The organism is Nonomuraea sp. NPDC050478 (assembly GCF_044458265.1).
Lineage (GTDB): Bacteria > Actinomycetota > Actinomycetes > Streptosporangiales > Streptosporangiaceae > Nonomuraea > Nonomuraea ferruginea.
Genome location: NZ_JBITHT010000001.1, coordinates 1,365,398 through 1,421,571, shown reverse-complemented (window position 1 = coordinate 1,421,571; position 56,174 = coordinate 1,365,398). Strand labels below are relative to the sequence as shown.

The window sequence follows — 56,174 nt, the reverse complement described above, 5'->3', positions numbered from 1 at the left end:
CGGATACGTGCGGCTCATCTCCCGCCACAGCAACAAGGCCCTGGAAGTCCAGAACGCCTCCACCGCCGACAACGCGAACATCGTCCAGTACGACGACTGGGGCGGCAACAACCAGCAGTGGCAGCTCGTCCCGATCGGGAGCGACCCGAATCCGGGCGGCACCTACACCAACCCGGTCGTCTGGCAGGACTTCGCCGACGGCGACATCATCAGGGTGGGCGACGCCTACTACTACTCGGCCTCGACGATGCACTACTCGCCGGGCGCGCCGATCCTGCGCTCCTACAACCTGGTCGACTGGGAGTACGCCGGGCACTCGGTGCCGAGGCTGGACTTCGGCTCGGGCGCCTACGACCTCAACGGCGGCCGGGCGTACGTGAAGGGCATCTGGGCCTCGACCCTGAACTACCGGCCCAGCAACAGCACCTACTACTGGATCGGCTGCGTCGAGTTCAACCGGACGTACGTCTACACCGCCTCCGCCGTGGACGGCACGTGGAGCAAGCGCTCGCAGATCAACAACTGCTACTACGACGCCGGCCTGCTGGTCGACACCGACGACACCATGTACGTCGCGTACGGCAACGGCACCATCAGCGTCGCCCAGCTCACGGCAGACGGGCTCGGCCAGGTCCGCGCCCAGCAGGTGTTCCAGACCCCGAGCAGCGTCGGCACCCTGGAGGGCGCCCGCTTCTACAAGCGGAACGGCTACTACTACATCTGGCTGACCCGCCCCGCCAACGGCCAGTACGTGCTCCGCTCCACGTCGCCGTGGGGTCCGTACGAGATGCGCCAGGTCCTGCTCGACATGCCCGGCCCCATCCCCGGCGGCGGCGTCCCCCATCAGGGCGGGCTCGTCCAGACCCAGAACGGCGCGTGGTACTACATGTCCTTCGTCGACGCCTACCCCGGCGGGCGGGTCCCGGCGCTCGCGCCGATCACCTGGAACGGCGACTGGCCGACCGTGCAGACCGTCAACGGCGGCTGGGGCGTCACCTACCCGAAGCCGAACATCCAGACCAGCCGGACCGTGGCATCCATGATCGGCCCCGACACCTTCACCTCGGGCAGCCTCGGGCACCGCTGGGAGTGGAACCACAACCCCGACACCAGCCGCTTCTCCACGGGCAACGGCCTGCGCCTGCAGACCGCGACCGTCACCGGCGACCTCTACAACGCCCGCAACACGCTGACCCACCGCATCCAGGGCCCGTCGTCGACGGCGACGATCGAGCTCGACTACTCGCAGATGAGCAACGGCGACCGCGCCGGGCTGGCCATGCTGCGCGACCAGTCGGCCTGGATCGGCGTCAAACGCGACAACGGCGTCAACCGGGTCGTGATGACCAACGGGCTCACCATGAACAGCTCGTGGCAGACCACCGGCACCGGCACCGAGGCGGCGAGCGCGAACATCTCGGGCGGCCGGCTCTGGCTGCGGGTCAGCGCCGACATCCGGCCCGGGTCCGGCAGGCAGGCCCGCTTCTCCTACAGCACGAACGGCAGCGACTTCGTGAGCCTCGGCCCGGCCTTCGCCCTGAACAACGCCTGGCAGTTCTTCATGGGCTACCGCTTCGGGATCTTCAACTACGCCACCCAGTCACTCGGCGGCGCGGTGACCGTGCGCCGCTTCGACCTCACCACCCCTTGACCTCGACCCCTTGACCTCGACGCAGAAAGGCGCGAACCCGTCCATGAAGAACAGATTCCTGGCCGTCCTCGCGACGGTGGCCGCCTTACTGGCGAGCCTGCTCGTCGCCCTTCCCGCCGCCCACGCCGCCACCGTGGACACCAACGCCTGGTACGTCCTGGTGAACCGCAACAGCGGCAAGGCCCTGGACGTCTACAACCTGTCCACCGCCGACGGCGGCCGCATCACCCAGTGGACCCGTAACAACGGTAACCAGCAGCAATGGCAGTTCGTCGACTCGGGCGGCGGCTACTACCGCCTGAAGTCCCGCCATTCCGGCAAGGTGCTGGACGTCTACAACTGGTCGACCGCCAACGGCGGTGCGATCGTCCAGTGGGCCGACCACAACGGCACCAACCAGCAATGGCGGCTCGCCGACAGCCCGGACGGACACGTGCGGCTCATCTCCCGCCACAGCAACAAGGCACTCGAAGTGCAGGGCGCCTCCACCGCCGACAACGCCAACATCGTCCAGTACGACGACTGGGGCGGCAACAACCAGCAGTGGCAGCTCGTCCGGGTGGACGGCGGCGGCGGCGACCCGGGCCAGTGCGACCTTCCCTCGACGTACCGCTGGACGTCGACGGGCCCGCTGGCGCAGCCGAAGTCGGGCTGGGTCTCGCTCAAGGACTTCACCGTCGCCCCCTACAACGGCAGGCACCTCGTCTACGCGACGACGCACGACACGGGCACCAGGTGGGGCTCGATGAACTTCAGCCTGTTCACCAACTGGTCGGACATGGCCTCGGCCAGCCAGAACACGATGTCGTCCTCCACCGTCGCGCCCACGCTCTTCTACTTCGCCCCCAGGAACATCTGGGTGCTCGCCTACCAGTGGGGCAGGACCGCCTTCTCCTACAGGACGTCGAGCGACCCCACCAACCCGAACGGCTGGTCGTCGGAGCAGCCGCTCTTCTCCGGAAGCATCTCGAACTCCGGAACCGGCCCCATCGACCAGACGCTCATCGGTGACAGCACGAACATGTACCTGTTCTTCGCCGGCGACAACGGCAGGATCTACCGGGCCAGCATGCCCATCGGGAACTTCCCCGGCAATTTCGGCACCACCTCGACCGTGATCATGAGTGACACGACGAACAACCTGTTCGAGGGCGTCCAGGTCTACAAGCTCCAGGGCCAGAACAAGTACCTCATGCTCGTCGAGGCGATCGGCTCGCAGGGCCGCTACTTCCGCTCGTTCACGGCCACCAGCCTGAACGGTTCGTGGACGCCGCAGGCCGCCACAGAGGGCAACCCCTTCGCCGGCAAGGCCAACAGCGGCGCCACCTGGACCAACGACATCAGTCACGGCGAGCTGGTCCGCGCCAACGCCGACCAGACCTTCACCGTCGACCCCTGCAACCTGCAGCTGCTCTACCAGGGACGCAGCCCCAACTCCGGCGGCGACTACGGGCTCCTGCCCTACCGCCCGGGTCTGCTGACCCAGCAGCGCTGATGGCGTGACCTCGAAGGCGGGCTCTGCACAAGGGCCCGCCTTTGACATGCCGTGCCGCTTCCCTGATGATAAGCGGCAATGAAAACGGTTTTCGTTCCTAAGCGGCCGTCCGAGGCACGCGAAGGCCCGCGCGTCGGCGTGATCGTCGTGTCGCTGGCCGTCGCCCTGGCGGTGTCGGTGCTGCTGGCGATCGGCTCGGGCGCCGCGGCCGTGCCTCCCGGCCAGACGCTGCGCTACCTGTGGGCGGCCGTCACCGGCGGCGCGATCTCCGCCGAGGAGATCACGGCCTACCAGATCATCTGGCAGGTCAGGACGCCGCGGGTACTCCTGGCCGTGCTGGTGGGAGCCGGCCTCAGCGCGGTCGGCGTGGCGGTCCAGGCCATGGTGCGCAACGCGCTGGCCGACCCGTTCGTCCTGGGGGTCTCGTCAGGGGCGTCGGCCGGGGCCGTCCTGGTCACGGTGTCCGGCGGGCTGGCCGCGATGGGGATCTACGCGGTCTCCGCGGGCGCCTTCCTCGGCGCGCTGCTCGTCTCGGCCCTGGTCTACCTGGTCTCACGTCGAGGCGGCGGGCTGGAGCCGCTGCGCCTGGTCCTCACCGGGGTGGCGATGGCGTTCGGGTTCCAGGCGGTCATGAGTTTGATCGTCTACTTCGCCCCGGACGGCGAGTCGACCAGCACCGTGCTGTTCTGGTCGATGGGCGGCCTGGGCGGGGCGACGTGGGGAGCGCTGCCGGTGGTGACGGTCGTCACGGCCGTCTCCGTCGTGGTGCTGCGGCGGCTCGGCCGGAGCCTGGACGTGCTGGCTCTGGGCGACGAGACCTCGATGAGCCTCGGGGTGGACACCGAGACGCTCCGCCGCGGGCTGTTCGTCCTGACCTCGCTGCTCACGGGCGCGATGGTGGCCGTCAGCGGCGCGATCGGGTTCGTCGGGCTGGTGATGCCGCACGTGGTGCGGCTGTGGGTGGGTGCCGCGCATGTGCGCGTGCTGGCCGTCGCGCCGCTCGCCGGCGCCGTCTTCATGGTCTGGGCCGACCTCATGGCGCGGACCGTGGTGGCGCCGCGCGAGCTGCCGATCGGGGTGATCACCGCGCTGGTCGGCGTGCCGGTGTTCGTCACGCTGCTGCGCCGGCGCGGCTACCTCTTCGGGGGCCGGTCATGACGGCCGACCTGAAGGTGGACGGCCTGTCGGTGTCGCTGGGCGGTGTCACCGTCGTCGAGAGTCTTTCGCTCGCCGTCGGGCCCGGCCAGGTCGTGGGGCTGATCGGGCCCAACGGCTCGGGCAAGACGACGGCGTTGCGGTGCGTCTACCGGGCGCTGCGGCCGTCGCGCGGCGCGATCTGGATCGACGGTCAGGACCTGTCCGCCATGACGCTGCGGGACAGCGCGCGCGTGGTCGCCGCGCTCACCCAGGAGGGCGGCGCGGATCTCGACTTCACGGTCGAGGAGGTGGTCGCCCTCGGCCGGGCCCCGCACGTACGGGGCAACCAGGCGCTCGGCCCGCGCGAGCGGGAGCTGTGCCGGCAGGCCATGGAGCGGATGCAGGTCCTGCACCTGGCGGGCCGGGGGGTGTTGTCGCTGTCCGGCGGCGAACGCCGGCGGGTGCTGGTCGCCCGCGCGCTCGTCCAGGAGCCGCGGCTCCTCGTCCTGGACGAACCGACCAACCATCTCGACCTGCGCCACCAGATCCGGCTGCTGTCGATGCTCAAGGGCTCCGGCCTCGGCGTGCTCGTCACCCTGCACGACCTCAACCTCGCTGCCTCCGCCTGTGACCACCTGGTCGTGCTCGCCGCGGGCGAGGTCGTCGCCTCCGGCACGCCCGGCGAGGTCCTCACCGAAGCTCTCCTGCGCGACGTCTTCGACGTCGTGGCCAGCGTCGTCCCCCATCCCCTCACCGGTGTGCCGCAGGTGCTCTACGACCTCGGCCCATGAAAGGAACCACCGCATGATCGCGCGTACGTCCCGCTCCCTCCGTCCGATGGCCGCCGTCCTGACCGGGACACTCCTGCTCGCCGGCTGCGGCGCGCGGATCCAGGACGGTACGGCGTCCGTACGGAAGGTGACCGTCAACCGGTGCGGCGAGCAGGTCGAGTACACGACGCCGGCCCGCGCCGTGGTGTACGAGGCGGGCAGCGCCGACAAGCTGTTCGCCCTCGGTCTCACCGAGCACGTGCATGGCTACGTCATGCCGCCCGCGAACCCTCCGGTCGAGGAGTCCCCCTGGGCCGCCGAGTACGCCGAGGTCGAGTTCCTCAGCGACGACCTGCTCAACCGCGAGCTCGTGGTGGACGCCAGGGCCGACTTCGTGGTCGCCGGATGGCGTTCGGGCTTCAGCGACCAGCGCGGCATCACCCCGGCCATCCTCGACGGGCTGAAGATCCAGAGTTTCATGCACGCCGAGTCGTGCTTCAACTATCCCGGCCATCCCGAACGGGTCACCCCCTTCGAGGGCCTCTACACCGACCTTGAACGCCTCGGCCGGATCTTCGGCGTCGAGGACCGGGCACGGGCCCTGGTCGCCGGATACCGGGAGCGCGTCGAGGCGGTGCGGGCGCGGGCGCCGAAGGGCGACCCCGTGCCGGTCTTCCTGTACGACTCCGGCACCGACAAGCCCTTCACCGGGGGCGCCCAGGTGCCGCCCAACGACATCATCCGCTTCTCCGGCGGCCGCAACGTCTTCGCCGGGCTGGACGCCCGCTGGAGCGAGGTGACCTGGGAGGCGGTGGTCGAGGCGCGGCCGGAGGTGATCGTCATCCTCGACTACGGCGACAAGCCCGCCCGGGAGAAGATCGCGTTCCTGAAGGAGTTCCCCGCCACCAGCGCACTGCCCGCGGTGGTCCACGACCGCTTCTACGTCCTCGACTACAACGAGGGCATCAGCGGGCCGCGCAACATCGACGGTCTGGAAGGCTTCGCCGCCTACCTCCGCGACCTGGAACGGTGACCGGGCCCACCGTCGTCAGGGGCGCCCCGCCAGGGTCAGCCGCAGGGCGAACTCCGCGTAGGTGTCCGCGACCTCCTCGGGTTCGTACGGCATGGCGGAGTCGTACCAGTTGGCCACCCGCATCCCCATCCCGCTGATCGCCGTGACCGCCAGGAAGGCGTCGGGCACGTCGAAGACGCCCTCGGTGATGCCCTCGTCGAGGATGTCGATCAGCAGCTGGCGGCCGTCGGCGCGGAGCATGAGCGCGGGGCCGGCCAGCTCGGCGGAGAGGGCGTGCAGTTCGTTGTTGGCGACCACCGCGAGCATGGGGAACTCGGCGTGGACCAGGACGTGCGCGCGGGCCACGCGGCGCAGGCGCGCCTCGGGGTCCGCCGGTCCCGCGGAGGCCGCCTCGACGAGCCGCCGGTGGTGCTCCTCGTGACCGATGCGGACCAGCTCCGCCAGGACGTTCTCCTTGGCGGGGAAGTGGGAGTAGAGGGTCGCCGAGCGGATCCCGCAGGCCGTTCCGAGGTCGCGGATGGACGTGCCGTAGAAGCCCCGCTCGGCGAAGAGCAGCAGCGCCTCGCGCAGGATCCGGCCGGAGGTGCCCTCCAGCAGGACGTGCTCCGGGAGCCGGACCTGGGAGGCGGCGAATCGTCGCTGGGTCGCGAGTGCTGCCGATCGATCGCTAGTCACGACCTCATTCTGCCGTGAGGTCGCTCCGGCTGGTCTCCTTCAGCGCCAGCGTGCAGGCGAGCGACACCAGCAGCGAGGCGCAGACGTAGGCCGCGACGGCCCAGATCCCCCAGGCGGCGAGCAGGGCGGTGGCGATCAGCGGGGCGAGGCCGCCGCCGAGCACCGCGCCGATCTGCCCGGCGACCGAGGCGCCGCTGAAGCGCACGGCCGTCGGGAACTGCTCGGCGATGAAGGTGATCAGCGGCGAGTACATGATGGTCACCAGGCCGAAGGCGAGCGCGTAGGCCAGGTAGATCAGGGTGGCGCCGCCGGTGGCCAGCATGGCGAAGAAGGCGAAGCTGAACAGGGCGGTCAGGGCGGAGCCCGTCACGATCATCGGGCGGCGGCCGAAGCGGTCGGAGAGGCTGCCGCAGAGCGGGCCGAAGACGATCACCATGACCGAGCCGATGGCCACCGCGACCAGCGGCACCTGCGCCGGGTGCCCGAGCTGGGTGGTCAGGTAGGAGCCGGCGAAGACGAGCAGCACGTAGAAGATGACGTAGAAGCCGAAGCCGGTGCCCACCCCGAGCAGGACGGTGCGGGTGTGACGGCGGAAGACCTCCAGGATGGGCGCGCTGTGGCGGGTGCGGGACCCGGCGAAGACCGGGCTCTCCGGGGCGGAGGCGCGGATCGCCAGGCCGACGAGCACGAGCACCGCCGAGAGCAGGAAGGGGATGCGCCAGCCGTACGAGAGGAAGTCGGTCTCTTCCATGCCGGCCACCGCCATGATCGCGATCGTGGCCAGGAGCAGGCCGGCGGGTCCGGCGGCGGGGATGAAGCTGCCGATGTAGCCGCGGCGGTGCCGGGGCGCGAACTCGGTGGTCATCAGCACCGCGCCGGTGACCTCGCCGCCGTAGGAGAAGCCCTGGATGACCCGGAGGGTGACCAGGAGCACCGGCGCCCAGATGCCGATCGTGGCGTAGGTGGGGAGCAGGCCCATCGCGGTGGTGGCCAGGCCCGCGACCAGGAGGGTCATGACGAGCATGGACTTGCGGCCGATGCGGTCGCCGTAGTGGCCGGCGACGATGGCGCCGACGGGACGGGCGATGAAGCCGATCGCGAAGCCGGCGAAGGCGACGAGGGTGCTGACGGTCGGGTCGGAGCTGGGGAAGAAGAGCGTGTTGAAGACCAGGGCGGTCATGAAGCCGTAGAGCAGGAAGTCGTACTGCTCGATGACGGTGCCCACGAAGCTGCCGATGGTCACCCGCAGGAGGGCGGGTCTTGGCCGGCTTTCGACGGTCATGGGGGGTTCCTTTCCGAGCGATCGATCGGTAGGGCGAGCCTAGCCTACCGATCGATCGGCAGGAAGATCAGCGGGGGACGCGGGCGTTGCGGCGGACGTCCGACCAGGTGACGCTGTCGACGCAGATGCCGCAGTTCGGCCCGTAGAACAGGGCGCGGGCCTGGAGGTCGTCCATGAGCTGGAAGCGCCACCAGGCGGTGGTGGGCGCGGCGAACGGGCCGGGGTCGCCGACGACGGTGAAGTGGTCGGCGCCGCGCACCTCGCCGTAGATCGCCGGGATGTGGTCGGCGGCGTTGTAGAACGCCTTGACCAGCGCGGGCCAGACGATGGAGTCACGCTGGCCGGCCATCAGGAACGCGGGGCCGTGGACGTCGTCGATGTCGGCCAGCGGGCCCGGCTGGATGGGCAGGATGGTGTCCACGCGGGAGTCCGCGCCGACGACGATGGCGGCCGCGCCGCCCTGGGAGTGTCCCGAGGCGCCGATGCGGGTCAGGTCGACCTTGCGGTGGAAGACGCTCGACGGGTCGGCGTCGCGCTGGGCGAGGGCGTCGATCCCGGCGCGCATGGAGATGCCGAGGTTCGACATCGGGGTGTTGGCGGCGGAGACGATGAAGCCGTGGCTGGCCCACTGCAGGAGCAGGTCGCGGTAGACGAGCGGCGCGCCGCCCGTGCCGTTGCCCCAGACGATCACCGGGTGCCGGCGGTCGCTCCCGGCGATGTCGCGGGGGTAGTAGAGGGTGTTGACCGCGCCGATCTCGACGGCGGTGGCGTAGGGGCCGGGTGCGCCCCAGTTCGTGGTCGCGGCACTGGCGGGAGCCGTGCCGAGGGTGAGCACGAGGAGCAGGGGGATGAGCAGGCGTCTGAACAAGGCGGCCTCCTGGCTGGGGTTCACCCGCCATCCTGGTTGCGCCGGGAGCCGCCGTCTTTGCGCACTTGGGGCAAGGATTGACGGTGCGGTTTGGGCAATGTGACGATCCCGGGATGTCCGACCTCCACAGCCGGATGGCCCCGAGGGTGCGGGAGCTCACTTCCGCGGTGGTCGCCCGGTGCGCCGCCGAGATCCCGTTCTACCGGGAGCTGCCGCCGGAGACCCTGAGCGGTGAGGTGACCCGTTCGGTCTCGGCCGTCCTGGCGATGCTGCTGCGCACGCTCCGCAGGCACGACGCGGTGGGGCCGGGCGATCTGACGCGCATCATCGAGTGGTCGGCGCGCCGGGCCGAGGAGCGGCTGCCGCTGGAGGCGGCGGTGAGCGCCTACCTCATCGGCGCCGAGGTCTGGTGGCGGGCGCTGACCGAGGCGGCCGGGCCCGGCGAGCTGGCCGAGGCCGGTGAAGGGCTGCTCGGCTACCTGCGTACGGCGATGCCCGCCGTCGCCCTGGCCCACCAGCAGGCGCAGGAGGACATCAGGAGCGAGGACAAGCGGGTGCGACGGGCGCTCATCGGCGCGCTGCTGAGCGGCCGGCCGTACGAGAGCCTGGCCGAGGCGGCGGGCGTGGAGGTGGGCCAGGCGCACGAGGTGGTGCTCTTCGACTTCGGGCAGCCCGCGCCGCCGACCCGGCTCGTGCAGTCGGCGATGGACGCGCACACCGGGTCGCTGGTGCTGATGGACCACGTCGACGGGGTCGCGCTGCTGCCTGACGGGTGCCCGCCGGAGCCGCTCGCGGACAGGCTGGCCGACGTCGTGGGACGGCCCCTGCTCGTCGCCGCGGCCCTGGCGGAGGAGCCCGCGCGCATCCCGGAGGCGGCGCGGGAGGCCCGCGCGGTGATGGAGCTGGTGCGCAGGCTCGGCAGGCCGCCGGGCCTCTACCGCTTCGACGACGTGCTGCTGGAGCACCAGCTCGCGCGGCCGGGCGCGGGCCTGTCACGGCTGGCCGCCAAGCTGGCGCCGCTCGACGGCCATCCCCACCTGCTGGAGACGTTGCGCGCGTTCGTCCACCGGGGGCACAACCGCCGCCGGACCGCGCTCGACCTGCACATCCATCGCAACACGCTCGACTACCGGCTGCGGCGGGTGAGCCTGCTGACCGGGCTGGATCTGGCGGTGCCCGCGCAGGCGCGGCTGCTGGAGGCGGCTGTCACCGCTCGCGATCTAGCCAGATCCTGAGCTCCTCGTCCCTGGGGGCGTGGACGACGCCGGAGCCCGGCGAGTCGAAGACCATGACGGGCCGGGAGGAGTCCCACCGCTGCCAACCCGGGTCGCCGGTCTTGGCGAAGGCGACCCAGGCCCGGTGCATGGCGTCGGCCAGCTCCTGCGGGGCGTCGTCGCCGGCCAGCTCACGGCAGTGCCGGAGGTTGTCGAAGACGAAGCCGATCTCCAGGCCGTGGCATGCGCCCAGGTCCATGACCGGTGACCGCCAGGCGAACTCGTAGACGTGGGCCCGTTCCACGGAGTCGGCCAGGCGGTTGAGCGGGCCCCGCATGAGCAGGTCGGTGGCCATCTCGCCGAGGATCTCGCCGGGCCTGGCACCGGGCCGGGCGGACCGGTAGAGCCGGGCGGCGCGGGCGGGGATGCGGAACTTCAGCAGGGCCAGGCGCAGGGTCAGGCGGCTGACCCGGTCCACGGCGCCGGTGGGCACGAACCAGAGGCGGTACTCCTCCCGGTTGGCGCCGATGAGGAGGTCGGCCTCGACCGGGGCGGCCCCGGGCTCGGCCACGATGTGGAAGGCGGGGCCGCCGGTGATCGGGTTCGCCTTGCCGACGACCTCGGCCTGGGTGTCGAGCAGCCGCTCGCGGTCGACGGCGGCGAAGGCCCCGGCCGTGGCGGGCACGCCCAGCTCGGCCGCCATCAGCTTGACGATCTTGGCGGCCTCCTCGCGCGTGGCCGTGTGCGGGGGGCCGCTCTGCATGATCGCCCGGTGGAACAGCCTCTTCGCCCGCGGGCTGGTGAGCAGCGCGCCGATGCTGATCGCCCCCGCCGACTCGCCGAACACGGTGACGTTGCCGGGGTCGCCGCCGAAGGCCGCGATGTTGTCGCGTACCCATTCCAGCGCGGCGACCTGGTCGAGCAGGCCGCGGTTGTCCGGCGCGTCCGGGAAGACGCCGAAGCCCTCCACGCCGAGCCGGTAGTTGATCGAGACCAGCACCACCCCGTCGCGGGCGAAGGCGTGGCCGTCGTACAGCGGCATGCTCGACGAGCCGTTGCGCAGGGAACCGCCGTGGATCCAGACCATCACCGGGCGGGCGCCGTCGTCCACGCCCGGTGTCCAGACATTCAGGTTGAGGCACTCGTCGCCGGGGATCGGCTCCTCGGGGATGAGCCGGTCGAGCGGCGGCCGGTAGGGACGCTTGGGCGCGGTCGGCCCGAACCGCAGCGCGTCACGGACCCCCTCCCAGGGGCGCACGGGCGCGGGGGCGCGGAAGCGTTCGGCCCCGAAGGGCGCGGCCGCGTAGGGGATGCCGCGGAAGACCGGGATCCCGTCCTGGAGGTGGCCACGCACCTTGCCGTGCCGGGTGACCGCGATGATGTCCATGGCCCGAATCCTACCGATCGATCGGTCGGAAACAAGGCGCCTACAGGCCGGTCATCACGAGGCTCATGTAGTACCAGTAGCCGCTGCCGAAGATGTGCTGCGGGATCTCCTGGACCTCGCCCGTGGAGAGCGTGGCGCAGGTGAAGCCCCAGGCGGTGACCGAGCCGAGCACGTCGCCCTGGCCGACGACGGGCAGGGTGACCTCGCGCAGGCTGAACAGCGCCGACCCGGTGGTGCCGATGGTGGTGGCCGGGTTGGCGAAGTTGCCGGAATAGGCGCGGTCACCGTTGTTCATGGCGACGTACCGGCCGCCGCCGGGGTACATGTACCCGGCGAGGTTGATCCGGATCTCGTCGCCGTTGTTCTCGTCGGTGTCGTAGGCGTCGACGAAGTTCAGCTCCACCCGGCAGGTGCCGGCCGTGCTCGTCGCGGCGGCCGGGGCCGCGGACACGGCCAGGCCCACCGTCAGCGCCAGCGCGAGGACGAGCTTGTGAGATCGCATGCCGTTACTCCCTCTGGTCGACCGGCGTTCCATGGCGAAACGCGGGCAACCTCAGGGTGCGGCAGGCGGCGCGGCAGGTCAGTGGCCGAATGCACACTCCGTCCGTGCCCTTCGGCGCGGTGAGCGGTGTCAGTGTGCGGTGAGCGCCTCCGGGCTGCCGGCGTACAGCTCCAGGTGCCGGCGGGCGCTGGCGGTCCACGTGTAGCGGTCGGCCAGGCTCAGGCCCGCGGTGCGGAGCCGGGCGCGGAGGGCCTCGTCGTCGAGCACGGCCGAGAGCGCGTCGGCCAGCGCTCCCGCGTCGCCGACGGGGGTCAGCAGGGCGTCGCGGCCGGGGACCAGCCACTCCCTGAACACCGGGATGTCGCTGGTGACCACGGGAAGACCGGCCGCCATCGCCTCCAGGGCGGCCAGGCCGAACCCCTCCTTCACGGAAGGGAACGCCAGCACGTCCGCCGCCGCGTACCACGCCGCCATCTCGTCCTCGGGCACGGTGCCGAGTTCGACGACGTCCTTGCCCAGGGTCAGGCCGAGGGCGTCCAGGCTCGCCAGCACCTTCTCCCTGTAGGCGCGGTGGTCCTGGAAGGAGTGGCCGCCGAGCACGGCCAGCACGGGCGGCGGCGTACGTTCGCCGACCAGCCTGGACAGCGCGGCCACCAGCGTGTCGCTGCCCTTGCGCGGCTCGATGCCGCCGACGGACAGCAGCAGCGGCCGGTCGGTCGCGCCGACCCGGGCCCGCAGCCGTGCCACGACCTCCGGGGAGTGCCGGCTGTAGCGGGCCGGATCCACGCCGTTGGGCACCACGTCGGCCAGGACTCCGTAGTCCTCCCGCAGGATGTCCTGCCAGATCTTGGTGACCACCAGGATCTGGTCCGGCTCCAGGATGGCCTGGCGCTGGCAGTCCATCAGGATCTCGCTGTCGAAGTCGTCCACGTGGTGGACGGTGCGGACGACCCTGCTGGGGATCCCGGCGTCGCGCACGCGGGCCGCCGCACGGGCCGCGATGCAGTCCTGGGTGTGCAGGATGGGGTAGGCGGGGGCGAGGTCGGCCAGGGCCGCCTCCAGGGCGTCGATGTTCGCCGCGACCTTCTCCTCCAGCCCGCCGGTGGTGACGGGCGCGGTGACGACGTGGGTCGGGGCGGCGACCGGCCGGAAGAACCCCTTGCCCGGGTCACCGAGGCCGATGATCAGGACGTCCTGGCCGAGCGCGTGCATCGCCTCGCCCAGCGCCAGCGTGTGCGCGACGCCGCCCCTCGGCCGGGTGCTGTAGGTGATCAGGGCGACGGGAGGAAGGCGGAGGTGTTCTGTCACCGGTGGGACTCCGTTAGTTCAGGGCGGCGGCTCGCGATGGCCGCCGCCGTGTACGCGGCGCGCGCCGCGGTCTCGGTCACCAGGCAGCCGATCCCCTCCAGCGTCGCGCGCTGCCTGGCGTAGCCCTGGGGATCGGTGTCGGAGCCGAGGACGTACGCGACGACCTGCGGGCCGCCGTCGGCCATGATCTCGCCGAGCACCGGTGCGAGCTGCCCCGCCGGGTCCTCGTGCGAGCCGTAGCCGAGCACCACGTCGAGCAGCACCACCGCGACCTCGGGATCGCGGGCCTCCTGGCGGAGGATCTGTATGCGGTTGCCGGGGTCGATCATCGGATGCGGCCTGCCGACGGTGTACTCCTCCGCGCCCAGGTCGAGCAGCACGTTCGAGCCGGGCGGAGCGGGGACCGTGTTGCCGGGCAGGAGCGGCTCGTTGGAGTACACCTCGCCCAGCAGCTCGTTGATGATCACCTGGGCCTCGTAGCAGAGCGTTCCGCCGGAGTAGTAGCCGCGGACGGTGCGCCGCTCGTCGCCCAGGGCGCCGAGCCGCTCCTCCACCTGGGCGCGCAGGCCTTCGGAGGTGGCCGGAGGGGTCTTGCCTGCGAGCCGGGCGGCGGTGAGCGCGCCCTCCTCCAGCGTCCGCGCCATCCGCACCCCGGACGGCGGCTCCATCTCCGAGAGGCCGAGGAACGCGGCCACCGCCGGGGTGGACCCGCACTCTTCCAGCACGCTGTGGGCGACCGCCTCGCTCGGCGGCTTGGACACCAGCAGGATCACCTCGGTGTCGGGGTCCTCGTCGAGAGCGCGCACGGCCGCCTTGGCCATCCGCCCGCCGATGGCCTCGGACAGGTCACGGCCGCCGACGCCGATCACGTGCGAGACGCCGACGCCCCAGCGGTCGAGCAGGGCCGACACCTCCTGCGCCCCGGTGCCGGCGGCGGCGACGACGCCGACCGGCCCGCGGCGTACCGCGTTGGCGAACCCGAGACCGGTGCCGGAGATCACCGCGGTGCCCGCCCCCGGCCCCATGACCAGCAGGCCGAGCTCGTTCCCCCGCTTCTTGAGCTCCGCTTCCTCGTCCAGCGAGACGTTGTCGCTGAACAGCAGGACGTGCAGCCCTTGGGAGAGCGCGTGGTGGGCCTCCAGCGCCGCGTAACCACCGGGCACGGAGACGATCGCCACGGACGCGTCCGGCATCTGCGCGACGGCTCCGCTGACGGTGCGGGGCGCGGCGGCGGCCTCACCGGACTCGGCGCGGGCGTCCTCGAACGCGGCCTGCTCGCCGGCGGCGAGCGCGGCCTCCGCCGCGGCCTCGTCACCGGCGCGCACGGCGAGTACGAGGTCGTTCGCCCCGGCCTGGCCGACGGACTCCGCGCCGAAGCCCTCGGCCTCCAGGTTCTCCCGGCCTGAAGGCGTCGCCATCACGGCGCCCGCCCAGGTGACGCCGCCCTGTTCGGCCATGACCGAGGTGGCGACGAGCAGCCGGAGCGAGTCGAGGTAGGTGTCACGGACGACGCGGACGCGGGCGAGGTTGTCGTGGGTGCTCATGCGATGCTCATTGCTTGCTCGGGAACGATGTGCGTGCCGACACGGTTCTGCGGGTCCAGGGCTTCGAGCATGCGCTCCGCCGAGGTGATGACGGTGGTCCCGCCGCTCTCCCGTACGAAGTCGGTGGCCGCCCGGATCTTGGGCCCCATGCTCCCGGCGGGGAACTGGCCCTCGGCGAGATACCGCTCGGCCTGCGCGAGAGACAGCTCGTGGACGGCGCGGGCCCGCGGGGTGCCGTAGTCGACCATGACCGCGTCGACCCCCGTCACCAGGATCATCATCGTGGCCTTGAGTGATCCGGCGAGGCGCGCGGCCGCCGAGTCCTTGTCGATCACGGCGTCCACGCCGTGATAGCGGCCCTGATCATCACGGGCCACGGCCACTCCGCCGCCCCCGGCGGCGAGGACCACCTTGCCGGCCGCGAGCAGGGGCGTGACCGCGGACAGCTCCAGCATCTCGGTGGGATGGGGCGAGGGGACCATCCGCCGGAAGCCCCGCCCGGCGTCCTGTCTCATCTCCCAGCCGCGCCGCTCGGCCATGGCCGCGGCCTCCGTCTCGGTGAAGAAGGGGCCGATGGGCTTGGTGGGCGTGCGGAAGGCGGGGTCGTGCGGGTCGACGACCATGTGCGAGATGAGGCCGACGGCCGTGCCGGGCCCCCGGATGGTGTCGATCGCGCGCACCAGGACGCTGCCGAGCTGCCCTTGTGACATCGCGTTCAGCGAGTACAGCGGCTGCGGTGGCACCAGATCGACGCTCCCCTCCTGTTGGATCGCCAGATGGCCGACCTGCGGGCCGTTGCCGTGGACGACGACCACCGACCAACCCGCCTCGCATAGGTTCGAGATCCCCGACGCCATCTGGGCGGCGTTGCTCTCGATCTGCTCGGCTGTACCCGGCTGATCCGCGCGGGTCAGGGCGTTACCGCCGACAGCCACCACAGCTACGTTGCTCACTGCTTGGTCGCCCCTACCTCAATATCCGATACTAGATGTAACGTTTAGTATAGTGAACTGTCCAGGAGGAAATATCAAATGTCCGAGACTGAGGGTGTGCGTGACCCAGGACCCGCACCCGACGCCCGGCAGGCCGCGAGCGAGCTTCTCCGCCTCTGGACCGCGGCCGCGGAGCGGGCCTTCGCCGGAAGCGCCCACCAGCCGGACATCTACCTCAGGACCACGCGCCTGGTCGGCGCGGTCGCGCAGCGGCTCCGCGAGTCCGGGCGGGGCCTCGAACCGCTGGTCGAAGCCTGGGCCGAGCACCGCGAGCTGGTGCGCCGGGTGGTCGAGTCCAGCGAGCTGCTGACGTCCGACGGCCTGGACGTCGAGGCCGTCGCGGGCGCCGCGTTCGCGATGCGCTACCGGGAGGCGCTCGAAGAGGTCACGCTGGACGACCGCCTGGCCGCCCTCGCGCAGGCCGCACCGGGCGCCGGATGGCTGGTGCTGGAGGAGTCCGGCTACCGTCCCGGAGATCCGTTCGTCCCGTACCGGCGGCTGGAGGTCGACCCCGCCACCGGGCGGGCGCTGCTCGTGACGACGCGACCGGACGAGACGTTCACCGCCTGCGTGCACACCGTCGAGCGGGGGCGCATCGACCTGGAGACCGGCCGGCTCGCCTCAGGCGAGCCCGGCGACGGGGGACACGTCCTTCACGAGGCCGCCTCCGCGGAGGAGCGGGAGGTGTGGGTGACCCGGCTCAAGGGCTCCTGATGAGACACGCCACAGACCGGGCGATTGTGGGCATACCCGGTCATTCGCTGACGCCTAGTTGCCACTCCCTACATTCTTTCTATAGTAGTCAAAGAGTAGTTTCCTATAGTAAATGCGTCATCCTTCATGGCGGTCTAGCCGAGCACCGTTAAGAGTCGGCCCGGACAAGGAGCCACATCATGACCGAGGCACCCGACACCCACCGGACCCTCGACCAGGAGGAACTCGCCGAGTTGATCGCCCGGTTGCAGAGCCGGGGGTTGCGGACCGAGATCTCCATGGAGGCGCGGAAGGGCGGCGCCGGTCCCGCCGACGCGGGGATGCTGTGGATCGACGGAAGCCCGGCCACGGTTCCCACCACGGCCGACTACGTGCGTGACTCCCCGTACGCCCTGCGGCAGGAGGACGACGGTTTCGGCATCTACGAGGGCTCGGTCCGGTTGGCGGACGCGGCGTTGGCTCCCCGGCCGAAGTACTACGACTTGAAGACGGCCGACGGCGTCCCCTACTGGCAGATCGCGCTCATGCACCTGGACTCCATGGCCAGCACGGTGCTGCAGACCTGTGCCTACTGGGGCAACTCCGACCAGTGCACGTTCTGCGGGATCGGGGTCTCCCTCGCGGCCGGTCGCACGATCGCCAAGAAGACGCCCGAGATGCTCGCGGAGGTGTCGGTGGCGGCCCGCGACCTGGACGGCGCCGTCGACGCCACGCTCACCACCGGCAGCACCGCCACCCCGGACCGCGGCGCCCTCTACGTCGGCAGGTGCGCCCAGGCCGTGAAGGAGGCGTCCGGGCTGCCGGTGCAGGTCCAGTTCGAGCCGCCGTCCGACCTCGACGTGATCAACCGGGTCCGCGACATGGGCGTGGACTCCGTCGGCATCCACGTGGAGACCTTCGACCCCGAGGTGCTCGCGCGGGTCGCGCCGGGCAAGGCGCGCTGGGGCGTCGAGGCGTACTTCTCCGCCTGGGAACGCGCGGTCCGGGTCTTCGGCGAAGGACAGGTCTCGACGTACGTGATCCTCGGCATGGGCGAGGACCCCGACCTCACGGTGGACATGTGCCGCCGGGCGGTGGACATGGGCGTCTACCCGTTCATCGTCCCGCTGCGCCCGGTCCCGGGCAGCCTCATGGAGGACGAACGGCCCCCGTCAGCGGACTACGTCGAGGGGATCTACCGGCAGGTCGTCCCGCACATGCTGCGACGCGGGCTCACCGCCACCGGGGTCATGGCGGGATGCGCACGCTGCCAGGCGTGTTCGGGGCAGGCCGCCCTGGAACGTGCCGGTTCTGGTTCGACGAAGGGTGTGGTGCCCGATGGGCGCGTCTCTCTCCCGCTCGTTTTCTGACCAGGCCGCGCCGCATCACGTCTGCCGTACGGTGACGGCGGCGGAGGAGCTGGAGGAGCACCTCCGGATCCGGCGATCGGTCTTCGTGGCGGAGCAGTCGCTGTTCGAGCAGACCGACCAGGACGAGTTCGACCGCGATCCCAGCGTCCACCACGTGCTCGCGTTCGCCGACGGCGTGCCGGCCGGCACGGTCCGGCTGTACCGCTACCCCGCGCCCGACGGCGAGAGGCTGTGGAAGGGGGACCGGCTCGCGGTGCTCCCGGAGTATCGGCACCTGTGGCTGGGGGGCCCGCTGGTCAGGTACGCGGTGGAGACCGCCGCGGCCGCCGGCGGCGCGCGCATGATCGCGTACGTCCAGCTCGGCAACGTGAGCTTCTTCCGGCGGCTCGGCTGGTCGAAGGTGGGCGGCCCGGTCGCCTACGTCGGCGTGCCCCACCAGCAGATGAGCATCGACCTGACGTGATCACTTCGTACGTCAGGAAGGCCGGGCATGTGTCAGCGGCCCAGCCGGGTGACGGACTCCTTGTTGAGGTCGAAGACCACGACCGAGCCGGAGGCGTCGCGCAGGCGCACCTCGCCGGTGTCGTCGAGGGTGCCGAGCCGCCGCGCGGTCAGCCCTCGCGCGGTGAAGGCCTTGGCGCACTCCTCGACCCGGTCGTCAGGCGTCGTGAGCAGGAAGGCGAAGCAGGGGAAGCAGGACAGCCAGTCGGCGACCGGCACGCCCTCGGGCACGGGGAGCTCGTCCATGTCCACCTGGACGCCCAGCCTGTTGGCCTCCAGCAGCATGGCCAGCGAGCCGATCATGCCGGCCATGCTGACGTCCTTGGCGGCCACCGCCGCGCCCGACTCCGCCACCTCGGCGAGGGCCCGGACGTCGCCCGCCAGGCGGTCGCCCCGCTCGTCGAACGACGGGAAGAACAGGAAGTCGTCGCGCATGCGCCCGTCGAGGCAGCAGGCGAGCATCAATGCCTGGCCGGGGGCGGCGTGCGTGGCCGACAGCACCTTCTCCGCGGTGCCGAGACCGAACGCCGACAGGCTCGGCGGGCCGTCGCTCTCGGTGAGGTGCCCGCCCACCACGGGCACCTGGTAGGTCTCGCCGGCCCACTTGAGGCCTTCCAGGATCTTCCTGGTGACCTCGCGCGGGCCGACGATCGTGTCGACGATCGCGAGAGGACGGGCGCCCATGGCGGCGAGGTCGTTCACGTTCGCCAGGACGGCCGCCACCCCGGCGCCGTAGGGGTCCTTCGCGACGAAGGAGGGCAGCATCGCCTCCCCGCCGACGATCAGGTTGCGCCCGCGATCGTGCACCACGGCTCCGTCGTCGCCGGGACCGGACCACCAGTCACCGCCGCCGAACACGTCGGTGACCGCCCCGATGGCGCTCTTGGCCGTCACGCCCGGAAGGCCGCGCAGCCGTTGTGCCAGGTGGTCGAGGTCGTTGATCGGCACGATGAGTTCTCTTCCATGCGGTGGGTGGCGCCGGCAGACAGAGCAGGCGCTGAAGACGTCATTCTAGTGAGGAAGCCTTTCCCGTGACAGGACACCCCGTTCGCTACCGTGAAGCGTCGCGCGGCCAGACATCGCAGGTCGCCGGCTTTCTCACCCTTCCGGAGCGCACGACCAAGCCCCGCCGGCGCGGCATCTCGCACGTCCTCGACAACGGCATGTCGGTGGCCGAGGCCGAGCTCCGGCTGTCCTCCGCCGCCGCGAGCATCGACGTGTGGAAGTTCGGCTGGGGCACCGCCTACATCGATCCGGCGCTGGACGCCAAGCTCGACCTGCTGGCCGCGCACCAGGTGCTGGCCTGCACCGGGGGGACCCTGCTGGAGGTGTCGTGGCAGCAGGGCGTGCTCGACCGGTTCATGGACTGGGCCGAGTCGGTGGGGTTCCCGTGCATAGAGGTGTCGTGCGGCTCGGTGGCCATCCCGCGCGACGACAAGAACGCGATGATCAGCGCGGCGGCGTCCCGGTTCGTCGTGCTCTCGGAGATCGGGGTCAAGAACCCCGACACGCCTCCTTCGGCCCGGCAGTGGGGCGCCGACGCGCGGGCCGACCTGGAGGCGGGCGCGCGCTGGGTGGTGACCGAGGGGCGCGAGAGCGGCACCGTCGGGCTGTACGACCCGGCCGGCGAGGTGCGCACGGAGATCGTCGACGCGGTCGTCTCGGCGGTGGGCCTGGAGAACGCCCTGTTCGAGGCGCCCCTTCGCGCGCAGCAGGCCTGGCTCATCCGGCGTTACGGCGCGAACGTGAACCTCGGCAACATCGCTCCGGCCGACGCCCTGGCGGTCGAGACGCTCCGGCTGGGGCTGCGCTCAGACACGATGGGAACTTTCCCACTGGAGGATTCACCATGATCCCGCATCAGTACCGGACCGTGGCGTTCACCGACGTCCCGGTGGATCTCGACGAGCGTTCCCTGCGGGAGTTCTTCCTGAGCCGCCAGGTGTATCGCAGGACCCGGTTCGTGGTGGCACGCAACGACGACGGACTGGCCCTGGTCGAGGTCACCAAGGCAGGCGAGGAGGAGCTGTTCGTCGACGTCACCGACGTGCGCGTGCTGGCCTCGCCCCAGGAGACGATCCTCGTGGACCGGGCCGACATCGACACCGCCGTGCCCAGTCAGCTGCTGCGCGCGGCGTCCGGGATCGCCGACGCCCCGCGCTGCGTGGTCGTCCGCGGCCGTTACGGGCACGTCAACTTCATGCTGGACGCCGTCCCGCGCCGCGTGCACGTGCTCGACGTCGCCCCGCCCTGGCCGGCCAAGCTGGTCGACCAGGTACGGCGCGTCCTCGACACCGCCGAGGAGCTGCCGGCGACCGAGTGCGTGTCAGAGGTCGTCGACCTGGAGGAGATGGCCGCCCGCGAGCCGGCCGGCCACTACCTGCTGCCGTGCCGAGGGGGCGGCATCACGGTCCCCGGGGCGGAGGTCTCCTATCTCGACGAGGTGCCGCCCGAGGCGGACTGGCTGCTGCTGGGCTGCGCCCGCTCGCGCGCCATCCACGACCACTTCTATCCGGACCGGGCGGCGGGCGTGACCCAGGTCGACATCTGCCCGGCCGCGCTGGCGGCCAGCAGGCCGCTCCCTCCCGGCGAGGCCCGGCTCACCAAGTGCTGCCTGCTGGAGGAGCACATCGAGACCCGCGGCGACACGGTGGTGGTGCCCTGGGGAGCGTCGTTCACCCTGGTCTCGGCGGGGCTGGCCGCCGCCTCCGACCTGGCCGAGGAGCTTCGTACCACCGAGGAAGGGCGGGAGAACGCGACGTGAGCGCGCGCATCTCGGACTCGACGGTCTACTCGCACCTGTGGGGCACCGACGAGCTGCGACAGATCTTCGACGAGCGGGGCCGCCTGCAGGGGTGGCTCGACGTGCTGGCCGCGCTGGCCAGGGCGCAGGCGGCGGAAGGGCTCATACCCGCAGGGGCCGCCGAGACCATCACCGCCGAGCTGCGCGTCGACCGGCTCGACCTGGACCGGGTCGCGCGCGGCACCCGCGAGACCGGCCACTCGACCCTGGGCCTGATCCACGAGCTGCGCCGGGTCCTGCCCGAGCCGGCCCGCGAGCACGTCTACGTCGGCGCGACCGTCCAGGACGTCACCGACACCTGGACCTCGCTGGCGACGCGCGCGGTCGGCGGCATCGTCTGGCGCGACCTGCGCCGGATCGAGGACCGCCTGCTCGACCTGGCCGTGGCGCACCGCGACACCCCGATCGCGGGCCGGACGCACGGCCAGCCGGGGGCGCCGGCCACCTTCGGCTGGAAGGCGGCGTCCTGGGCGGACGAGATCCGGCGGCACCTCGACAGGCTGCGCGAGGGCGCCCCGCGGTGGCTCGTCGGGCAGCTCGGCGGCGGCATCGGGACCCTGGTCGCGTACGGCGACCGCGGACTCGCCGTACGGGCCCGCTTCTGCGCCGACCTCGGGCTGGCCGACCCCGTCATCTCCTGGCTGAGCGCCCGCGACCGGATCGCCGAGTTCGGCGGCCTGCTCGCCCTGGTCACCGGCACGCTGGCGCGGATCGGCGAGGAGGTGTACGAGCTGCAGCGCCCCGAGATCGGCGAGCTGGGCGAGCCGCGTCCCGAAGGGGTGGTCGGCAGCATCACGATGCACCACAAGCGCAACCCCGAGGGCAGCGAGCACCTGAACACGCTGGCCCGGCTGGTCAGGGCCAACGCCGGGGTGCTGCTGGAGTCGGTCGTCAGCCAGCACGAACGTGACGGGCGGGCCTGGAAGGCCGAATGGGTGGCGCTGCCCGAGGTGTGCCTGCTGTCGGGCACGGCGCTCAGGCTCGGGGTCCAGCTCGTCGAGGGACTCGAGGTGCGCTCGGACCGGATGGCGGCCAACCTGCGCACCCACCTGGGCGGCACCCAGAACCCGTCCGACGCCGGCGCGGCCGCAGCCATGGTCGACCTCGTGGTGGCCCGCGCCCGCCGCGCCAGGTCGGAGGAGTCGCCTTCATGGCCGTAACCCCAGACCGCCCAGACCCCCGCGACCCCCGGCAGGTGCGCCGGCCGTGGGAGAACCAAGGGGTGGCACCGCCCCGGGCCGAGCTGGCCGTGTTGCCCACTCCCCTGGTGGAGGCGCCACGGCTGGCCGAGGCGCTGGGCGTGCGCGGGCGGATGCTGCTCAAGCGGGACGACCTCACCGGCTTCGCGGTGGCCGGGAACAAGGCGCGTCAGCTGGAGATGCTGATCGCGGCCGCCCGTGAGTCCGGGGCGCGTGTGCTGGTGACCGGCGGGACGCCCGGTTCGAACTTCTGCCAGGCCGCAGCAGCGGCCGCCGCCTGGGCGGGCCTGCGCTGCGTACTGATCTACGCCGGATCGCCTCCCCAGACCTCGCACCCCAACCTGCTGGCGGCCCGCCACTGGGGCGCGGAGATCCGATGGACCCACGACCCTGACCGCGCCTTCGTCGACGTCGCGATCGAGAGGGCGGCCGGCGAACTCGGCCAGACCGCCTTCGCCGTACCACGCGGCGGCGCGACCCCACTCGGCGCGACCGGCTTCCACCTGGCAGCCCTCGAACTCGCCACCCAACTCGTACCCCAAGCCGCGCCCCAGCCCGGGGACCAAACCGCGGCCCAGCACGGGCCTCACTCTGAGGGCCGGTCCGGGGCACAAGCCGGGGCTCACGTTGAGGGCCGGCTTGTGGGGCCTGTTGTGGTTGTCGTGGCGGCGGGGTCTGGGGGGACGCAGGCCGGGCTGGTGTCCGGGGCCGTGGCGTCGGGGCGCCGGATGCTGATTCGTGGCGCCTCGGTCAGCCGGCCGCCGGACGAGACCGCGCGGCGGATACTCGAGCTCGGCGAGGGGTGCGCCCGGTTGATGGGGACCGAGATCCCGGAGGCGTCCGATGTCGTGGTGGAGGACGCCCGCGGCCCCGGGCACGCCCGCCCTTCGGAGGAGGGCGAGCGCGCCGCGCGGCTGGCGCTGCGCGCCTCAGGGGTCGTCCTCGACCCCGTCTACACCGCGAAGGCGCTGGGCGCCCTCCCGCGCATCCTCGGCGAACGACGCCACGACCCCGACCTGACCACAGTTCTCTGGCACACCGGCGGCCTGCTCGACGCCGTCGCCGGATGGGAGGCACGATGATCGACGACGGACTGCCGTCCGCACCCTCGGCGCACCACCGGGGCGGGCTCGACCGCCTGGGCCCACCGGTGGAAGGCCCGGCCCAGGAGCTGATCGACAGCGGGTTCGCGCTGGAGAACGCCGACTCGCCGCTGCTGCACGCGGGCCTCAACCTCGCCGACCTCGCGCACCTCGTCGATCTGCACGAACGCGGGGTGGTCCCCTACAGCGCCGCCGAGCAGCTCATGCGGGTGCTGCTCCGGGCCGTGCGCACCCCGGCCGAGGACTTCCCCTACGACCCGGCGTTCGGCGAGCCGTACAACTCGCGGGAGCGGTACTTCACCGCCCAGATCGGTGACGACGCCGGGTGGCTGCACGCCGGCCGGCCGCGGCGCGAGGCGGTGCGCATCGCCCTGCGGCTGCACGTGCGGAGCGTCCTGGAGGACCTGATCGAGGCGTCGGCGGAGCTGGCGCAGGCCATCGCGAAGGTCGCGGCGGGCAACAGCACGACGTGGCTGCCCGACCAGACCTACCTGCAGCACGCGCAGCCCTCCACGTTCGGCCACTACCTGGTCAGTTTCGCCTACCCGGTCCTGCGCGACGCCGAGCGGCTCATGGACGCCCTGACCTGGGTCAACACCAGTCCGGGCGGGGCGGGCTGCGTCAACGGCAGCCGGCTGCTGGCCGACCGGGGCAGGGTCGCCGAACTGCTCGGCTTCGAGGGTTTCATCCAGCACACGCGCGACGCCATGTGGCAGATCGACGGGCTCATCGCGGCGCTGTCGCACGCGTCCAGCCTGCTGACCACGCAGAGCAAGCTGGCCGAGGACCTGGAGATCTGGGCCAGCAACGAGTTCGACTACATCACCATCGCCGACGGGTTCAGCCGTTCCAGCGTGCTCATGCCGCAGAAGCGCAACCCGTACGCCCTCTCGATCATCCGCGGCGCCTCCGGCACCCTGATCGGCCGGCTCACCGGGTTCCTCGCCGTCAGCAAGAGTCCGTCGGCCCGCAGCGACAACCTGATCTACGCGTACGGCGAGATCCCCCGCGCGCTGGACCTGGCGCTGCGTACGACGAGGCTGACCAGCGGGGTCATCCGCAGCATGACGGTGAACGCCGACCGGATGTGGGAGGCCCTGGAGTCGGGCTTCAGCCAGGCGACCGACCTGGCGGAGTTCGTCATGCAGACCTGCCGGGTGGACTACCGGACCGCCTACCAGGTGGTCGGGATCGCCGTGCGGGAGGCGAGCAGGGAAGGGCTGCGCGGCATCGACCTCGACGCGGCCCGGCTGGAGTCCGCCGCCCAGCAGTACGCCGGGATCTCCCTCGGGCTGGAGGGCCGGGACCTCACCGAGATCCTCGACCCCCGGCACATCGTGGAGACGCGGACGCTGGCCGGCGGAGCGGCCCCGCCCGTGGTCGAGGCGATGGCCGCCGACTGTCTCGCGGAGGCGACCGCGTTGCTGGGCCGCGCGCGGGCGGCGCGTGCCTCGTTCGAGCACTCCGAGGCCGCGCTGGTCGCGCTCGCGGAGAACTTCATCAAGGGGGACCCCGCCGAGGGGAACGACATCAAGGGAGAAACCGATGAACGCCACTGATACCGCCACCCCGGTGCGCCTTCCCGGGGAGGTGAACGTCGTCAACATCGGCCTGCCGCTGTTCGCCGAGGCGATCGCCGAGCAGAAGCGCCCGGTGGTCCAGGTCGACTGGCGGATTCCCGGTGGCGGTGACGCCGAGGTGGTCGCGGCTCTTCGCCGCCTCTACGGCCGGCACGCGGCGACGATCGACGCCGCCAACAAGGAGGTCTTCCGGCGGCTGGACCGGGGCGCGCCGCAGCTGGTCGGCGTGCGGACCGCAGGCGAGGTGATCCCGATCCTGGCCGAGGGCCGGGTGCTCCTGCACTGCGGGCCGCGCATCGCGATCGAGGACACGGTCGACCCGTTGCGCCGCTCGATGCGCGCCGCGGTCTGCGCCGAGGGGTGGGCGCGCGACCCCGAGGAGGCCGACGCCCTGCTCCTGGACGGTTCCGTACGGCTGGAGCCGGCCAACGCGCACGGCGTGGTCGTGCCGATGGCGACGGCGATGGGGCCGGGCACGCCCGTGTGGGCCGTCGAACTCGCCGACGCCGGCGTCACCACCTACGCGCCGATCGGCCAGGGGCCCGGCGACGTGGCGTGGTTCGGCCGCGACACCCCCGGCGCGATCGACCGTCTGGTGCTGCTGCGCGAGGTGGTCGGCCCGGTGCTGGCCGCCGCCCTGGCCGAGGCCGGGCCGGTCGACGTGATGTCGCTGGCGGCGCAGGCGGTCGCCATGGGCGACGACGTGCACGTCCGCACGCAGGCCGCGACCAACCTGCTGCTGCGCAACCTGCTGCCCGCGCTGGTGTCGGGCGACCACCCCCGCCGGACGGAGGCGGCGACGTTCCTCTCGGGCAACCACCTGCTGTTCCTCACGCTGGCCATGGCCGCCGCCCGGGCGCTGACCGCCTGGGCCGCCGAGGTCGAGAACAGCTCGGTCGTGACCGGCATGGCACGCAACGGGACCGACTTCGCCGCCTGGCTGGCCGGGCCGTCCTCCGACTGGCACCTCGCGCCCGCGCCGATGGTGGAGCGCGCGCTCTACCACCCGGGGCGCAGTGAGGCGGACGCCGCCCCGGACATCGGGGACAGCTCGGTGCTGGAGCTCGTGGGCCTCGGCGGCGCGGCCGCGGCCGGTTCGCCGGCGGTGGCCCAGATCGTCGGCGGGACCATGGCGGCCGCCGCCGAGCTGACCACGCAGCTCGACCAGGTGTGCGTGGGCAACTCCAGCCGGTTCATGATCCCGGTGTGGGGGATGAAGGGCTCACCGGTGGGCGTCGACGTGCGCAAGGTCGTCGAGCTCGGCATCACCCCGCAGGTGACGACGGGGATCCTGCACAACGCCGACGGCAGCGGCCAGGTCGGCGCCGGTGTGGCCACGGCGCCGGTCCAGGCGTTCGTCGACACGATGATGGCGCTGGACGCGAAGCTGGGGAGCTGACCCGGAGGCGAGGCGTGCTCCGCGCGGGGGCGCGCCTCGCCTCAGGCGCAGATGTCGGCCTGCCGTACGTCGATCTTGGGGACGTGGGCGAGCGTGTTGGAGACGTAGCAGACCCGGGAGGCCGGGGCGAGCAGCGGTTCCAGCTCCTCGATCGGCAGGCTGGTGTTCACGGTCAGCCTGATCTCCTTGAAGCGCGGGCCGTCGTACTCGCCGACCGCCGACACCTGGAGGTCGGGCAGTTCGATGCCGCGTTTGCGCGCCGACCACGCCAGCGCCAGCGCGTAACAGGACGCGAGCGACCCGAGGAAGTAGTCGGTCGGCATCGGGCCGGTGTCGGTTCCGCCGGCCTCCGGGGGCTCGTCCACCGGGAACGAGAACGCCCCGGCCGTGACGGTCGCCCGCCAGTCGCCCTCCCACTTCGCGATGACTTCTTGCGATTCTCCGGATCTTGCCAAATCTGCTCCCTTGGTGCAGCGCATAGATGAGAGACCGCGGGCCCCGGGGCGGCGCCCCGGGACCCGCGGCCCCCTGTGAGTCAGCTGTACAGGCGGTCGAAGTTCTCGTTGAAGACGAGGTCCGCCAGCTCACCGTCGCCGACGGCTTCGATCATGCGGTGGTACTCACCCGCGAAGTCGCCCCACGGCAGGTCGGAGGCGAACAGCACGCGGTCGCCGCCGATCCCGCGCCGTTCGATCTCCTGCGCGAGCCAGTACGGAGCGAACCCGACGGACCAGGTGAGGTCGGTGTAGACCTTCTTGCCGGCCTCGATCCAGTCGAAGAACCTCGTGCCGATGAGCTTGATGTGGCCGCTCACCCCGCCACCGAAGTGGACCAGGTGGACCGGCGTCTCGTCGGCGTACCGGTCCACCAGCTGGCCGACCTTGTCGATGTCCGACTGCGCACCCGGCGAGGTGTGCACGTGGACGACGAGGTTGTTGGCCTTGGCGGCGGCGAAGATCTTGTCCAGCTGGACCTGGCATTCGGCGTCCTCGACGGACCCGCCGAGCAGGAAGCTGATCTTGAGAGCCTTCACCCCGGTCTCGCCGACGAGCGTCAGCGCCTTCTCGGTGAGCTCGGCGTCCTGCGGTCGCGGAGACGCCCACACCGCGGCGCGGAGCCGGTCGTCCCTCGCCGCCGCCTCGACGACGAGCTCGTTGAGCTCGAACGAGTGCTTGGGATCGGGGACCCCGTAGTTCGGGATCACCAGCGCCCGCTCGGTGCCCTCCGCGTCCAGGTCGGCGAGCAGTTCGTCGACGGTGGCGCGGGCCTTCACGTCCGGGTTGACGGGCGGTCCGCCGTAGAACGGGAAGGCGGGCAGAACTCCGATGTGCCGGTGGGCGTCAGAGTGCCGCGATGGTGCTTTCGTCATCACATGGTCCAAGTGTTGAGCTGGAAGTGGCCCTCCCGCCATGCCGTCAGGGCGGAGTCCAGGACGTCGAGCGGGTTGAACGCCTTGATCCCCGGGATCAGGTCGTCCTCCCGCATGCCGTACAGCGCGCCCATGGCGAAGCGGCAGGCGTAGATCGTGGCGCCCTCGTCCAGGAGAGTCTGGAGCTGCCTGTTGACCGCCAGGTTCCCCGGGAACCCCTCCTTGCCGACCGCGGGGTAGCCGCGACCGGCGGCGCCGAGCAGGACGGCGGGGCCGTAGAGGACGACGGTCAGCTTGAACCCCTTGCGCTGCAGGCGCGTGGACGTCATCAGGTTGACGAGGGAGACGGACCCTTCGAAGGGGACCGAGTGGATGAAGACCGTGGCCTTCTGACCCTCTTCGGCCCGGATGTCTTCGAAGACCTTCTCGCTGGTGTCCCAGAGAACGTCGCCTTCGGCGGGAGTCGCGACGGTTACCGTCTTGGTGGACATGTCACTCCTTCGTGAATTACTCGCTCTATGGTTTGTCGGCTGTCAGACCGCCGGTCCCTTTCGCGGCGGTTGCTGCTTCCACTGCTTCTGGTGGCTCCCCGGCATGCGCGCGATGACCGCGTTGCGCAGCTTCAGGGGCAGCCGGTGGAAGACCGGGACGTAGATCCGGCGCCAGAAGATCTCGACGCCGCGGGGCGGTAGAGGACGGGTGGCGCCGAGACGGGCGGCCACCTTGTCCTGCGCGTCGATCATCAGGTAGTGCTCGGACGTCTGGCGTACCCAGCGAGTCAGCCCCATCTCACTTCCCCAGCTTCGACAGGGCGTTCTGCGCCGCGAGCGAGATGGGCTCGTTGAGCGCGCCGATGGGCGGGCTGTAGACGTTCTCCATCGTCGCCAGGTCGTTGATCGTGATCCCGGTGCGCACGGCCATGGCCAGGAAGTCGGCGCGTTCCTTGATGCCCTCGCCGCCGACGAGCTGGGCTCCGATGAGCCGCAGATGCTCGGGCTCGGCCAGGAGCTTGACCTTGACCGGCTTCACGTCGGGGTAGTAGCGCGCCCGGGAGATGCCCTGCGCGTTGCCCACGACGAAGGGGACGCCGAGGGCGGTCGCCAGCGTCTCGCTGAAGGAGACCCCGCCGATCATCCACTTGCCGGCCACCATGCCCCAGGGCACGTAGACGGCCTGGTACTCGCGGGTGCCGCCTGCCGCGTTCACCCCGGCGACCTTGCCCTGCGCGTAGGCGTGGCTGCCGGAGAGCCCCTGGATCGGCACGTTGGAGACGCCGTGCGGGATCTCGGTGCAGTCGCCGGCCGCGTACACCCCGCTCACCGAGGTGCGCATCCGGCCGTCGACGATGAGGCCGCCGCTCATGCCGGTCTTGAGACCCGCGGCGGTGGCGAGCTCGACGTTGGGGACCTTCTTCGTGGCGACGACCACCAGGTCCGCCTGGATGCCGCCCTGCGACGTGGTGACCTCGCGCAGCTTGCCGCCGTCGCCGACGAAGCCGGTGACCTTGGTGTTGAAGTGGAGCTTGGCCCCCATCTCGATCCAGGACTCCTGGACCGGCTCCATGATGTCCGGGTCGGTCGCGGACGACATGGCCCAGGGGGCGGGGTCGACCAGGTGGGTCTCGATGCCGCGGTGGGCGAGCGCGGTGACCATCTCGGCCCCCAGCGGCGTCGCCTCGTCGACGACCGCGGTCTTCACCGTGTCGAGGACCTTGTCCCACTCCATCGCCTGGCGGATGTTCTTGACGTAGTAGATGCCGCCCAGGTCGCTGTTGGGCACATCAGGGTCGGCATAGTCGAAGCCGGTGGCGAGCACGAGCGAGTCGTAGCGTTCGACGGTCCCGTCGGTCGTGGTCACCGTCTTGGCCTTGACGTCGATGCTCGCGACGGTCGTCTCGTAGCGGATGTCGATGCCCTGGTCGACGTACTGCTGCTTGGTCGCCATGAACAGCGACTCGAAGCTCGCGATCTCGCGGCCGTGGACGTAGGGAATCCCGCAGGGGCTGTACGCGGCGTCCTCGTATCCGGTGAAGACGATGACCTCCGCGCTCGGGTCCGTGCCCTTGGCGGCACCCGCGGCACCCATCCCAGCGGCTCCACCGCCTACAACAACGATTCGCCTGGTCATCTCCCGCTCGTCTCCCATCGGAACTCACCGCATTGAGCATGCTCAAATTTCTATTCACCATACTTGACGTAGCTCTGAGGTACCGTCAAGGTGTGTACAAGGACTGGTTGAGAACCCGAGAAACGCGTGAGTTTGGCGGAGGGTCTGCGTGATCGCACGAGTGGCCGAAGTCGTCTCCGGTATCGGCCCGAAGATCAAGTCACTCCGCAAGCAGAACGGCTACTCGCTTCAGTCACTTGCCGAGCGCGCCGATGTGTCGGCGGCGACGATCCACAAGATCGAGCAGTCGGACATGGTCCCCACCATCACGACCCTGCTCAAGATCGCCGGAGCGTTCGAGCTCCCCGTGTCCTACTTCGTCGAGGACGACGACGACCACCTGCCGACGGTCCACACCCGGGCCGCCAACAGGCGCCCGATCTACACCTCCCACGCGGGGCTCGATCTGGCCGGGATCACCGGCCCGTACGGCGACTTCCTGATGGCGGCGGCCGTCGCGACGGTCCTCCCCGGCGCGAGCAGCGGCAGCAAGCCGATGGGACACCCCGGCGAGGAGCTGCTCTACGTGATGTCGGGCAAGCTGGCGTTCACGGTCGCCGACACCGCTTACATGCTGGGCGCCGGCGACTCGCTCCACTTCCGCACCCAGCAGCCCCACTCCTGGCGCAATCCGGCCGAGGAAGACTGCGTGGTCCTCTGGATGGCGCTGCGCCCGCAGCAGTGAAGCCGTGCGTCTCCTCCCTGGAGACGCACGGCTTCCGTCGTGCTGGTGACGTCAGGCGTAGCCCCACGCGCCGGCGTACTTGGCGAGCCGGGGCGAGAGCGTGGCGGTGCCGAAGGTGCGGGCCGGCTGGATCCGGCCGGACTTGATGTTGTCGCTGCGGTCGCCCAGGTTCGGCAGGTACCTGCCGTGGTCGTGCTTGCCGTAGTCGAGCATCTCCGGCTCCCAGGGCACGCCCAGGTAGTCGCAGACCTCGCGGGTGACCCGCTCGGGCTCGGCGGTCAGCTCCTCGTAGCGGAGCGTCAGGCCGTCGAGGGTGGTGCGGGCCTTCTCCAGGGGCTTGAAGTACTTCAGCGCGTTGGCTTCCAGGGCTTCGCGCGAGCTGGTGTTGCCCTTGCGGTTCTCCAGGGAGGAGACCACGCCCTCCGGGTGGCGCAGCAGGAAGAGGAACTTCGCCTTCGGCCAGGCGTACTTCAGCCGCTCCCAGGTGAAGACGTTGCCCGGGGTCTTGTCGACGATGACGTCCTTGCCGCTGCGCTGCAGCTCCAGGTGGAGGATGCGGTCCCACAGCACGTGCTCCAGCTCCACCTGGTCCAGGCCGAGCTCCAGCATGGACTCCTCGGAGAAGCCGGGGGCCGGCTGCACCCTGAGCGTGCGCAGGTGCAGCTCGTGCGGGGCGCGGACGCGGGAGTGGCTGTTGAGCAGGCTGCGCAGGAGCGTGGAGCCTGATCGGACCGAGGCGATCACGAAGACGGGCGACTCCACCTGGCGCGGCATGATCGGGACGCTGTAGTCGACGACCTGCACGCGTTTCGGCGGGCGGGGGGAGTCGGCGTTCCTGGGCCTGTTCGCGTCCATCGCCTTGGCCGGTTTCGGGGGACGCAGCGCCTCACCCAGAAGCCGAACCCTTCGCCTGATGCCGGTTTTCACGACGCTCATGCGCGACCTGCTGCCTTTCCGTCCGCGTGCTTCCCTCTCCCCCGATTCGGGCGTCCGGAACAAGAGTTACGGTCGCCGTAGTGCGACAAACGTAACTTAAACGGTAGATAACGGCAAAAATCCCCCATGCTGGCCCCGCTCGTCCGCGGGGAGATCGTCGGCGGCGTCTGGGCCGGCATCACATACGTCCTTACCTGGGGAGGGTCCCGACAACCTATCTCCGCACCCCCCGCACGGCTATCCGAACGGCTACTACTCCCAGGGAACCTGGAGCCGCCGCTAGCATGCCGGTACGGCGATCAGAAGGAGATCAGCGATGCCCCAGCACTCCCCGGTCCGTCGCACCCCCCTCGACGCGGAGGAACAGGCCCGCGCCGAGGCCAACTTCGCCTCCCTGGTCACCGAGCACCTCCTCACGAGCGGCCGGTTCAGGGTGAGCGCCGACACCCCGGAGATGGTCGACCTCTTCCAGGGCGTGGCCCGCAGGGTGGGCGAGCGGCTCGGACGGCCCGTGGTCAGTTACGCCAACGGCCGATACATCGTGATCGCCTTCAGCCAGGAAGAGACCGCCGCCCTGGCCTGAAAGTTTCACCTCCAAGACAGGCGTCGTCGCAGGTCGCGGGCTCTGACCTGCCGCGGTCGTTGAGGTCTCGCGCCACCGGTGCCTACGGTGCTGGCGTCCGCATACGACGATCCCGCCAAGGAGCCCGTCATGCGCGCCCGTCTCGTCCCCGCGCTCGTCATGGCGCTGGTCGCCCTGGTCCTCACCGCCCCCGGGGCGCGCGCCCAGGTGGTCGGCGGGTTCGACTTCGATCGGGCGGAGGTGTCCGTCACGGGGCTGCAGGTGCCGTGGGGGCTGGCCTTCCTGCCCGACGGCAGCGGGCTGGTCTCCGAGCGCAACACCGGGCGCATCATGCGGGTACGCCCCGGCCAGGCGGCCACGCAGGTCGCCACGGTCGCCGGGGTGAGCGCCTCGGGTGAGAGCGGGCTGCTCGGCATCGCGGTCAGGGACGGCTGGGTGTACGCGTACTTCACCAGCACCGCCGGCGACAACCGCCTGGTCAGGTTCGAGCTGACCGCGCCGCAGACGCAGACCGTGATCCTCTCCGGGGTGCCCAGCGCGACGATCCACGACGGCGGCCGCATCGCGTTCGGTCCCGACGGCATGCTGTACGTGGCGACCGGCGACGCCGGCACCACCTCGAACGCGCAGAACCTCAACAGCCTCGCGGGGAAGATCCTGCGCATCACGCCCACCGGCGCGATCCCCGCCGACAACCCGTTCCAGGGCTCCCGGGTCTGGAGTTACGGTCACCGCAACGTCCAAGGGCTGGCCTGGGACGCGCAGGGCAGGATGTACGCGACCGAGTTCGGCCAGAACACCTGGGACGAGGTCAACCGGATCGTCGCGGGCGGCAACTACGGCTGGCCCACCTGCGAGGGCGCCTGCGGCAGCGGTTCCTTCCGCAGCCCGATCGTCACCTGGACCACGGCCGAGGCGTCGCCGAGCGGTCTCGCGTACGCGAACGGCACGCTCTTCGCGGCGGCGCTGCGCGGCCAGCGGCTGTGGGCGGTGCCGCTGAACCCGGACGGCACGGCGGGCACCCCGCAGGCCGAGTTCACTTCGGAGTACGGGCGGCTGCGCGCGGTCGCGGTGGGCCCCGACGGCTGGCTCTGGGTGGCGACCAGCAACCGCGACGGCCGCGGCAACCCGGTCGCCCAGGACGACCGGATCGTCCGCGTCCCACCGGCCTCGACCGGGGGCGACACCACCCCGCCGACCGCCCCGGGCAACCTGACCGCGACGGGCACGACGGCCACCGCGACCACCCTGACGTGGGCCGCCTCCACCGACGACACCGGCGTCGCCGGTTACGACGTGCTGCGCGCGCCGGGCTCGTCGGGCGGCTCGTTCGCCCAGGTGGGCACCTCCGCGACCACGACCTTCACGGCCACCGGGCTGACGCCGCAGAGCACGTACCGCTTCCAGGTCCGCGCCCGTGACGCGGCGGGCAACCTCTCCCCTGCCTCCGGCACGGTCACCGTCACCACCACCACGGGCGGCACCACGGGCGGATGCGCGGCGGTGGCCACCACCCAGACGCAGTGGCCCACCGGTTACGTCGTCCAGCCCGTCACGGTGACCAACACCGGGACGTCCCCCATCACCGGCTGGCGGGTCACGGTCACCCTGCCGGCCGGGCACCAGATCACCGGCTCGTGGAACGCCGCCAGGTCCGGCGCGGTCTTCGAGAACGCCCCCTACAACGGCGCCCTCGGCCCCGGCCAGAGCACCACGTTCGGCTTCCAGGCCACCCGGTCAGGCGCCGACGCCGGGCTGCCCTCCGGCTACGCGTGCGAAGTGCGCTAGCTTGCCCGGATGGAACGGACACCACCCATCTTCACCGGTGACGAGCGCGCCGTGCTCAACAGCTGGCTCGACTGGCAGCGCGAGACGCTCGCCGCCAAGTGCGCCGGGCTGAGCGAGGAGCGGCTGCGCGAGCGCGCCGTGCCGCCGTCGGGCCTGTCCCTGCTCGGCCTGGTCAGGCACATGGCGCACGTCGAGCGGGCCTGGTTCCGCCAGATCATCGACGGCGAGGACGTGCCGCGGCTGTGGGGCAAGGACACCCGCCAGGACGCCGACTTCGAGGAGGTGGACACCGCCTCGGCCGAGGAGGCGTTCGCCACCTGGCGGGCCGAGATCGCGCGGGCCCGGGAGATCTCGGCCGCCCTGCCGCTGGACGCGCTCGCCAAGGGGCAGCGCCACGGCCAGGACGTGTCGCACCGGCGCACGCTGATCCACCTCATCCAGGAGTACGCCCGCCACAACGGCCACGCCGACCTGCTGCGCGAGCGGATCGACGGCACGACCGGGGAATAGCGCGTTGGCCTCGGCCCCGGGGAACCGCAAGAATGGCGCGATGAGCGTGGCTGACAGCACGGAGACCGACTGGGTGTCCAGGTTCGCGGATGAGGTGATCTCCGAGGCGGAGCGCCGCGCGCCGGGCGAGCCCATCGTGTGCGCCTCGGGCCTCAGCCCGTCGGGGCCGATCCATCTGGGCAACCTGCGCGAGGTGATGACCCCTCACCTGGTCGCCGACGAGATCCGCAAGCGCGGGCACGCGTGCGTGCATCTGCTGTCGTGGGACGACTACGACAGGTTCCGCAGGGTGCCGGCGGACGTCGACCCGTCGTGGGCCGAGCACGTGGGCAAGCCGCTCAGCTCGGTGCCCGCGCCTCCGGGCAGCGACCACGCCTCGTGGGCCGACCACTTCAAGGCGCCCATGATCGAGGCGCTGGCGGAGCTGGGCGTCGACTACCGGGGCATCAGCCAGACCGAGCAATACACCTCGGGCGCGTACCGGGAGCAGATCCTGACCGCCATGCGCGAGCGCGAGAGCATCGACGCGGTGCTGGCGCGCTACCGCACCAAGCAGGGCGAGGAGCGGCCGGGCGCCTATTACCCCTATCGCCCGTACTGCGAGATGTGCGAGCGCGACCTGACCACGGTCACCGCATACGACGACGACACCACCGAGCTGGCCTACTCCTGCGCGTGCGGGTTCGGGGAGACGGTGCGGCTGGCCGAGCACGACCGCGGCAAGCTGGTGTGGAAGGTCGACTGGCCGATGCGCTGGGCGTACGAGGGCGTGGTGTTCGAGCCGTCGGGCGTCGACCACCACTCGCCCGGCTCGGCCTGGGTGGTCGGCGGGGAGATCGTCGGCCCGGTGTTCGGCGGCGAGCGGCCGATCGGGCCGATGTACGCGTTCGTCGGCATCACCGGCATGGCCAAGATGAGCAGCTCGAAGGGCGACGTGCCGACCCCGGCCGACGCGCTGCGCATCATGGAGGCGCCGGTGCTGCGCTGGCTCTACGCCCGCCGCAAGCCGTCCCAGTCCTTCAAGGTCGCCTTCGACCAGGAGATCCAGCGGCTCTACGACGAGTGGGACGCGCTCGGCCGCAAGGTCGCGCAGGACGAGGCGCAGCCGGCCGAGCTGGCCGCGCACGCCAGGGCCGTGCGCACCTCGCGCGGCCCGCTGGCCGCCACCCCCCGGCCCGTGCCCTACCGGACTCTCGCCTCCATCGCGGACGTCACGACCGGCGACACCGGCCAGATCGGGCGCATACTCGGCGACCTCGACGGCGTCGCCGCGCTCGACGAGGTCCGGCCGAGGCTGGACCGGGCGCAGGCGTGGATCGACACGCACGTGCCCGCCGACCAGCGCACGCGGGTGCGCGAGTCGCCCGACGAGGAGCTGCTGGGCTCGCTCGGCGAGGACGAGCGCGAGTCGCTGCGCATGCTGACGGAGGGCCTCGACGAGCACTGGTCGCTGGAGGGGCTGACCACGCTGGTGTACGGGGTGCCGAAGCTGCGGGCCGGGCTGGCGGCCGACGCCAAGCCGACGCCCGAGGTGAAGGCGGCGCAGCGGGCCTTCTTCGCGCTGCTCTACCGGCTGCTGGTGGGCCGCGACACCGGGCCGCGGCTGCCGACGCTGCTGCTGGCGGTGGGCGCCGAGCGGGTCCGCAAGCTGGCCGGCGTGTGAGCGCCGTCTACCTGATCACCGGCATCCAGGCGGCGGGCAAGTCGACCGTGGCGCAGGCGCTCGCCGAGCGGCTGCCCAGGGCCGCGCACGTGCGGGGAGACGTGTTCCGCCGCATGGTGGTCACCGGCGGCGTGCCGATGACCCCCGGCGCCGGCGATGAGGCGGTGCGCCAGCTCCGCCTGCGTTACCGCGTCGCGGCCGCCGCGGCCGACCTCTACGCGAGTGAGGGGTTCACCGCCGTGGTGCAGGACGTGGTGCTCGGCCCCGACCTGGAGCTGTTCACCCGGCTGGTGACCACCCGCCCGCTGATGGTGGTGGTGCTCGCGCCGGACGCCGCCACCGTGGCGCGTCGGGAGGCGGAACGCGCCAAGACCGCCTACGGCGCGTGGACCGTGGCCGAGCTGGACGCGGGGCTGCGCCGCGACACGCCGCGCATCGGCCTCTGGCTCGACACCTCCGCGCAGACCCCCGCCGAGACGGTCGACGAGATTCTGGCCCGTACGAAGGAAGCCACGATCTAGCGCATGGGACGGCTCGTTGTCAAGCCGTCATGACCGGATGGACGTTCGCCGGTAAGAACACCTTTTTCCGTATATGTTCGCAGGTCACGGAGTGGTCACCGACACAGAGATCCGCGACTGATGCAAGGCGTCGTCAAGTGTCTTGCATGCGCGTGAAGGGATCTTTGCCTGCATGAACGAGCAGCCCTTCCCCGCCACCGTCAGCGTCATCGTCCCGGCGCTGAACGAGGCAGACAACCTCCCCCACGTCTTCGCCACCCTACCGGCCTGGATCGACGAGGTGATCCTGGTCGACGGCGACTCGACCGACGACACGGTGGCGGTCGCCCGCCGCCTCCGCCCTGACCTGCGCGTGGTCGCGCAGACCCGGCGCGGCAAGGGCAACGCCCTGATCGAGGGAGCGGCGGCGGCGAAGGGCGACATCATCGTCATGATGGACGCCGACGGATCGACCGACGGCCGCGAGATCCGCTCGTTCGTCAACGCGCTCGCCGCCGGCGCCGACTTCGCCAAGGGCTCGCGGTACGCGCCGGGCGGCGGCTCCGACGACCTCAGCCCGCTGCGCTCACTCGGCAACCGGGCGCTCACCGTCCTGACCAACCTGATGTACGGGACGCGCTACACCGACCTGTGTTACGGCTACAACGCGTTCTGGGCACGCCACCTCGACGCGCTCGCCCTCGACTGCGACGGCTTCGAGATCGAGACCCTGATGAACATCCGCGCCGCGAGGGCCGGCCTGGTCACCAGGGAGGTGCCCAGCCACGAGCGCTGCCGCATCCACGGCGAGAGCAACCTGCACGCGCTGCGCGACGGCTGGCGGGTGCTGAAGACCATCTTCCGGGAGCGATTTCGCGCCTCCACGGCCTCCCCGGCCGAGGTGGCGCTCGCCAAATGAAAGGTGACACCTCCTAACATGCGATATATCGTGATCGGCGCGGGAGCGGTGGGCGGCACCATCGGGGCCCGGCTCCACCAGGGCGGCCACGACGTGCTGCTGGTGGCACGCGGAGCCCACTACGAGACGCTGCGCGAACGCGGCCTGCGCCTGATCACCCCCGGCTCCGACCAGGTCATCGACATCCCCGCGACCGACGGCCCGGTGCCGGCGCGCGACGGCGACGTGCTGATCGTGGCCACCAAGTCGCAGGACACGGTGGCCGCGCTCGACCCGTGGCCCCGCCACCTGCCGGTGGTGTGCGCGCAGAACGGCGTGGCCAACGAACGGACCGCGCTGCGCCGGTTCGAGAGGGTCTACGGCATGTGCGTGTGGCTGCCGGCCCTCCACACCGAGCCCGGCGTCGTGGCCGCCTACGGGTGGCCGCGCTCGGGGCTGCTGCACGTCGGCCGCTACCCGTACGGCTCCGACGAGCTGGCCAAGCAGATCGCCACCGACCTCGACCGCAGCCACCTGGTCGGGGTGACCTCCACCGAGGTCATGCGGTGGAAGCACGGCAAGCTGCTGACCAACCTGACCAACGCCGTCGAGGCGCTGTGCGGGCCCGACCCCGCCGCCCGGCCCCTGCTGGACCAGGCCAGGGCCGAGGGCGTCGCGGTGCTGGAGGCGGCCGGGATCCCGTACTCGACGCCGCGGGAGGAGCGCGAGCTGCGCGGCGACCGCGTCGACATGCGCCCGATCGGCGGCGAGGCGCGCGGCGGCGGCTCGTCCTGGCAGAGCCTGGCCAAGGGCTCGGGCTCCATCGAGGCCGATCACCTCAACGGCGAGATCGTCCTGCTGGGGCGCGAGCTGGGCCTGCCGACCCCGGTCAACGAGGTGCTGCAGCGCGAGGCCAACCGGTTCGCCCGCGAGCGGCGGCGGCCGGGCTCGATGACGGTCGAGGAGCTGACCGCGCTCATCGGCGCGCGTTCCGCATACGGATTCCGCTGAACTCCAGGCTGCTGCCGATCACCTCCTCCCAGAACGGCCAGAGGCTGTCGAGCAGCCGGAGCTGGATGCCCGCCCGCTCGTGCAGCTCGACCAGGTCGCCCACCGGCTCGGGCGGGCCGAGCGGCGTCACGGGCACCGTGGACACCACGGCGTGCGGCGGGTCGCCGATGGGCGCGAAGCCGTCCGCGGGCAGCCGGTAGGCGTAGAGCCTGGTCTCCAGCATGGGCCTCAGCCAGCCGTACTCGATGGCGTGCACCCGGTCACCGCAGCCCGCGCCGATGATCCGTACGGCGTCCTCCGCGGTGGTCCCGGGCCCCGTCCAGGCCAGCGCCCGCGGGCAGGCGCGCGGAAACCAGTAGTCAGGGCACCGGTCGGCCCCCACCGCCCACACGTACGGCTCGCTCTGCCTGGACGTCGGCGCCACGTGGGGGACGAACCGCTCGATCGTCGGATCCTCCGAGAAGTGCAGAACCTCGCCGGGATCGGGTCTCATCCCTTGATCCTCGCGCATATCCCCACGCTCCTTGGGCAGTTGGACGTCGCTTTGACGACAAGGGGTGAGTGCAGATGATCTTCATGGGTCTGTTACTGGTGATCCTCGGCGCCGGCGCGGCCATCCTGGTCCTCGCCGAGGAAGGCACGAGCTACAACCTGTTCGGCTACACCTTCCAGCCGAACCACGTCGAGATGTTCCTCGCCGGCGCGGCCGCGGCCGCCGTGCTGCTGCTCGGGCTGTGGCTGATCGCGCTCGGTTCGCGCAGGTCCGCCAGGCACCGCCGCGCGCTCCGCGGCGCGCGGGCCGACGCCTCCCACCGGGTGGCCGAGCTGGAGAGCGAGAAGCGCCGGCTGCAGGAGAAGCTGGAGAAGGAGCACGCGGCCAACCAGCGCACCGCCGCCGACGAGCGCGCGGCGGACCGGCGCACCACCGCGGACGAGCGCGCGGCGGACCGGCGCACCACCGCCGAGGAGCGCGCGGCCACGGCCGAGCGCGCCGAGGACGACCGCCTCGTGGCCGGCCGTCCCGAGCAAACCAGGCGATGACCGCTCCGGGCGCGGGGGCGTCGAGCCCCCGCGCCGGCGCATGACCCCGGATCGCGCTGGGGTGTAATCTGCGAGGCGCCCGCACATGCCTCCGGAGGTCGCATGCCCCCCACACGTGGCCGTCCCATCGCGATCAAGCTGCTCATCCTCCTGCTCGTCCCGCTGACCTCCCTGGTCGGGCTCTGGGCGTTCGCGGCGGGTCTGACGGCGGGCGACGGCATCCAGATGCTGGAGACCGACAGGCTGACCACCAACCTGGCCGAGCCCTCCAGCGAGCTGACCACTCACCTGCAGAACGAGCGGCTGTCCTCGATCCAGTTCATCTCGGCCAAGCGCAATCCGGAGACCCTGTTCCTCCAGCGCACGCTGACCGACGGAGCGGCCAAGGAGCTGCGCGAGCTGGCCGGGCGGCAGGACGACCTCACCCCCGCGATGAGCGCCCAGCTCAACGCGCTGTTCAGGCAGCTCGACCGGCTCACGCAGATCCGCCGCGACGTCGACGCGCCCAACCCGTCCCAGCTCGACCTGATCAACGGCTACAACCAGATCGTCGACGCCTCCTTCCGCATGTACGACGCCCTGGTCCTGGTGCCCGACCTGGCCCTCTACCGCAACGTACGGGCGCTGGCCATGCTGGCCGAGGGCAAGGAGATGCTCTCCAGGGAGCGCGCGATGATCGCCGTGGTGCTCAGCCGGGGCCGGGTGACCAGCGCGGAGCGTGAGGCGTTCGCCGAGTGGGCGGCGACCAGGCGGCTGCTCTACTCGCAGGCCCTGACGCAGCTCGACGGCGAGCTGCGCACCCCCTACCAGGAGCTGATCAGCTCTCCCCTCTACCAGGAGTTCCTGGAGGCGGAGGACGCGATGCGGGGCCAGGCCGTCGTCAACGGCCTGCCCGCGGAGGCGGCCACCTGGCCGGTCGACGCCAACAACCTGTGGAAGGCCGTCGAGGCCAACCAGCGCACCACCAGCGCCGCGTACGCGCAGCGGCTGGCGCCCGCGGCCACCGGCATCCTGATGAAGATCGCGGTTGCGGGCGGGGTGGGCCTGCTGGCGGTGCTCGCCTCGATCCTGCTGTCGCTCCGCTTCCGCAAGCGGCTCGTACGCGAGCTCGCCGGGCTGCGCGACGCCGCCACCCACCTGGCCCAGGTCCGCCTGCCCGAGCTGGTCGAGCAGCTGCGCACCAGCGCCAAGCCGCCGGTCGGCACCTCGGTGGAGCCGCTGGAGGTCAAGGCGGAGACGTCCGAGGTGCACGACATCGTGCACGCGTTCAACGACGTGCAGTCGACCGCCGTCAACGCGGCGCTCAGCCAGGCCAACCTGCGCCACGGCGTCAACCAGGTCTTCGTCAACCTCGCCCGCCGCAACCAGTCGCTGCTGCACCGCCAGCTCATGCAGCTCGACGGCATGGAGCGGGGCACCGAGGACCCGGTGATGCTGGAGGACCTGTTCAAGCTCGACCACCTGACCACCCGCATGCGCCGCCACGCCGAGAGCCTGATCATCCTCTCCGACCAGCAGCCGGGCCGGGGCTGGCGCAACCCGGTGCCGATCGTCGACGTGCTGCGGGCGGCCGTGGCGGAGGTCGAGGAATACCAACGGGTCGAGGTGCTGCAGCCGCCGCCGGTCTCGCTGCTGGGCACGGCCGTGACCGACGTGGCCCACCTGATGGCCGAGCTGGTCGAGAACGCGACGCTGTTCTCGCCGCCGCGCACCCGCGTCGACCTGCGCACCACCTCGACCCCTCACGGCCTGACGGTCGAGGTGGAGGATCGCGGGCTCGGCCTGCCCCGCGAGGAGCTCGACCAGCTCAACACGCGGCTGGCGGAGAAGCCGGAGTTCGACCTGGCGCAGAGCGACCGGCTGGGCCTGTTCGTGGTCGGCCGGCTGGCGTCGCGTCACGGCATCAAGGTGACGCTCGCGCCCTCGCCCTACGGAGGGCTGACCGCGCGGGTGATGCTGCCGGCGAGCCTGCTGGCCGATCAGCCGGTGCTCGCCGGCCGGTAGATCACCTTCAGAGCCGTACGAACGGCTCCTCGAAGTGGGCGGTGGCCAGCAGCGCCCGCTCGGCCCGCAGCCCGGCCAGCACCTCGGCCCGGGTGGCGGCCGCGCGCTCCTGGTCGTCGTCGTAGACGTAGCGCACGGCCGGGTCGGCGAGCTGCGCGGGGTGCAGCACGAGGTCGCCGGTCATCGCCAGGTCGCCGAGCCGCACGATCTGGTGGCCGGGCGTGTGGCCGGGGGTCAGGTGGACACGCACGCCGGGCGCGACCTCGGCGTCGCCGTCGACCACCTGGAGCTGGCCCTTAATCACGTCGATCACCTGGCGGAGCATGGCGCCGCCGGCGGCCTCCAGCTCGGCGTCCTGGAGCACGTAGCGGGCGTTCTCGAACACGGGCCGGCCGTCGGCGACGGCCCCGCTGGCATGGTCGCTGTGGAGGTGCGTGAGGATCACGGTGCCGACGTCGGCGGGCGCGACGCCCGCGGCGGCCAGTTCCCCGGCCAGCGAGCCGGGGACCGGCGCCCAGCTGGACGCCGGTGAGTCGGTGCCGCCTATGCCGGTGTCGACCAGGGTCAGGCGGCCCGCGCGGTCGCGGAGCAGGTAGCAGTGGAAGTGGAGGATCCACGGCTCTTCCGGGAGGTCTGCTCCCGGGAACGTCTCGGCGAGCGGGCGTCTGATCGCCTCGCCCATGGGGCCGACGGCGTCGCAGAGGGGTGTCACCTCGACGCCGGCCACGTGCAGCGGTTGGTGGGGCATACGCCCCAGATTAGGCGGCCACGGGCTGGCGCGGAACGAACTCGTTCTCCAGGTCCGCGGCGAAGACCGCGCGCCGGCAGGTGGCGCACCGGTACATGATCGGGCCCTCGTCGAGCTCGTTGTGGCATCGCGGGCAACGGGTGCTGTTCATGTCATCCCCCAAGGATCGTCTGCGTATAGGTAACCTCGCCGTCATTGCAAAGGTCCTGCAGGGCGCTTGCGGATTCCATGTCCGGATCGGACAGGACGGCGAGAAGAACATTGTTACGGTCCACGGCGCGTTTCACGCGCGAAGACACGAGAATGCCCCGGGAATAGCCCGAGAGGGCTAGACGTTTCATGGGCAGCGACGTGTGGTACGTTGCCGGTGGCGTTCGAGCTCAAGCTCCGCCGCTCTCCTCCCTCCCGATCTGCCCCTTCCGCGGGCCTCGGGTTTCCTCACCTACGCGCGCCGGTGCTTCTCTTACCGGCATGCCCTCAAAGGGGTTCATCATGTCTGTTCACGTCATCAGCGGCTTGCTGGACGTGCGGGACAAATCCGCATTCCTCCGCACCCGCCATCTACCCAGCTCCGGTGACCTGCGGCTGACCGCCGACCGGGTCAAGCAGCTCGGGCTCCGTCCCGGCGACCACGTGACCGCCAAGGCCGACGGCGGCAGGCTCGTCGAGGTCGAGACCGTCAACGGCGAGAGCCACTGGCGCGACCGGCCGCGGTTCGCCGAGCTGACGCCGGTGCATCCCGACGAACGGCTCCACCTGGAGACCGAGTCGCTCAGCACCCGGGTCATCGACCTGTTCGCGCCCATCGGCAAGGGCCAGCGCGGGCTCATCGTGGCCCCGCCCAAGGCCGGCAAGACCATGGTCCTCCAGGCCCTGGCCGCCGCCGTCACACGGAACCATCCCGAGGCGCACCTCATGGTCCTCCTGGTCGGCGAGCGGCCCGAAGAGGTCACCGAGATGCGCGCCGGCATCCAGGGCGAGATCTTCGCCTCCACCTTCGACCATCCCGACCGCGACCACACCGCGATCGCCGAGCTCGCCGTCGAGCGCGCCAAGCGCCTGGTCGAGCAGGGCCGCGACGTGGTGCTGCTGCTCGACTCGCTCACCCGCCTGGCCCGCGCCTACAACAACACCGCGCCGGGCAACGGCAAGACGCTCAGCGGCGGCCTCGACGCCGCCGCCGTCTACGCGCCCAAGCGGTTCTTCGGCGCCGCGCGCAACGTGGCGGGCGGCGGCTCGCTCACCATCCTCGCCAGCGCGCTCGTCGACACCGGCTCGCGGCTGGACAACAGCCTGTACGAGGAGTTCAAGGGCACCGGCAACATGGAGCTGCACCTGGTGCGCGACCTGGCCGAGCGCCGCGTGTTCCCGGCCGTCGACCTGGACGCCTCCGGCACCCGCCGGGAGGAGATCCTGCTCCCCGCGCGGGAGCGGCAGGTGGTCTGGCGGCTGCGCCGCTCGCTGACGGGCCTGGAGCGCCACCAGGGCATGGAGATGCTCGTCGGCAAGCTCCGCGAGACCGCGTCCAACGCCGACTTCCTGGTCCGGGCCGCCGCCACCGTCTGACGGCGCTGTCTGACGGCCCCTCGGCGCCCAGGCGCGACAGTAGGCCGCGACAATGGGCCGCATGCTGGCCGACATCGCCGAACACCTCGCCTGCCCCGTCTGCGGGCAGTCAATGCGGCTCGACCCCGGCGCGCTGCGCTGCCCCCGGGGCCACTCCTTCGACGTGGCCAGGCAGGGTTACGTGAGCCTGCTCGTCGGGTCCCGCCCGCCCGGCACGGCCGACAGCGCGGAGATGGTCGCCGCCCGCGACGCCTTCCTGTCCGCCGGTCACTTCGCGCCGCTGGAGAGCGCGCTGGCGGAGGCGGTCTGGAGCGCCCATGCCGAATCGTTCTCACACTCGCCTGACGGCGGGCGCGCGAAGGCGTACGGTGGTTCTGGCCATGGGGCCGAGCCGGTCATCGTCGACGCCGGCGCGGGCACCGGCCACTACTCGGCGGCCGTCCTCGACGCGGCGGGACGCGGCGTCGTGATGGCGTTCGACGTGTCCAAGCACGCCGTGCGGCGGGCCGCCAGGGCGCACCCAAGGGTGGGGGCGTTCGTGGCCGACGTGTGGCGGCGCCTGCCCATCGGAGACGGGGTCGCCGACGTGGTGATGAACGTGTTCGCGCCCAGGAACGGGCCCGAGTTCCGGCGGATCCTGCGGCCCGGTGGGCGCGTCGTCGTGGTGACGCCCGCGCCCGGCCACCTCAGCCCGCTGGTGGAGGAGCTGGGGCTGCTGTCCGTCGACGCCGGCAAGGAGCAGCGGGTGGCGCGGAGCCTGGAGGGGTTCGCCGAGGTGGAGCGGCGGGTGGTGGCGTTCGACATGGCGCTCGGGCCTGACGAGGTCCGGGCCGTGGTGGGGATGGGGCCGAGTGCGTGGCACCTGGGCGAGGAGGAGCTGGCGGAGGGGATAACGCGAGTTTTCTCCCGCAATAACGCGAAAAGGCTAGAAAAAGTGGTTACGAAGGCAGAGTTCCACCTATCTACCTTCGAAGTGACACCTGGCGCAAGGTCACCCTCTTGACGGGCATCTGAGACTGGTGTTACTGATGGGGCGTTTAGTACCAAATTCCCCCACATTTCCGGAGTATTTCCGCGACGCAAGCGCAATACTGGACGGCAACCCGTTGCCGATGAGGACGGCGAGGGGCGCCCATGGGAGGGGAGCGCGGCGGATGAAGGCCGAGGAACGCTGGCAGGCCAGGTTCCGCGCGTCGCGCATGTCGCTGCCGTCCTACGCCCCCCTGGCCCCGAACCGCTCGATCTACCGCTCCAACGCCACCGGCACGTGGGAGGTCTACGCCTGGGACCGCGCGAGCGGCGCCACCCGCCAGGTCACCGACCGGCCTCTGGGCACGGCCCACGCCGCGATCGACCCCGCCGGCCAGTGGATCTACTGGTTCGACGACACCGACGGCGACGAGTTCGGCAGCTGGCGGCGCCAGCCTTTCTTCGGCGGCCCCGACCAACCCGTCGCTCTGGGAGCGCCGCCCGGCCAGCCGGCCGGCATCGCGCTCTCGTCCACCGGCCTGGCCGCGATCAGCCTGGCCAGTGAGGGCACGTTCCGCATCCACCTGGTGCGCGACGGCGAGCACGTCAAGATGCTGTACGAGCACGGCGAGGCCGCCTGGGCGGCCGGCATGTCGATGGACGGCGAGCTGATCGCGATCAACCACGGCGAGTACGGCGACTTCCGCCACCCCGCGCTGCGCGTCGTGCGCCAGTCCGGCCAGGTGGTCGGCGAGCTGTACGACGGCCCCGGCATGGGCGTCGTCGGGCTCAGCTTCGCCCCGGCGCCGGGCGACTCCCGCCTGCTCGCCCTGCACGAACGCCGCCGCCGCCAGGAGCCGCTGGTCTGGAACCCGGTGACGGGCGCGCGCCGGGAGATCTGGCTGAAGGACGACGGCGAGATGACGGCCGAGTGGTACCACGACGGCCGCGGCCTGCTCATCCAGCGCGGTCACCGGGCCCGCAGCCACCTCCTCCGCTACGACCTGGCGGGCGGCGGGCTGACGCTCATCGAGACACCGCAGGGCGTCATCGAGGAGGCGCGCCCGCGCCCCGGCGGCCACGTGGAGTACTCCTGGTCCAGCGCCTCGCGCCCGCCCGTCATCCGCTCGACCAGCGGCCAGGTCGTACTCAACCCCGGCGGCCCGGCCGCGCCGCCGAGCGTCCCCCTGGAGGACCTGGACGCCGAGGGGCCGGGCGGGCGCATCCACGCCCTGGTCTCCCGCCCGGAGAACGGCGCCGCCCCGTTCCCCGCAGTGTTCCTTCTGCACAGCGGCCCGACGAGCCACGACAGGGACGCCTTCTCCCCCGAGGTGGCGGCCTGGGTGGACGCCGGGTTCGCGGTCGTCCGGGTCAACTACCGCGGCTCGACCGGCTACGGCTCGGCCTGGCGCGACGCGCTGCACGGCGACGTCGGCCAGATCGAGCTGGCCGACGTGAACGCGGTGCGCACCGCCGTGGTCGAGGCCGGCATCGCCGACCCCGACCGGCTCGTGCTGGCGGGCACCGCCTGGGGCGGCTACCTCACGCTGCTCGGCCTCGGCACGCAGCCCGGCCTGTGGGCCGCCGGCATCGCCGCCGTGCCCATCGCCTGCCACCGGACGTCGTACGAGGACGAGGCCGAGAGCCTGCGCGCCTACCACCGCGCGCTGCTCGGCGGCTCGCCGGAGGAGCAGCCGGAGCGCTACGCGGCCAGCTCCCCCATCACCTACGTCGACCAGGTGAAGAGCCCTGTGCTGATCCTGGCCGGCGAGAACGACACCCGCTGCCCGCCGCGCCAGATCCAGAAGTACGTGGCCCAGCTCGAACGGCACGGCCACGAGCACGAGGTCTACACCTACGACGCCGTACGGAGCAACCTGGTGGTCGCGGAGCGGATCGCGCAGACGGCGCTGCAGCTCGACTTCGCCCGCAAGCACCTGGGCCGGCGTTAACGGGCGCGCAGCACCAGGATCGCCAGGTCGTCGGCGCTGGGCTCGGTGGCGAAGTCGGCCGCGCCCCGGCGGATGCGCTCCGCCACCGCCTTGGCCGACAGCCCCGCGCACTCGGCCAGCATCTTGGCCAGCCCGCCCTCGTCGTCGAGCAACCGGCCGCCCGAGCGTCGCTCGGTGACGCCGTCGGTGACCGCCAGCAGCACGTCGCCGGGGTCGAGGTGGACGACGTCGACCTCGAAGACCACCTCGGGGAAGACACCCAGGAGCGACTGCGGGGTGGTGATCGACTCCACGACGCCGCTGGGCTTGAGCCGCAGCGCCTCGGGGTGACCAGCCGAGACCAGCCGGACCTCCAGACCGTCGTCGGCCGGGGTGATGTCGCCGTGCAGCAAGGTCAGGAAGCGGGCCCGCTCGCCCTCTTCGAGGATGGCCTGGTTGAGCCTGCCGAGCACGGCCGCGACCCCGTAGCCCTCGCGGGCCAGCAGGCGGAGCGTGTGGCGGGCCAGGCCGGTGACCGCGGCCGCTTCCGGGCCGGTGCCGCAGACGTCGCCGATGGCGAAGCGCCACGAGTCGTCGCCGGCCTTGAACACGTCGTAGAAGTCGCCGCCCACCTCGTTGACCTCGCCGGCGGGCTCGTACACCACGCCGTAGTCGAGGCCGGGCACCTCGGGCTCGTTGGGCGGCAGGAGGCTGCGCTGCAGGGCGCGGTTGGCGGCGGCCTGCTGGGCGTAGACGCGGGCGTTGTCGGCGGCCAGCGCGGCGCGCCTGCCGATGTCCTCGGCGAGCTGGATGGCCTCGTCGGGGAACCGGTCGGGCCGGCCCAGGCACATCACGCCGAGACCGCGGCCGCGGGCGCTCAGCGGGACCGCGAGCACCTCGTTGTCGCCCAGGTGGAAGGTGGAGCTCATCCGGGTGCCTACGGCGCCGACGTCCAGATCGCTGAGCTGCTCGCGCAGCCCGTCGATCCTGGCCTCGTCGGCGTGCCACAGGTAGACGAGGCGGAGCGGCGAGGAGGCGGCGTCGGCGGTGTAGACGGCGCACCAGCTGCTCAGCCGCGGCACCACGACCTGGGCGATGATGGCGGGGACCATGTCGGGGTCGAGGGTGCCGGCGAGCAGGTCGCTGGCGTCGGCGAGGAATCCGAGCCAGTGGGGCCCGCGCCCGCTCTGCCGCTGCCACTCGACGGCTCCCGAGCTGTGGTGCGCGCCAGGTAGCGTGAGTCTGGCCCAATGGACACGGGAATCACCCGAGAAGGTGATCCCCCACTCGTCGACATGGACGGAGGGAGCTTTCTGATCACCATGTGAGGTGTTCCGCTGCTTCACCTCCACCTGGACGGAGCCGCCCAGGTGTCGCCAGAGCATCTCGAAAGGCTCGTCCACGACCTGCCCCGCGAGATCGCCGGCGATCTGCTCGGCGACATGGAGCATGCCGCCGGTGGCCCACGCGGTCATCACCTCGCGCGTGAACCTCATCGCGTCGGTCACAGCCGACTCGCCCGCCGCGAACGTCGCAGCTAGCACCGCATGGGGAGAAGCAGTCATCTCCTCGTGCCTACCACACTTCCCGTTGACTTGGGGTAAATCCAAGGACAGGACTACGAGCTACTCATCGTGACAGACTTGAATCACTCGCCGGAGTCCCCCGCGAGTGAAGGAGGCCCCATGACCACGGCCAAGGCCGCGCCAAGTCCTGAGGAGAGGACATATACCGAGGCGGATCTCGTCCCGATCCTGGAGACCCTGTTCTCATGGCGTGACGGCGACTTCCGGCGGCGGGTCCCGTATGCCCCTCCGGGCATCCTCAGTGAGGTGCGGTTGCTGCTCAACGAGGTGGCCGACCGCCGCGAGCACCTCGCCAACGAGCTGACCCGGGTGCGCAAGGAAGTGGTCAAGGAAGGCCGGTTCGGCGAGCGGCTGACGCCCGGCCCCGGGGTGGGGGCCTGGGCGGAGAGCGTGGAGTCGGTCAACATGCTGATCGACGCGCTGGTGAGCCCCGTGAGCGGCGCGGCCGACGTCATCGACGCGGTCGCCAAGGGTGACCTGTCGCGGCGGATCGACCTCGACCGCTCGGCCCGCGGCGAGGTGCGCCGGCTGGGCAAGGCGATCAACGGCATGGTCGACCAGCTCGCCCTGTTCAACTCCGAGGTGACCCGGGTGGCCAGGGAGGCCGGCACGGAGGGCCGGCTGGGCGGCAGCGCCAACCTGCGCGGCATGTCCGGCAGCTGGCGCGACCTCACCGAGGCGGTCAACACCATGTCGTCCCGCGTGGCCGCGCAGGTGCGCGACATCGCCGTGGTGACCACGGCGGTGGCCAAGGGCGACCTGAGCCGCAAGGTGACGGTCGACGCGGTGGGCGAGATGTTCGAGCTGAAGAACACCGTCAACACCATGGTCGACCAGCTCTCGGCGTTCGCCGAGGAGGTGACCCGCGTGGCCCGCGAGGTCGGCACCGAGGGCCAGCTCGGCGGCCAGGCCCAGGTGCGCGGCGTGTCCGGGGTCTGGAAGGACCTGACGGACAACGTCAACTTCATGGCCAACAACCTGACCTCGCAGGTGCGCAGCATCGCCACCGTGGCGACGGCGGTGGCCCAGGGCAACCTGTCGAAGAAGATCACCGTCGACGCGCAGGGCGAGATCCTGCAGCTCAAGGACACCCTCAATACCATGGTCGACCAGCTCTCGTCGTTCGCCGACGAGGTGACCCGTGTCGCCCGCGAGGTCGGCACCGAGGGCAAGCTGGGCGGCCGGGCCGAGGTGCAGGGCGTGTCGGGTGTCTGGAAGGACCTGACCGACAACGTCAACTCCATGGCAAGGAACCTCACGTACCAGGTCCGCAACATCGCCCAGGTGACCACCGCGGTCGCCAACGGCGACCTCACCCGCAAGATCGACGTGGACGCCCAGGGCGAGATCCTGGAGCTCAAGTCGACCATGAACACCATGGTCGACCAGCTGTCCTCGTTCGCCTCCGAGGTCACCCGCGTCGCCCGCGAGGTCGGCACCGAGGGCCAGCTCGGCGGCCAGGCCCAGGTACGCGGCGTGTCCGGGGTCTGGAAGGACCTCACCGACAACGTCAACTCCATGGCCAACAACCTGACCTCTCAGGTGCGCCAGATCGCCGCGGTCTCCTCGGCGGTGGCCCAGGGCAACCTGTCGAAGAAGATCACCGTCGACGCGCAGGGCGAGATCCTGCAGCTCAAGGACACCCTCAACACGATGGTCGACCAGCTCTCGTCGTTCGCCGACGAGGTCACCCGCGTCGCGCGAGAGGTCGGCACGCAGGGGCAGCTCGGCGGCCAGGCCCGCGTCCAGGGCGTGTCGGGCGTCTGGAAGGACCTGACCGACAACGTCAACTTCATGGCCAACAACCTGACGTACCAGGTCCGCAACATCGCCGAGGTGACCACCGCGGTCGCCAACGGCGACCTCACCCGCAAGATCGACGTCGACGCCCAGGGCGAGATCCTCGCCCTGAAGACCACCATCAACCGGATGGTCGACCAGCTGTCCTCGTTCGCCTCCGAGGTCACCCGCGTGGCCCGCGAGGTCGGCTCGGAGGGCCAGCTCGGCGGCCAGGCCCGGGTCGAGGGCGTCGAGGGCACGTGGAAGCGGCTCACCGAGAGCGTCAACGAGCTGGCCGGCAACCTGACCACCCAGGTGCGCGCCATCGCCACCGTCACCAGCGGCGTGGCCCGCGGCGACCTGACCCGCTCGATCGCCGTCGAGGCGCAGGGCGAGCTGGCGGAGCTGAAGGACAACATCAACTCGATGGTGGCCAACCTCCGCGAGACCACCCAGGCCAACCAGGAGCAGGACTGGCTCAAGTCCAACCTGGCCCGCATCTCCCGGCTCATGCAGGGCCACCGCGACCTGTTCGAGGTGGCCAAGCTGACGATGAGCGAGCTGACGCCGCTCGTGTCCGCACGGTACGGCGCCTTCTACTCGGTCGATCCGGAGAACGAGCGCGAGCTGCTGCTGATCGGCGGCTACGGCGTCCGGCCCGACCGCGGGCCGCGGGCGAAGTTCGCCTTCGGCGAGGGCATCGTCGGCCAGGCCGCCGCCGAGGGCCGCCACATCGTCCTCGACGACGTGCCGCCGAAGTTCATCACCATCGACAGCGGCCTCAGCCAGTCGACGCCCGCGCAGATCGTGGTGCTGCCGATCCTGTTCGAGAACCGCGTGCTCGGCGTGCTGGAGCTGGCCTCCTTCAGCCCGTTCGGAGAGGTCCACCTCGACTTCCTGACGCAGCTGGTGGAGAACATCGGCGTCACCATGAACACGATCATCGCCAACTCCCGCACCGAGGACCTGCTGACCGAGTCCCAGCGCCTCACCCGCGAGCTGCAGGAACGCTCCGACGAGCTGCAGCGCCAGCAGGAGGAGCTGCGCCGGTCCAACGCCGAGCTCGAGGACAAGGCGGCGCTGCTGGCCAAGCAGAACCGCGCCATCGAGATCCAGAACTTCCAGATCGAGCAGGCCCGCCGCACCCTGGAGGAGCGCGCCGAGCAGCTCGCCGTCTCCTCGCGCTACAAGAACGAGTTCCTCGCGAACATGTCCCACGAGCTGCGCACCCCGCTCAACAGCCTGCTCGTGCTGGCCAAGCTGCTGACCGAGAACGCCGAGGGCAACCTGACCCCGCAGCAGGTCGAGTTCGCCCGCACCATCCACGGGGCCGGGTCGGCGCTGCTCCAGCTCATCAACGACATGCTCGACCTGTCCAAGGTCGAGGCGGGCCGGATGGACATCCACCCGACCCAGGTGTCGCTGCCCAAGACGATCGACCTGCTGGAGGCGGCGTTCGGGCCGCTGGCGGCCGACAAGGGGCTGGAGTTCAGCGTCGAGGTCGACCCCGACCTGCCGCAGGAGCTGCGCGCCGACGAGCAGCGGCTCCAGCAGGTGCTGCGCAACCTGCTGTCCAACGCGGTCAAGTTCACCCCCAAGGGCGAGGTGAAGCTGCGGGTCGTCCCGGCCTCCCCGGACGTCGACTTCGACGACGACTCGCTGCACATCGCGCACGACCTGCTCGCCTTCCAGGTGATCGACACCGGCATCGGCATAGCGCCCGACAAGCGCGACGTCATCTTCGAGGCGTTCCGTCAGGCCGACGGCACCACCAGCCGCAAGTACGGCGGCACCGGTCTGGGCCTGTCGATCTGCCGCTCGATCGCGCGCCTGCTCGGCGGCGAGATCCACGTCGACAGCGAGCTGGGCAAGGGCAGCACGTTCACCCTCTACCTGCCGGCCACCTACATCGGCCCGCTGGCCGTCAGCGCCGCCGAGGGGCCGCGCAGCAGCGGGCAGCAGGTCGTGACCGCCTCCGTCGAGGAGCCGCCCACGATCCCCGAGGCGCCCGGCCTGCCGCTCGACCTGCCGCTGCCCGAGCTGGTCGAGGCGCCCGTCGAGACGAGCCAGTGGCAGGGCGACGACCCGCTCAGCGGCGCCAAGATCCTCATCGTCGACGACGACATCCGCAACGTCTTCGCGCTGACCAGCGTGCTGGAGCGACACGGCTCCACGGTCGTCTACGCTGAGAACGGCCGCGAGGGGATCGAACAGCTCGAACGGAACGAGGACGTCGCGCTCGTGCTGATGGACATCATGATGCCGGAGATGGACGGCTGGGCGACGACCTCCGCCATCCGGCGCATGCCCCAGTTCGCCGACCTGCCGATCATCGCGCTGACGGCCAAGGTCATGCGCGGCGACCGGGAGAAGAGCATCGCCTCCGGCGCCTCCGACTACGTGCCCAAGCCCGTCGACGTCGACCGCCTGCTGGAGCGGCTGCGCGGGTGGCTCAGCCGGGGCCGGGCCGCCGACTCTCCGGCCGAAGGGGCGTGACGATGCCAGACCGGGCCAAGATCCTGCTGGTCGACGACCGGGAGGAGAACCTCATCGCGCTGGAGGCGATCCTCAGCTCGCTCGACCTGGTGCCGGTGCGCGCCAGGTCGGGTGAGGAGGCGCTGAAGGCGCTGCTCAACACCGAGTTCGCGCTGATCCTGCTGGACGTGCGGATGCCCGGCATGGACGGCTTCGAGACGGCCGCCCACATCAAGCGCCGCGAGCGCACCAGAAACATCCCGATCATCTTCCTGACGGTCGTCGACAGCGCCCCCGACTACGCCTTCCGCGGCTACGCGGCGGGCGCCGTCGACTATCTCACCAAGCCCTTCGACCCGTGGGTGCTGCGGGCCAAGGTGTCGGTGTTCGCCGAGCTCTACAACATGAACAAGCGCCTGGCCGAGCAGGCGGCGCTGCTGCGCGAGCGGCTCGGCCACGAGCTGCCGCCGGGAGCCGGCGACCAGGCGTCGGTCCTGCCGGAGCTGTCCCGCCGCCTGCTGGCGGTCGAGGAGGAGCTGTCCCGCGTGCGTGAGCTCGCCCAGCAGTCCGACGCCTCCGCGCTGCGGGCCCCCCTCACCGACCTCACGGACCGCGTCACCCGGCTGCGCGCCGGCTTCGACGCCCTGACCTGACCGGTCAGCTGCGGGCGCGCTCCAGCGCGTCCCAGAACCCCCTGCGCAGGGCGTGACGGACCTCGTCGTGCAGCAGGAAGTCGATCGGCAGCGACGACCCCTGCAGCAGCCTGGCCTCCAGGTCGGACGGCATCCGGGGCTTGCGCGCCAGCACCGCCTCCAGCCAGAGGGCGGGCGCGTCGCGGGCCACGGACTCGCCGAAGTCGTGGCCCTCGCGGTGAGCCGCCTTGACCGCGTCGGCCAGCGTCGTGGCTCCCGAGGAGGACGAGGCCGGCTGCTGGGTCACCGGCGCCGGCTGCGGCCCCGTGTAGGGGCCGAGCTGCTGATAGGTGCCCGCGCTCGACGGCGAGGAGAACTGCCCGGTGGTCGGCGACTGCTGCGGCAGCTGCCCGGTCGCCGGCGCGGCCGGCTGCTGCGGCACGGGCGGGTCGGCGGGGAAGGTGTACGAGGGCAGCGCCGGAGGCTGCGACTGGGCCCGGCTGGGCGGGGGACTCGCCGGCTGGGGCTGGCTCGCGGAGGAGTGCGGGGCGGCGTGGCTGCCGGTGCTGGCCGGGGCCGGGGGCAGCGAGCCGGTCGAGGAGGCCGGGGGCAGCGATGACGGCGCGGGCGCGGCGGGCAGCGAGTGTGAGCCGTGGCCGTTGCTCATGGGCTGGTGACCGTTGACGGCCTCCGACGACCCGGTCACCAGCGTCACGTACGGCCGCAGATGACCGGCGCCCAGCTCGATGAGGTCGTCGCACTCCTGGCGCAGGGAGCGCGAGGCGGCCCAGCTCCCGTCGGCGGCGATGTGGACCACGGTCAGCCGGACGCCGAGGTCCTGCGCGTCGCAGACGACCTGGGTGAGGTCCTCGTCGCCGCTCACCACGACCGCGTCGCAGATGGCGTTGTTGCGCGCCAGCGTCATCAGGTCGCGGTGGACCTGCGCGTCGACGCCCTCACGGCGGCCGGGCCTGATGCGGGACAGGCGGAGCTTGAGACCGGGGATGTCGGCCAGCACGTCGTGCTCGGAGGTGCGGCGCCCCTCGATCGTGGCCTCGTACCAGTAACAGCGCAGCAGCGGCAGGCCGGTGCGCTCGCGGGACAGGCTGGACATCAGCTGCAACAGCCCGGGATAGTCCCACGACACCGACTCGCGATGGCGGGTGCCATGCACGGCCATCGCGCCGTCCGCCAGCAGATAGCCGGCGTCGACGAACAGCGCGCAGCGATCCACTGACACCGCCCCTTTCGTGGTGGTCCGACGTGCTGGCTCTGCACCGTCAGAGCCGGACTCGGCGGCCCTGTCCCAGGGTAATGAAAGCGGGTGATCGCGCGAGGGTGAATCCCGACGATTCGCCCCTCGACCGGCGTTAAGCCAGACCCGTTAGGCGAACCGTACCAGTTTGTCCTGGTCACCGTCACGGTCGCGCACGAACGCTCACCGCAACGACCCCGAACAGCACCACGCCCTCCTTCCCCATGATCGTCAAGCTGGGACGGTGCCCGAGGGCGTGGCTCACCGTGTCGACATCGACACCGAACGTCGTGCCGACCGAGGCGTTGCCCGCATCGCGGTCGCGGGCCTCCGGCATGACCCGGCCGTTGCCCGGCGACACCCGGTCGCCGCGCAGGCCGGCGTCGCCTGCCCAGGCGACCAGTTCCACCCGGGCGGGGGCGCCGGCGGGCTCCAGTCCGCCGAGCGGCAGCCGCAGCGCCGGGTTGTCGCCGCCGACGATCCGGGTGTCGTCGAGGACGACCGCGTTGCCGTACGGGGCGGCCGGGTCGGTGGTGACGACCACGAGGCTCCAGCCGGCGTGACCCCGCGTGCCCATCGGCGGGTCCGCCGCCCACCACTCGCCGTTCTTGGCTGCGCTCGCCGCCAGCCCTGTGACGTCGGCGTACGCCTGGTAGGCGGGGCCGTGGGGCAGTTTCTGCCAGGCGACCCGGCTGGGCCGTACGGTCACGTAGCGGCCCCGGCCGGGCGGCTTCAGCTTGATCGGCCCTGCGCCCTCGGCGGTGGCCGACCAATAGAGCCCCGCCCAGAGGATCCGGCCGCCCAGGGGCAGGTCGAGCCGGGCGGCGCTGGAAGCTTTCGTTTTCCGGGACCTGTCGAGGTCGAGCGGCTCCAGGTCGCCGTCGCGGTGCTCACCCCCGGGCCGCTCCGCGCACCCCTGACGCTTGTCCGGGCACGTCAGCAACCCGTTCCCCACCGCCCTGACCGTCACCTTCCCGTCGGCGGCGAACCTGGCCGGCGCTCCCCCTTCCCACACCCCCACCGGCGCCCGCGCGCTCAGCCTGAGCGCGCCCGCCTCCACCCGCAGCCTGGGCCCCTCCCCCTCCGGAGCGTCCCGCGCCACCCGCACCCGCAGGAACACCGACGCGACCTTCCCCGCCGCCAACGGCGCCCTGGCACACCGCACCCCACCTCTGACGGCCCGGCACGCCCACCCACCGGCCCGCCCTTCCCTGACATCCCCCACCCACTGAACCGCTGCCCGGCCGTGGGTCTCCGCTTTGTCCCCCCACTGGACCGTCGCCCGGTCCTCGGTCTTCGCTTTGCCCACCACCCACTGGACCGCCGCCCGGTCCCCGAGCTCCGCCTTGTCCCCCCACTGAACCGCCGCCCGGTCCTGGGTCTCCGCCTCGTCCACCACCCACTGAACGGCTGCCCGGTCTTCGGTCTTCGCTTTGTCCACCTTCCACTGGACCGCTGCCCGGCCCTGGGTCTCCGCCTTGTCCCCCCACTGGACCGTCGCCCGGTCCTCGGTCTTCGCTTTGCCCACCACCCACTGGACCGCCGCCCGGTCCCCGAGCTCCGCCTTGTCCCC

50 protein-coding genes and 1 pseudogene (1 of these 51 cut by a window edge) are annotated in these 56,174 nt (G+C 71.4%); 30 read left to right on the top strand and 21 right to left on the bottom strand.

The window, feature by feature from the left end; all coding sequences use genetic code 11:
* The 5 genes from ACIBF7_RS06810 to ACIBF7_RS06790 all read left to right on the top strand — a co-directional run.
* Positions 1-1,651 carry the 3' portion of an RICIN domain-containing protein gene (locus tag ACIBF7_RS06810; protein WP_397196615.1) on the top strand. The gene continues 371 nt to the left of window position 1, outside the view, so 1,651 of the gene's 2,022 nt are visible here — the last part of the coding sequence; its start codon lies beyond the left edge, outside the window; the stop codon is at positions 1,649-1,651.
* A 43-nt stretch (positions 1,652-1,694) separates the two neighbouring features.
* Positions 1,695-3,146 (top strand): non-reducing end alpha-L-arabinofuranosidase family hydrolase, encoded by a 1,452-nt coding sequence (locus ACIBF7_RS06805; RefSeq protein WP_219545522.1) that lies wholly within the window; start codon positions 1,695-1,697, stop codon positions 3,144-3,146.
* A 78-nt stretch (positions 3,147-3,224) separates the two neighbouring features.
* Complete coding sequence (locus ACIBF7_RS06800; protein WP_397196614.1) at positions 3,225-4,304, top strand: FecCD family ABC transporter permease; 1,080 nt, start codon at positions 3,225-3,227, stop codon at positions 4,302-4,304.
* Positions 4,301-5,074: an ABC transporter ATP-binding protein gene (locus ACIBF7_RS06795; protein WP_397196613.1), complete on the top strand. Its 774-nt coding sequence runs from the start codon at positions 4,301-4,303 to the stop codon at positions 5,072-5,074. Before ACIBF7_RS06800 ends, ACIBF7_RS06795 begins: the two co-directional genes overlap by 4 nt.
* A gap of 13 nt (positions 5,075-5,087) precedes the next feature.
* Positions 5,088-6,086: an ABC transporter substrate-binding protein gene (locus ACIBF7_RS06790; RefSeq protein ID WP_397196612.1), complete on the top strand. Its 999-nt coding sequence runs from the start codon at positions 5,088-5,090 to the stop codon at positions 6,084-6,086.
* Between the two features lie 15 nt (positions 6,087-6,101).
* On the opposite strand, the gene ACIBF7_RS06785 is transcribed toward ACIBF7_RS06790, so the two are convergent.
* From ACIBF7_RS06785 to ACIBF7_RS06775, 3 genes are all read right to left on the bottom strand, one after another.
* Positions 6,102-6,761: a TetR/AcrR family transcriptional regulator gene (locus ACIBF7_RS06785; RefSeq protein ID WP_397196611.1), complete on the bottom strand. Its 660-nt coding sequence runs from the start codon at positions 6,759-6,761 to the stop codon at positions 6,102-6,104.
* 4 nt (positions 6,762-6,765) lie between these two features.
* Positions 6,766-8,043 (bottom strand): MFS transporter, encoded by a 1,278-nt coding sequence (locus tag ACIBF7_RS06780; RefSeq protein ID WP_397196610.1) that lies wholly within the window; start codon positions 8,041-8,043, stop codon positions 6,766-6,768.
* A 67-nt stretch (positions 8,044-8,110) separates the two neighbouring features.
* The gene (locus ACIBF7_RS06775) at positions 8,111-8,911 is read right to left on the bottom strand and encodes an alpha/beta hydrolase family protein (RefSeq protein WP_397196609.1); all 801 of its coding nucleotides are present in this window, start codon (positions 8,909-8,911) and stop codon (positions 8,111-8,113) included.
* A gap of 113 nt (positions 8,912-9,024) precedes the next feature.
* Between ACIBF7_RS06775 and ACIBF7_RS06770 the strand changes: the two genes are divergently transcribed.
* Entirely contained in the window at positions 9,025-10,146 is a 1,122-nt protein-coding gene (locus tag ACIBF7_RS06770; protein WP_397196608.1) for a PucR family transcriptional regulator, read from the top strand.
* On the opposite strand, the gene ACIBF7_RS06765 is transcribed toward ACIBF7_RS06770, so the two are convergent.
* The 5 genes from ACIBF7_RS06765 to ACIBF7_RS06745 all read right to left on the bottom strand — a co-directional run bounded on the left by ACIBF7_RS06765 (position 10,118) and on the right by ACIBF7_RS06745 (position 15,801).
* A complete protein-coding gene (locus tag ACIBF7_RS06765; RefSeq protein WP_397196607.1) occupies positions 10,118-11,512 on the bottom strand; it encodes a carboxylesterase/lipase family protein in 1,395 nt (464 codons plus the stop codon). The two genes, ACIBF7_RS06770 and ACIBF7_RS06765, sit on opposite strands and share 29 nt — an antisense overlap.
* Before the next feature lie 40 nt (positions 11,513-11,552).
* Positions 11,553-12,014, bottom strand: coding sequence for a hypothetical protein (locus ACIBF7_RS06760; protein ID WP_397196606.1), 462 nt, complete (start codon positions 12,012-12,014; stop codon positions 11,553-11,555).
* Positions 12,015-12,143: 129 nt separating this feature from the next.
* Positions 12,144-13,322, bottom strand: coding sequence for an MSMEG_0565 family glycosyltransferase (locus ACIBF7_RS06755; protein WP_271276064.1), 1,179 nt, complete (start codon positions 13,320-13,322; stop codon positions 12,144-12,146).
* Positions 13,319-14,866, bottom strand: coding sequence for an FdrA family protein (locus ACIBF7_RS06750; RefSeq protein ID WP_397196605.1), 1,548 nt, complete (start codon positions 14,864-14,866; stop codon positions 13,319-13,321). The genes ACIBF7_RS06755 and ACIBF7_RS06750 overlap by 4 nt, the downstream gene beginning before the upstream one ends.
* The gene (locus ACIBF7_RS06745) at positions 14,863-15,801 is read right to left on the bottom strand and encodes a carbamate kinase (protein WP_364231756.1); all 939 of its coding nucleotides are present in this window, start codon (positions 15,799-15,801) and stop codon (positions 14,863-14,865) included. The genes ACIBF7_RS06750 and ACIBF7_RS06745 overlap by 4 nt, the downstream gene beginning before the upstream one ends.
* Positions 15,802-15,915: 114 nt before the next feature.
* Here ACIBF7_RS06745 and ACIBF7_RS06740 point away from each other — a divergent pair, with 114 nt between their 5' ends.
* The 3 genes from ACIBF7_RS06740 to ACIBF7_RS06730 all read left to right on the top strand — a co-directional run bounded on the left by ACIBF7_RS06740 (position 15,916) and on the right by ACIBF7_RS06730 (position 18,384).
* Positions 15,916-16,572: a hypothetical protein gene (locus tag ACIBF7_RS06740; protein ID WP_397196604.1), complete on the top strand. Its 657-nt coding sequence runs from the start codon at positions 15,916-15,918 to the stop codon at positions 16,570-16,572.
* 179 nt (positions 16,573-16,751) lie between these two features.
* Positions 16,752-17,921 (top strand): MSMEG_0568 family radical SAM protein, encoded by a 1,170-nt coding sequence (locus ACIBF7_RS06735; protein ID WP_397196603.1) that lies wholly within the window; start codon positions 16,752-16,754, stop codon positions 17,919-17,921.
* Positions 17,890-18,384: an MSMEG_0567/Sll0786 family nitrogen starvation N-acetyltransferase gene (locus tag ACIBF7_RS06730; protein WP_148034942.1), complete on the top strand. Its 495-nt coding sequence runs from the start codon at positions 17,890-17,892 to the stop codon at positions 18,382-18,384. The genes ACIBF7_RS06735 and ACIBF7_RS06730 overlap by 32 nt, the downstream gene beginning before the upstream one ends.
* A gap of 32 nt (positions 18,385-18,416) precedes the next feature.
* Here ACIBF7_RS06730 and ACIBF7_RS06725 read toward each other — a convergent pair whose 3' ends face one another.
* Positions 18,417-19,370 carry an AIR synthase related protein gene (locus ACIBF7_RS06725; protein WP_397196602.1) on the bottom strand — a complete coding sequence of 318 codons (954 nt, stop codon included), beginning with the start codon at positions 19,368-19,370 and terminating at the stop codon, positions 18,417-18,419.
* An 83-nt stretch (positions 19,371-19,453) separates the two neighbouring features.
* Here ACIBF7_RS06725 and ACIBF7_RS06720 point away from each other — a divergent pair, with 83 nt between their 5' ends.
* The 6 genes from ACIBF7_RS06720 to ACIBF7_RS06695 are packed head-to-tail and all read left to right on the top strand — an operon-like array spanning position 19,454 to position 26,506.
* On the top strand, positions 19,454-20,275 hold the full coding sequence (locus tag ACIBF7_RS06720; protein WP_271280103.1) for a phosphosulfolactate synthase: 822 nt from the start codon (positions 19,454-19,456) through the stop codon (positions 20,273-20,275).
* Positions 20,272-21,186 (top strand): hypothetical protein, encoded by a 915-nt coding sequence (locus ACIBF7_RS06715; protein ID WP_148034939.1) that lies wholly within the window; start codon positions 20,272-20,274, stop codon positions 21,184-21,186. The genes ACIBF7_RS06720 and ACIBF7_RS06715 overlap by 4 nt, the downstream gene beginning before the upstream one ends.
* Positions 21,183-22,385, top strand: coding sequence for an adenylosuccinate lyase family protein (locus tag ACIBF7_RS06710; RefSeq protein ID WP_219545508.1), 1,203 nt, complete (start codon positions 21,183-21,185; stop codon positions 22,383-22,385). The genes ACIBF7_RS06715 and ACIBF7_RS06710 overlap by 4 nt, the downstream gene beginning before the upstream one ends.
* Positions 22,376-23,506, top strand: coding sequence for a 1-aminocyclopropane-1-carboxylate deaminase/D-cysteine desulfhydrase (locus ACIBF7_RS06705; RefSeq protein ID WP_397196601.1), 1,131 nt, complete (start codon positions 22,376-22,378; stop codon positions 23,504-23,506). The genes ACIBF7_RS06710 and ACIBF7_RS06705 overlap by 10 nt, the downstream gene beginning before the upstream one ends.
* Positions 23,503-25,086, top strand: coding sequence for an argininosuccinate lyase (locus ACIBF7_RS06700; protein ID WP_397196600.1), 1,584 nt, complete (start codon positions 23,503-23,505; stop codon positions 25,084-25,086). The genes ACIBF7_RS06705 and ACIBF7_RS06700 overlap by 4 nt, the downstream gene beginning before the upstream one ends.
* Positions 25,073-26,506 (top strand): DUF1116 domain-containing protein, encoded by a 1,434-nt coding sequence (locus ACIBF7_RS06695; RefSeq protein ID WP_271280108.1) that lies wholly within the window; start codon positions 25,073-25,075, stop codon positions 26,504-26,506. The genes ACIBF7_RS06700 and ACIBF7_RS06695 overlap by 14 nt, the downstream gene beginning before the upstream one ends.
* A 41-nt stretch (positions 26,507-26,547) precedes the next feature.
* On the opposite strand, the gene ACIBF7_RS06690 is transcribed toward ACIBF7_RS06695, so the two are convergent.
* From ACIBF7_RS06690 to ACIBF7_RS06670, 5 genes are all read right to left on the bottom strand, one after another.
* Entirely contained in the window at positions 26,548-26,961 is a 414-nt protein-coding gene (locus ACIBF7_RS06690; protein WP_187281463.1) for an OsmC family protein, read from the bottom strand.
* 80 nt (positions 26,962-27,041) lie between these two features.
* Positions 27,042-27,875 (bottom strand): amidohydrolase family protein, encoded by an 834-nt coding sequence (locus ACIBF7_RS06685; RefSeq protein ID WP_148034931.1) that lies wholly within the window; start codon positions 27,873-27,875, stop codon positions 27,042-27,044.
* Complete coding sequence (locus ACIBF7_RS06680; protein ID WP_148034932.1) at positions 27,875-28,366, bottom strand: MSMEG_0572/Sll0783 family nitrogen starvation response protein; 492 nt, start codon at positions 28,364-28,366, stop codon at positions 27,875-27,877. Before ACIBF7_RS06680 ends, ACIBF7_RS06685 begins: the two co-directional genes overlap by 1 nt.
* Before the next feature lie 42 nt (positions 28,367-28,408).
* Positions 28,409-28,663 carry a hypothetical protein gene (locus ACIBF7_RS06675; protein ID WP_148034933.1) on the bottom strand — a complete coding sequence of 85 codons (255 nt, stop codon included), beginning with the start codon at positions 28,661-28,663 and terminating at the stop codon, positions 28,409-28,411.
* 1 nt (position 28,664) lies between these two features.
* Positions 28,665-30,002, bottom strand: a complete 1,338-nt coding sequence (locus ACIBF7_RS06670) for an FAD-dependent oxidoreductase (RefSeq protein WP_148034936.1) — start codon at positions 30,000-30,002, stop codon at positions 28,665-28,667.
* Between the two features lie 148 nt (positions 30,003-30,150).
* Here ACIBF7_RS06670 and ACIBF7_RS06665 point away from each other — a divergent pair, with 148 nt between their 5' ends.
* A complete protein-coding gene (locus ACIBF7_RS06665) occupies positions 30,151-30,726 on the top strand; it encodes a helix-turn-helix domain-containing protein (protein WP_148036247.1) in 576 nt (191 codons plus the stop codon).
* A 51-nt stretch (positions 30,727-30,777) separates the two neighbouring features.
* Here ACIBF7_RS06665 and ACIBF7_RS06660 read toward each other — a convergent pair whose 3' ends face one another.
* The gene (locus ACIBF7_RS06660; protein WP_397196599.1) at positions 30,778-31,662 is read right to left on the bottom strand and encodes a sulfotransferase family protein; all 885 of its coding nucleotides are present in this window, start codon (positions 31,660-31,662) and stop codon (positions 30,778-30,780) included.
* A gap of 316 nt (positions 31,663-31,978) precedes the next feature.
* On the opposite strand from ACIBF7_RS06660, the gene ACIBF7_RS06655 reads away from it, so the two are divergent.
* The 7 genes from ACIBF7_RS06655 (at position 31,979) to ACIBF7_RS06625 (ending at position 38,615) form a co-directional block, all read left to right on the top strand.
* The gene (locus ACIBF7_RS06655; protein WP_397196598.1) at positions 31,979-32,245 is read left to right on the top strand and encodes a hypothetical protein; all 267 of its coding nucleotides are present in this window, start codon (positions 31,979-31,981) and stop codon (positions 32,243-32,245) included.
* 129 nt (positions 32,246-32,374) lie between these two features.
* The gene (locus ACIBF7_RS06650) at positions 32,375-34,033 is read left to right on the top strand and encodes a PQQ-dependent sugar dehydrogenase (protein WP_397196597.1); all 1,659 of its coding nucleotides are present in this window, start codon (positions 32,375-32,377) and stop codon (positions 34,031-34,033) included.
* A gap of 9 nt (positions 34,034-34,042) precedes the next feature.
* Complete coding sequence (locus ACIBF7_RS06645; RefSeq protein WP_397196596.1) at positions 34,043-34,543, top strand: DinB family protein; 501 nt, start codon at positions 34,043-34,045, stop codon at positions 34,541-34,543.
* 40 nt (positions 34,544-34,583) lie between these two features.
* A complete protein-coding gene (lysS, locus tag ACIBF7_RS06640) occupies positions 34,584-36,206 on the top strand; it encodes a lysine--tRNA ligase (RefSeq protein ID WP_397196595.1) in 1,623 nt (540 codons plus the stop codon).
* Entirely contained in the window at positions 36,203-36,727 is a 525-nt protein-coding gene (locus ACIBF7_RS06635; protein ID WP_271280238.1) for an AAA family ATPase, read from the top strand. Before lysS ends, ACIBF7_RS06635 begins: the two co-directional genes overlap by 4 nt.
* A gap of 172 nt (positions 36,728-36,899) precedes the next feature.
* A complete protein-coding gene (locus ACIBF7_RS06630) occupies positions 36,900-37,625 on the top strand; it encodes a glycosyltransferase family 2 protein (RefSeq protein WP_148036241.1) in 726 nt (241 codons plus the stop codon).
* A gap of 18 nt (positions 37,626-37,643) precedes the next feature.
* On the top strand, positions 37,644-38,615 hold the full coding sequence (locus ACIBF7_RS06625; protein WP_148036240.1) for a ketopantoate reductase family protein: 972 nt from the start codon (positions 37,644-37,646) through the stop codon (positions 38,613-38,615).
* Here ACIBF7_RS06625 and ACIBF7_RS06620 read toward each other — a convergent pair.
* Positions 38,581-39,108 carry a DUF6886 family protein gene (locus ACIBF7_RS06620; protein WP_148036239.1) on the bottom strand — a complete coding sequence of 176 codons (528 nt, stop codon included), beginning with the start codon at positions 39,106-39,108 and terminating at the stop codon, positions 38,581-38,583. The genes ACIBF7_RS06625 and ACIBF7_RS06620 overlap by 35 nt on opposite strands.
* Positions 39,109-39,191: 83 nt before the next feature.
* Between ACIBF7_RS06620 and ACIBF7_RS06615 the strand changes: the two genes are divergently transcribed.
* Positions 39,192-39,656 (top strand): hypothetical protein, encoded by a 465-nt coding sequence (locus tag ACIBF7_RS06615; protein ID WP_397196594.1) that lies wholly within the window; start codon positions 39,192-39,194, stop codon positions 39,654-39,656.
* A gap of 102 nt (positions 39,657-39,758) precedes the next feature.
* A complete protein-coding gene (locus tag ACIBF7_RS06610; protein WP_148036237.1) occupies positions 39,759-41,660 on the top strand; it encodes a nitrate- and nitrite sensing domain-containing protein in 1,902 nt (633 codons plus the stop codon).
* Positions 41,661-41,667: 7 nt separating this feature from the next.
* On the opposite strand, the gene ACIBF7_RS06605 is transcribed toward ACIBF7_RS06610, so the two are convergent.
* Both ACIBF7_RS06605 and ACIBF7_RS06600 read right to left on the bottom strand, forming a co-directional pair.
* Positions 41,668-42,408, bottom strand: coding sequence for an MBL fold metallo-hydrolase (locus ACIBF7_RS06605; RefSeq protein WP_261809020.1), 741 nt, complete (start codon positions 42,406-42,408; stop codon positions 41,668-41,670).
* 10 nt (positions 42,409-42,418) lie between these two features.
* Positions 42,419-42,559 carry a hypothetical protein gene (locus ACIBF7_RS06600; protein ID WP_187281584.1) on the bottom strand — a complete coding sequence of 47 codons (141 nt, stop codon included), beginning with the start codon at positions 42,557-42,559 and terminating at the stop codon, positions 42,419-42,421.
* 341 nt (positions 42,560-42,900) lie between these two features.
* Here ACIBF7_RS06600 and rho point away from each other — a divergent pair, with 341 nt between their 5' ends.
* The 3 genes from rho to ACIBF7_RS06585 all read left to right on the top strand — a co-directional run bounded on the left by rho (position 42,901) and on the right by ACIBF7_RS06585 (position 46,895).
* On the top strand, positions 42,901-43,974 hold the full coding sequence (gene rho / locus ACIBF7_RS06595; RefSeq protein ID WP_261809019.1) for a transcription termination factor Rho: 1,074 nt from the start codon (positions 42,901-42,903) through the stop codon (positions 43,972-43,974).
* Between the two features lie 61 nt (positions 43,975-44,035).
* Complete coding sequence (locus tag ACIBF7_RS06590; protein WP_148036235.1) at positions 44,036-44,977, top strand: putative RNA methyltransferase; 942 nt, start codon at positions 44,036-44,038, stop codon at positions 44,975-44,977.
* A 151-nt stretch (positions 44,978-45,128) separates the two neighbouring features.
* Entirely contained in the window at positions 45,129-46,895 is a 1,767-nt protein-coding gene (locus ACIBF7_RS06585) for a prolyl oligopeptidase family serine peptidase (protein WP_397196593.1), read from the top strand.
* Here ACIBF7_RS06585 and ACIBF7_RS06580 read toward each other — a convergent pair.
* The gene (locus ACIBF7_RS06580) at positions 46,892-48,382 is read right to left on the bottom strand and encodes a PP2C family protein-serine/threonine phosphatase (RefSeq protein WP_271279592.1); all 1,491 of its coding nucleotides are present in this window, start codon (positions 48,380-48,382) and stop codon (positions 46,892-46,894) included. The two genes, ACIBF7_RS06585 and ACIBF7_RS06580, sit on opposite strands and share 4 nt — an antisense overlap.
* A gap of 177 nt (positions 48,383-48,559) precedes the next feature.
* Here ACIBF7_RS06580 and ACIBF7_RS06575 point away from each other — a divergent pair, with 177 nt between their 5' ends.
* A complete protein-coding gene (locus ACIBF7_RS06575; protein ID WP_148036233.1) occupies positions 48,560-52,735 on the top strand; it encodes a HAMP domain-containing protein in 4,176 nt (1,391 codons plus the stop codon).
* A gap of 2 nt (positions 52,736-52,737) precedes the next feature.
* Complete coding sequence (locus ACIBF7_RS06570; RefSeq protein ID WP_148037228.1) at positions 52,738-53,367, top strand: two-component system response regulator; 630 nt, start codon at positions 52,738-52,740, stop codon at positions 53,365-53,367.
* A gap of 4 nt (positions 53,368-53,371) precedes the next feature.
* Here the strand turns inward: ACIBF7_RS06570 and ACIBF7_RS06565 are convergent, their stop codons facing one another.
* Entirely contained in the window at positions 53,372-54,580 is a 1,209-nt protein-coding gene (locus ACIBF7_RS06565) for an NYN domain-containing protein (protein WP_364232111.1), read from the bottom strand.
* A 184-nt stretch (positions 54,581-54,764) separates the two neighbouring features.
* Positions 54,765-56,174, bottom strand: a pseudogene (locus ACIBF7_RS06560) (hypothetical protein); the annotation flags it as partial.

Excerpts from the sequence above, each read along its gene's own strand:
- ACIBF7_RS06600 (WP_187281584.1), bottom strand. The coding sequence starts at position 42,559 with ATGAACAGCACCCGTTGCCCGCGATGCCACAACGAGCTCGACGAGGGC.
- ACIBF7_RS06795 (WP_397196613.1), top strand. The coding sequence starts at position 4,301 with ATGACGGCCGACCTGAAGGTGGACGGCCTGTCGGTGTCGCTGGGCGGT.
- ACIBF7_RS06650 (WP_397196597.1), top strand. The coding sequence starts at position 32,375 with ATGCGCGCCCGTCTCGTCCCCGCGCTCGTCATGGCGCTGGTCGCCCTG.
- ACIBF7_RS06590 (WP_148036235.1), top strand. The coding sequence starts at position 44,036 with ATGCTGGCCGACATCGCCGAACACCTCGCCTGCCCCGTCTGCGGGCAG.
- ACIBF7_RS06645 (WP_397196596.1), top strand. The coding sequence starts at position 34,043 with ATGGAACGGACACCACCCATCTTCACCGGTGACGAGCGCGCCGTGCTC.
- ACIBF7_RS06575 (WP_148036233.1), top strand. The coding sequence starts at position 48,560 with ATGACCACGGCCAAGGCCGCGCCAAGTCCTGAGGAGAGGACATATACC.
- ACIBF7_RS06700 (WP_397196600.1), top strand. The coding sequence starts at position 23,503 with ATGATCGACGACGGACTGCCGTCCGCACCCTCGGCGCACCACCGGGGC.
- rho (WP_261809019.1), top strand. The coding sequence starts at position 42,901 with ATGTCTGTTCACGTCATCAGCGGCTTGCTGGACGTGCGGGACAAATCC.
- ACIBF7_RS06675 (WP_148034933.1), bottom strand. The coding sequence starts at position 28,663 with ATGGGGCTGACTCGCTGGGTACGCCAGACGTCCGAGCACTACCTGATG.
- ACIBF7_RS06730 (WP_148034942.1), top strand. The coding sequence starts at position 17,890 with ATGGGCGCGTCTCTCTCCCGCTCGTTTTCTGACCAGGCCGCGCCGCAT.
- ACIBF7_RS06605 (WP_261809020.1), bottom strand. The coding sequence starts at position 42,408 with ATGCCCCACCAACCGCTGCACGTGGCCGGCGTCGAGGTGACACCCCTC.
- ACIBF7_RS06685 (WP_148034931.1), bottom strand. The coding sequence starts at position 27,875 with ATGACGAAAGCACCATCGCGGCACTCTGACGCCCACCGGCACATCGGA.
- ACIBF7_RS06695 (WP_271280108.1), top strand. The coding sequence starts at position 25,073 with ATGAACGCCACTGATACCGCCACCCCGGTGCGCCTTCCCGGGGAGGTG.
- ACIBF7_RS06805 (WP_219545522.1), top strand. The coding sequence starts at position 1,695 with ATGAAGAACAGATTCCTGGCCGTCCTCGCGACGGTGGCCGCCTTACTG.
- ACIBF7_RS06615 (WP_397196594.1), top strand. The coding sequence starts at position 39,192 with ATGGGTCTGTTACTGGTGATCCTCGGCGCCGGCGCGGCCATCCTGGTC.
- ACIBF7_RS06630 (WP_148036241.1), top strand. The coding sequence starts at position 36,900 with ATGAACGAGCAGCCCTTCCCCGCCACCGTCAGCGTCATCGTCCCGGCG.
- ACIBF7_RS06705 (WP_397196601.1), top strand. The coding sequence starts at position 22,376 with ATGGCCGTAACCCCAGACCGCCCAGACCCCCGCGACCCCCGGCAGGTG.
- ACIBF7_RS06610 (WP_148036237.1), top strand. The coding sequence starts at position 39,759 with ATGCCCCCCACACGTGGCCGTCCCATCGCGATCAAGCTGCTCATCCTC.
- ACIBF7_RS06670 (WP_148034936.1), bottom strand. The coding sequence starts at position 30,002 with ATGACCAGGCGAATCGTTGTTGTAGGCGGTGGAGCCGCTGGGATGGGT.
- lysS (WP_397196595.1), top strand. The coding sequence starts at position 34,584 with ATGAGCGTGGCTGACAGCACGGAGACCGACTGGGTGTCCAGGTTCGCG.
- ACIBF7_RS06660 (WP_397196599.1), bottom strand. The coding sequence starts at position 31,662 with ATGAGCGTCGTGAAAACCGGCATCAGGCGAAGGGTTCGGCTTCTGGGT.
- ACIBF7_RS06760 (WP_397196606.1), bottom strand. The coding sequence starts at position 12,014 with ATGCGATCTCACAAGCTCGTCCTCGCGCTGGCGCTGACGGTGGGCCTG.
- ACIBF7_RS06585 (WP_397196593.1), top strand. The coding sequence starts at position 45,129 with ATGAAGGCCGAGGAACGCTGGCAGGCCAGGTTCCGCGCGTCGCGCATG.
- ACIBF7_RS06655 (WP_397196598.1), top strand. The coding sequence starts at position 31,979 with ATGCCCCAGCACTCCCCGGTCCGTCGCACCCCCCTCGACGCGGAGGAA.
- ACIBF7_RS06715 (WP_148034939.1), top strand. The coding sequence starts at position 20,272 with ATGATCCCGCATCAGTACCGGACCGTGGCGTTCACCGACGTCCCGGTG.
- ACIBF7_RS06750 (WP_397196605.1), bottom strand. The coding sequence starts at position 14,866 with ATGAGCACCCACGACAACCTCGCCCGCGTCCGCGTCGTCCGTGACACC.
- ACIBF7_RS06800 (WP_397196614.1), top strand. The coding sequence starts at position 3,225 with ATGAAAACGGTTTTCGTTCCTAAGCGGCCGTCCGAGGCACGCGAAGGC.
- ACIBF7_RS06780 (WP_397196610.1), bottom strand. The coding sequence starts at position 8,043 with ATGACCGTCGAAAGCCGGCCAAGACCCGCCCTCCTGCGGGTGACCATC.
- ACIBF7_RS06680 (WP_148034932.1), bottom strand. The coding sequence starts at position 28,366 with ATGTCCACCAAGACGGTAACCGTCGCGACTCCCGCCGAAGGCGACGTT.
- ACIBF7_RS06625 (WP_148036240.1), top strand. The coding sequence starts at position 37,644 with ATGCGATATATCGTGATCGGCGCGGGAGCGGTGGGCGGCACCATCGGG.
- ACIBF7_RS06570 (WP_148037228.1), top strand. The coding sequence starts at position 52,738 with ATGCCAGACCGGGCCAAGATCCTGCTGGTCGACGACCGGGAGGAGAAC.
- ACIBF7_RS06620 (WP_148036239.1), bottom strand. The coding sequence starts at position 39,108 with ATGAGACCCGATCCCGGCGAGGTTCTGCACTTCTCGGAGGATCCGACG.
- ACIBF7_RS06765 (WP_397196607.1), bottom strand. The coding sequence starts at position 11,512 with ATGGACATCATCGCGGTCACCCGGCACGGCAAGGTGCGTGGCCACCTC.
- ACIBF7_RS06790 (WP_397196612.1), top strand. The coding sequence starts at position 5,088 with ATGATCGCGCGTACGTCCCGCTCCCTCCGTCCGATGGCCGCCGTCCTG.
- ACIBF7_RS06770 (WP_397196608.1), top strand. The coding sequence starts at position 9,025 with ATGTCCGACCTCCACAGCCGGATGGCCCCGAGGGTGCGGGAGCTCACT.
- ACIBF7_RS06735 (WP_397196603.1), top strand. The coding sequence starts at position 16,752 with ATGACCGAGGCACCCGACACCCACCGGACCCTCGACCAGGAGGAACTC.